This window comes from Acetoanaerobium pronyense (genome assembly GCF_017874355.1).
Taxonomy (GTDB): Bacteria; Bacillota; Clostridia; order Peptostreptococcales; family Filifactoraceae; genus Acetoanaerobium; species Acetoanaerobium pronyense.
This window is the reverse complement of record NZ_JAGGLI010000002.1, coordinates 115,343-173,013: the sequence shown is the minus strand read 5'-3', so window position 1 is coordinate 173,013 and position 57,671 is coordinate 115,343. Positions and strand designations below refer to the sequence as shown.

Here is a 57,671-nt window from a genome sequence, read left to right as displayed (position 1 = left end):
TCAATAAAGGGACTTACAACTGCGGCTACGCTGTGGCTTGTGGCATGTCTTGGTATTAGTATAGGATATGGTTATTATTTAATTAGTATTTCTGCTCTTTTTATTTGTGTTATGGTTCTTATTTCTTTAAAAAAATTCCAAAAAAAGCTTTTCCACGATGGAGCAACTGTGAGGGTAGAGCTTGAGTTTACAAAAAAATCTAAAACTGTAGATTTTATAGATACATATTTTATGAATAAGAATATTCGAGTAGTAGATATGGATTTTATAAGGGGTTCAGATGAGGGTGTCAAAGGTTGTATATATACTTTGAATCTACCAAGGTCTATGGATATCTTAAAGGTGATAAGGGATTTGTCATATAATGAAAATATCCTAGAGATTCGTAAATTAAAAGAAGATTAACATAAATAAATATAATTAAGTTTTACTACAATATCTATTTGTAAGCTTTACAAAAATAAAATATATGATATTATATAACTTATAACTTATAAATTGAAAATTCCGACTTTTCCCGAATGCAAATTAAATAAACGACAGGAGATATGGAGTGTCAACACAAATAACGCTATTTTCTATAATGGTGTTGTTTATGTTGATTTTTTATTGCCCATAAATACTAAAATACCTTTAAAAACCTAGAAAGATTGACACTTTAGGGAATATATTGTTAATCTAATAAGAGGATTATTAAAGTGTGGAAAACGTATTCAAAAGAAATGGTGATTAATGATTGCAATTTGCAATTTATTAATAAAACATTAAAAGGAGGATTATCAATGAAAAGAAGACTAAAGAGATTTGGTTCTGTATTAGCACTTTTTGCACTAACTACAGCTTTTCTAGCGGGATGCACTAGCACACCAACAGAAACAGGAGGGGCAGAGGCACCAGCAGCTAGTGAAGGAGATGACTACAAGTTAGTTTTAAGACTAAGTCACGTTTTTAGTCCTGAAGAACAGTTAACTAAGTCAATGGATTGGGTTGCTGAAAGAATCTACGATAGAACAAATGGAGCAATTGAGATTCAAACGTTCCCTCAGGGACAAATAGCGGTTTATAAAGATGGGCTAGAACAAGTTGTAAGGGGAGCAGATTTTATATCAGTAGAAGATCCATCGTACGTAGGTGATTATGTTCCAGACTTTACGGCATTAGTTGGACCAATGCTTTACAACAGCTATGATGAGTATGTTGAAATGGTAAGAACTGATTTAGTAAATGATATGGTAGCAAAAGCGGAAGAAAAAGGGATTAAAATATTAGCTCTTGATTATGTATTTGGATTTAGAAATGTTATAACTGATAAAGTGATAGAAACTCCAGAGGATTTAAGAGGTATGAAGATAAGAACTCCAGGTAGCCAGCTATTTATAGAGACGCTTACAGCAATGGGCGCAACTGTAACTCCACTTCCTTGGGGAGAAACAATATCAGCAATGCAACAAGGAGTTGTTGATGGAATAGAAGGTTCTGAGTTTACAAACATAGGAAATAAGATATATGAGATAAAGAAAAACGTTGCCTTTACTCAGCATTTCCTTGGAACTTGTGGAGTTTATATATCTACAGACGTATGGGATAAAATACCAGCAGAATACCAAGCTATAATTGCAGAAGAGTTTGAAAAAGGCGCTGCAGAGATGGTTGAAATAGGAAAAACAGAGCATAGTAATGTTGTTGCTGAGCTTGAGTCTTTTGGAGTTCAGTTTAATGAAGTAAATAAAGAGGCTTTTGTACAAGCGACAAGACCAATTTATGATACTTTCCCGGGACTTACACCAGGGATATACGATATGCTTCAAGAAGAACTTACAATAATTAGGGAAAGATTACAGTAAAGTTTAAGGGGATATTTGGATGAAGTTTAAAGCTTCGTCCAAATATCATAAAATAGGTTTATAATACTGTATCTTTTAGGAGGGTAGAGTATTATAAACCTTAGTTATAGATTGTGAAAAATAAAAAATTATTTTTTAAATTTTATATAAGGAGCAATGCATATGAAGAGCTTTCTTAATATCATACTTAAAAATGCAGAAGAAATAATAAGTTCTTTTTTTATTAGCATAACAGTAATTTTAGTTATAATGAATGTTATTTTAAGATATGTATTCAATACTGGGTTATACTGGTCAGAAGAGGTGGCAACAACTTGCTTTGTTTGGAGTGTTTTCATAGGCTCTGCAGCTTGCTACAAAAGAGGAATGCATATAGGGATTGATATTCTAGTACAGTTTGCACCTCCTATGATGCAAAAGATAATAACTCTTCTTGTACATATTATGTTAATTGGTTTAAATGGATATATTTCATATTTAAGTTATATTTTTATTAGGTTATCATATATAAAGCCAACAGCTGTGCTTGGAATTTCATCTGCTTATGTAAGTGCCGCACTTCTCGTGGGCTTTGGACTTATGACTCTATATTCGATTAAATTTTTTATCAAAGATTTAAGACTCTTTTTTGGAAAATCAAAGCTGGAAATTATAGAATAGGGGTGACTTATATATGCAATTTCTTCCAGTAACAATTGTTTTTTTATTATATTTTTCAAGTATACCAATAGCATATGCTCTTTTTGCAGCATCTTTATCTTATTTTACATTTATTAATACAGGAAGCCCTGTTGACCTTATACTTCAAAGATTTATAACTAGCACAGCATCATTTCCTCTGCTTGCTATACCATTTTTCATTATGGCTGGATCTATAATGAATTATGCTGGAATTAGTTCAAAACTTATGAAAATGGCTGATGTTATGACGGGGCATATGGTAGGAGGACTTGCACAGGTAAATGTTGTACTAAGTACTCTTATGGGAGGAGTTTCAGGTTCTGCTAACGCCGATGCTGCGATGCAGTGTAAGATTCTAGTTCCAGAGATGGAAAAAAGAGGGTATAGCAAAGGGTTTTCAACTGCAATAACAGCAGCGTCTTCTGCTATTGCACCAGTTATACCACCAGGAATAAATCTTATAATATATGCACTTATAGCTCAAGTTTCTGTTGGTAAGATATTTATAGCAGGTTATGTTCCGGGGCTTATAATGTGTATAAGTTTGATGTTAACTGTTTCTATTATTTCTAAAAAAAGAGGATATAAGCCATCGAGGGAGAAAAAGGCAAGACCTATAGAGGTTTTAAAGCAGATAAAAGAATCTAGCTGGGCATTATTTTTACCATTTGGTATAATACTAGGTCTTAGATTTGGTATGTTTACTCCAACTGAAGCTGGAGCAATAGCCGTACTCTTTTGCACACTTGTAGGATTTTTTGTATACAAAGAACTTAAAATTCATCACTTTAAAGAGATACTAAAAGACACTATATATGGAACCAGTTCAGTTGTACTTATAATTGTAGCTGCATCTGTGTTTGGATACTATATGAGTTGGGAAAGAATACCTCAGATTATAGCTTCTGGACTTCTTGATGTTACGAACAATAAATATTTGATGCTACTTATTATAAATATATTATTTCTTGCTATGGGAATGTTCCTTGAAGGTGGAGCTGCGTTAATTATACTTGCGCCTCTACTTGTGCCAGTAGTAGTACAACTTGGAGTGGACCCGGTTCACTTTGGTCTTATAGCTATAGTTAATATAATGATTGGAGGCGTGACTCCGCCATTTGGCTCTATGATGTTTACAACTTGTACGATTACAGGGCTTCCTATTATGGAATTTGTAAGAGAGAGTATACCTTTTATAATTGCACTTCTTGTAGCACTGTTAATAATAACGTATATGCCAGGACTTATTATGTTCTTACCTGATTTAATATACTAAACAAAATGAAAAGGGAGGAAGGTGTGCAGATGCTTATAATTGCTCACAGAGGAGCCTCAGGGTATGCTCCAGAAAACACTATAGCAGCTATGGATATAGCCATAAATCAAGGCTGTGATGGAATAGAGATGGATGTACAGCTTACTAAAGATGAAGTTGTAATTGTCCATCATGACTGGACTTTTGATAGGACCACAAGCGGCTCTGGAGAAGTTAAGGATTTAACTTACGAGGAAATAAAAACTTTTGATGCAGGATCATGGTTTTCGAAAGATTTTAAAGGTGAAAAGGTTCCAACACTAGAAGATGTTGTAAGACATTTACCAAAAGACCTACTTCTTAATGTTGAAATAAAAAGCAGATCCTTTGATAGTAGAGGCCTTGAAAAAAAAGTTGTAGAAATTTTAGAGAAAAATGAAAGAATTGAGAATACGATAATATCCTCATTTAACCACACCTGCCTTAAAAAAGTTCAGGAATTAAACCCTGAAATAAAACTAGGAATACTATATGAAGCTCATATGCTTAATCCAATAAATTATTTTGATTCAACTGATTTGAACCTATATAGTGTTCATCCTTGTAATTATTATTTAATAGAGGATTTTGTGAAAGAGATACATCATAGAGGAATGAAGGTTTATACTTGGACTGTAAATGATGAGAAATCAAAACAAAGACTTGAAAATTTAGGGGTTGAAGGAATTATTACAAACTATCCAGATTTAAAATTAAAATAATATTGATAAATTAAAAGACATTCTTACTTAAAATGCATTAAGTTAGGATTTATAATAATCCAAAAGGACTGATATAATGAGTAATATAATTGTAGAGAGAATAGAAGATAACCCTATTATAGCGGCTGTTCAAAATGAAACTGATGTAGAGCTTGCTATAGCCTCAGATGTAAAAACAATATTTTTGCTAAGCGCCGATATTTTCAATGTAAAGTCTATAGTGGACAAGGTAAAAGCATCTGGAAAAAGTGTACTGATTCATATAGATTTTTTAGAGGGGATAGGGAAGGATTCAAAAGCTATAGAATATATAGTTAAAGTAATTCAGCCGGATGGAATAATAAGTACTAAGAGTAGTCATATCAAGCTTGCAAAAGAAAAGGGAATGTTTACAATTCAAAGATTCTTTTTAATTGACAATAAATCATATGATATGACAATAAAAAGCGTAAAGACTATAAAACCTGATATGATAGAGATCATGCCGGGAGTAATGCCACAAATTATTAGTAGAATCACAAAGGAAATATCCACTCCTGTAATTGCAGGGGGGCTTATAAGTACCAAGCAGGATATAATGGATATACTTAAAGCGGGAGCCCTTGGGACCTCGACTGGAAAGAAAGAGTTATGGGATTTATAAAATAAAATTAAATAGAGAATATGGCAGGAGATTAGGAGTGTCGGCAGTAAGTAAATAGAGGTTCTATTTGCTTATTGCTTTTTTATTGTAAAACGAATTTATTGTAAAATTCTAAAAATTTTAAAATCAAAGAGAGGAAGAGGAAAATGCTAACTGAATATGAACTTGTGCTAAGACTTGTACTCTCTGCTGTAATTGGTGGACTTATTGGAATGGAAAGGGAAGCAAATAACAGACCTGCTGGTCTAAGGACTCATATTTTGGTAACCCTTGGTTCAACGTTAATTATGCTACTATCCACTCAGGCATTTAGTTATCCACAAGGAACGGGAGATCCGGCTAGACTTGCAGCCCAAGTCGTAAGCGGAATAGGTTTTTTAGGGGCTGGAACTATACTTAGAAATGGAAACACAATAAGAGGACTTACTACAGCTGCTACTATATGGGTATGTGGAGGACTAGGCCTTGCTATTGGTGTGGGATATTATACAGGGGCCTTAATTACAGCAGTAATAGTTTTAGTTTCTTTAACTGGATTAGGGAGAGTAGAAAAAAAAGTTCTGAGTAAAAAATATAATCAAGTAATTGTTAAATGTGGAGAAAGACCTGGATTACTTGGAGATATTGGTCATGCCTTTGGTAAAAGTAATATGATTATAAAATCAATACAAATATTTAGAAATTCAGAAGATAGCTTTGAATTTGAAGATTATAAAGTGGATGATATAGTACTTGGAGGAACTGAAGGTTCTATAGAAATTCATTTTTTAATAAAAATTTGTCAAGAATATAAAGTTGCAGATTGTTTTGAAAATCTAAAAAATGTAAAAGGAGTATCTCAAGTTATTTGGGGAAATATAAATGGAAACTAAAATAGATAGTCCTGTTTGCAATTTAATTTTTCATATGATATCATATTTTTATAGATATTTAATATGAGTATTAGGCTGAGATTAGGAGAGCCACAGGACTAAACCCCATTATAATTTTGGGCTTTAGTTTCTGTGGCTTTTTTTAATATCATCTAAGTTTCAGGGAGGAATTATAGATGTACGATGTGATAATAATAGGATCTGGAATAACTGGTAGCTCAATAGCTAGAGAACTTTCAAGATATAATCTGAAAACCTTGGTGCTTGAAAAGGACAATGATGTAGCTAATGGTACTACCAAAGCAAACAGTGCAATAGTTCATGCGGGCTACGATGCAACTCCAGGGACATTAAAAGCTAGATTTAATGTTAGAGGAAATGAAATTTATGAAACTATATGTAAAGATCTAAGCGTTCCTTTTAAAAGGATTGGTTCTCTTGTAGTTGCATTTAATGACGATGAAATGAAGATGGTAAAAGAGCTTTATGACAGAGGTATTGAAAACAATGTACCAGATATGGAAATCATAGGAAAAGACAGAGTTTTAGAGCTGGAACCAAACTTGAAAGAGGAAGTTGCAGGAGCTCTTTATGCTAAAACTGGAGGTATTGTAGGACCTTGGGAGCTTTCTATAGCCATGCTTGAAAATGCGGCTGAAAATGGAGTTGAGGTGCTTCTAAATACTGAAGTAACAAATATAGAAAAAAATGAAGGTACATACATCGTTCATTCAAATGAAAAAAAATATAATGCAAAGCTTGTAATTAACTGCGCAGGCCTTTATTCAGATGAGATAAACAACATGGTAAATGAGCCTTTATTTGAAATAGTTCCAAATAAGGGTGAATACAATTTGTTTGATAAAAGTGTAGGAGATACAGTAAATACAGTAGTCTTTAGATGTCCTTCAAAGGATGGAAAGGGAGCTGTAATATTACCTACTGTACATGGGAATCTTCTTATTGGTCCTACAGCTGAGTATGTTGATGATAAGAAGGATTTATCTACAAGTTGGAATGGACTTGTAAATCTTGAAAAACATACAAAAGAAACTCTTAAAAACAGCCTTAGCTTTGGAACTGTGATTACATCTTTTAGCGGACTTAGGGCAAAGACAGCTTCTCAGGATTTTATTATTGAGGAATCAAAATCAAAGGGATTTATAAATGTGGCAGCTATAGATTCGCCAGGACTTACAGCTGCTCCTGCAATTGCAGAGTATGTAATGGAAATAGTAAAAGGAATACTTAAGGATATAGATGAAAATAAAAGCTTTAACGGAATAAGAAGACCAAGTATACATTTTGCAGACCTTTCTCAGGAAGAAAAAGCCAAGCTAATAGAACAAGACGATAGATTTGGAAGAGTTATATGCAGATGCGAGCATATCACAGAAGGGGAAATTGTGGATGTGGCAAAGAGAAAGGTAGGAGCTACAACTCTTGATGGAGTAAAAAGAAGAGCGAGACCAGGCGGAGGACGTTGTCAGGGAGGTTTTTGTGCTCCAAGAGTTATGGAGATTCTAGCAAAAGAGATGGATGTAGATATAACAGAGGTTTTAAAAGACGGAAAAGGCTCTTATATTTTAACTGGAAAGACAAAGTAGAGAGGATTAATTTAAAATACAAAAAGCCTAGGAGGTAAAATAGTGGTTAATTATGAGCTTGTTGTAATTGGAGGAGGGCCTGCAGGGCTTGCCGCAGCCATTGAAGCAAAAAAAAATGGCGTAGAAAATATACTTGTTATTGAAAGAGACAGAGAGCTTGGTGGGATACTTCAGCAGTGTATTCACAATGGATTTGGATTACATGTATTTAAGGAAGAGCTTACAGGACCAGAATATGCTGAAAAATTTATAGATGAGCTTTTAGGAATGGGAATAGAGTACAAACTAGATACTATGGTTCTGGAACTGACTGAAGATAAAGAAGTGGTTGCTATGAATTCTATAGATGGAATAATGAATATAAAGGCTGAGGCTATAATCCTTGCTATGGGATGTAGAGAAAGGGCTAGGGGAGCGATAAGAATCCCTGGAAGCAGACCAGCCGGAGTACTTACAGCTGGAACTGCACAGAGATTTGTAAATATGGAAGGGTATATGGTTGGGAAGAAAATTGTAATATTAGGCTCTGGAGATATTGGTCTTATAATGGCTAGAAGACTTACTCTAGAAGGTGCGCAGGTACTTGCAGTAGCAGAGCTTATGCCTTTTTCAGGTGGACTTACAAGAAATATAGTTCAGTGTCTTGAAGATTACAACATACCTTTATATCTTAGCCATACCGTTGTAGATGTAACTGGGAAGGATAGAGTAGACTCTGTAACAATAGCTAAAGTGGATGAAAACTTTAAGGCTATAGAGGGAACTGAAATAAAATTTGATTGTGATACCTTACTTCTTTCTGTAGGCCTAATACCTGAAAATGAACTATCAAAATCGGCAAATATTGAGCTAGACAAAATCACCTCAGGACCTATAGTTAATGAATCAATGGAGACATCAGTTGAAGGTATATTTGCATGTGGAAATGTGGTTCATGTTCATGACCTTGTTGACTGGGTAACCAAAGAAAGTCAAAAGGCAGGGAAAAGCGCAGCTGAGTATATTAAAGGCAACATAAAAGATGATGGGGGAAAAATATCTTTTAAAGCTGGAGATGGTATAAGATACATAGTTCCTCATTACGTTAGAGTAAAAAATGTGGATAAAGAAATCCAGATGATGATGAGAACAGACAACGTATATAGCAATGTGAAATTCGTAGTAAAAGGTGATGGCAAACTTATAAAAGAAATTAAAAAAGCTCATGTAGCACCAGGTGAAATGGAGACTGTAAATCTAAAACTTGAAGAGCTAAGTTCAGGAGATTTTGAAAATATTTCAATAGAAGTTGTAAAGGGGATGTAAAGTTTGAAAAATATGATTTGTATAGTATGTCCTATCGGATGCAAGATGACTATATTGGAAGATAGTTCACAAGCGTCTGGACTAAAAGTAATAGGCAACAAATGCCCTCGAGGTGTTGATTATGCAGTTAGAGAATTGACTAACCCTACTAGACCTCTTACTACCACTGTGAGTATAAAAAATGGACTTTTAAATAGACTTCCAGTAAGGACAGATAGAGATATACCTAAGGAAAAGATTTTTGAAGTAATGAAAGAAATATCTAAAATAGAAGTGAATGCACCAATCAAATCAAAAGAAGTAATACTTTCAAATGTACTTGGAACTGGAGCTAATGTAATAGCATCTAGAAGCATGGATTAGCTGAAAAATAAAACTTCCTGATTTTAATAAAAATAAATATATGATATAGGATTAGAAAATATCTATATGATATAATTTAAAAGATAAATAAACAATATTTAGGAGGTATTTATGAATCAAAATCCAGTAGTTACGATAAAGATGGAAAGTGGAAATGATATAAAAGTGGAGCTTTATCCACATATAGCGCCAAATACTGTAAATAACTTTATATCTTTAGTTAAAAAGGGTTTCTATGATGGCCTTATATTTCATAGGGTTATAAAAGGCTTTATGATACAAGGCGGTGACCCAAATGGAAATGGAATGGGCGGTCCAAATTACTCTATCAAGGGAGAATTTTCAAGTAATGGTCATACAAACAACCTAAAGCATGAAAAAGGTGTTATATCTATGGCTAGATCTGGCCATCCTGATTCTGCTGGCTCTCAGTTTTTCTTAATGACAGCTAAAAGTCCTCATCTTGATGGTTCATACGCAGCTTTTGGAAGAGTAATAGAGGGAATAGAAGAGGTTGAAAGAATAGAGGATGTAAAGACTAATTTTTCAGATAAGCCTCTAGAAGAGCAAAAGATAAAGGAAATGACAGTAGAAACCTTTGACGTAGAGTATGAGGAGCCACAAACTCTATAGGATAAAAACCATTTTTTAAAATAAAATTATTTAGATAAACCTCTGAAATATGGATAGCTCTAGGGGCTTGAAATGCTAATATTTTCAGAGGTTTAAAAAATTAAACCTTTAAAAAATTTAAGAATTAATTTTAATTTTATGTTTATCATCTTTAAACTGAGGTATATATTCTATAAGAAGTTAGGGGACATAGAATTAGGGTTTCCACTCTAATAGAATATGAAAACATTAGTCATTCCCACCGAAAGTGAAGCGGATGACAAAAGTATCAGAAATAAAGTTTCAAACTTAATCTTATCTGTAAATCTATAATTGATTTCAGCTTAAGGTTAACCCAAAGTAAGTTAATCTTTTAAATTAAAGATTTTAACAAAGGAAAATTTGGGAGGTAATAGCATCGAAAAAAACTCGATTTCACAACTGAATAATTTTTTAAAGAAATGTGCCTTAATTTCTTAAAATGAGATACCTGGAGTCGGGACTGGTATCTCATTTTATTGTGAAAAGAATTTAAATATTATTCAAAAATAAAAAAACAGCTAGAGAAATCAAAATCTCCAGCTGTTTTTAATTTTAACTAATCGGATATTGCTTTATAAATAAGATGGGTTTTATATAAATAAATTAAGATTTGATGAATCTGTTTCAGCAAGATATGAAGCTACTCCAGCTATTTCTACTCCATCTATTAGCTCCTGCTCCTTGATACCCATTATATCCATACTCATAGCACAAGCTACAAGCTTCACACCTAAATCCTGAGCGTTTTTTATAAGTGTTTCAAGGTCATCCACGTTTTTCTTTTTCATTACGTAGTTTATCATCTTAGAACCCATTCCGCCCATGTTCATATTGGACAGCTTTAGCTTTTTAGGACCTTCAGGCATCATTTTTCCAAACATAGACTCAAGGGTGTCTTTCTCTACCTTTACTCCTTCTTTTCTAAGGATATTAAGTCCCCAGAAAGTGAAAAACATAGTTACTTCCTTGCCCATAGAAGCGGCACCTGTTGCTATTATAAAGGATGCCATGGCTTTGTCCATATCTCCACTAAATACAACAAGAGTTGCCCCGTTTTTATCTTCTTTTAGCTCTACAGAAGAGGTAGGGGCTAACTTGGGCGTAGATTTACCTTTTCTAATTACACTTCTAAAATAGCTTTTTTGAAACTCTGATGAAATGATTGTATTACCAGTTTTTGAGCACCATGCAGAAATATCCTTTCCAAAGCCAGGATCAGTTGCCAGGACCTCAAGGAGCTGACCATCCTTCATTTCTTTTATTTCTTTATATACTCTAGCTATTGGACCAGGACACTGGAGTCCCCTAGCATCTACCACCCTATCTATATTTTCACTTTCAGTCAGATAATCATCATCGCAAGATACATGCATCTCGCCGCTGTCATCAACAAAGGCGCAGCAAGTATTTCCTTCAAAAGGAGAGCCATATACCTGAGAATAAGTCTTATAACCTCCATCGAGATTTTTTGATTTTATGCCGTGCTGAGCTAAAATTCTTGAGGCTATATATCCTCTAAGGCCAACCTGACAAGTAACATAGATATCCTTATCTTTAGGAATCTCATCTATCCTATCTCTAAGCTCATTAAGAGGTATATTTATATGACCATCGATTGCACCGAGCTCTATTTCCATAGCATCTCTTACATCTATTAATACCCCTCCGTTTGATATTAGTTCATCTATTTCATTATAGTAAATTACATCAACAAGGCCATCAAGTATATTGCTTGCAACATATCCTGCCATATTCACAGGGTCTTTTGCAGAGGAATATGGAGGAGCATATGAAAGTTCAAGATCTGTAATATCTCTTACACTAAGATTACCCTTTATAGCAGTTGCAAGGACATCAATTCTCTTTTCCACTCCGTCATAACCTATCCCTTGTGCTCCAAGGATTTTTCCGCTTGGAACTTCAAATATTAATTTAAGGGAGATAGGAAAAGCCCCTGGGTAGTATCCAGCATGAGAACCTGGATGTATATGAATTTTTTTGTAATTATTTATGCCCATTCGTTGTAAAGCTTTTTCGTTATGGCCTGTTGAAGCAGCTGTAAGGTCAAATACCTTAGCAACCGATGTACCAAGAGTACCACTGTATTTTGAATCAATGCCGCAGATTCTGTCTGCAACAATTCTTCCCTGTCTATTTGCTGGCCATGCAAGAGGTACTGCGGCAGGAGAACCGAATATATAATCTACAGTCTCTACGGCATCCCCGATTGCGTATATATTAGGATCAGATGTCATCATATTTTTATCGACCTTTATATGACCTCTTTCACCAAGGGCAAGATTAGCTGACTTTGCCAGTTCATTTTCTGGCTTTACACCGATTGACAGTATAGTTAGGTCAGTATTTATCTCAGTGCCACTATTTAATACAACTTTTGCTCCCTTATTTTCAAAGTGAGACACCCCATCTGAGAGTATTAAATTAACTCCCTTGTCCTTTAGATGGGTATGAAGGATGCTTGCCATCTCAGAGTCAAATGGAGCCATGACCTGATCTGCCATTTCCACAAGAGTCACTTTAACTCCCTTATGAACAAGATTTTCTGCCATCTCTATACCTATGAATCCTCCGCCTATTACGACAGATTCCTGTGGTTTATTTTCATCCACATATTTTTTTATTGAATCTGTGTCTGGGATATTTCTAAGGGTAAATACGTTAGTTGCTTCTTCAAGTCCTTTTATAGGAGGTTTTATAGGGTTAGCCCCAGGAGAAAGTACAAGTACATCATAAGATTCTTCGTATGTTTTTCCCGTCTTTACATCCTTTACAGTTACTTTTTTTCCTTCCTTATCTATGGATATTACTTCACTAAAGTTTCTTATATCCATATTAAATCTATCTGACATACCTTCTACAGTTTGTACAAGTAGAGAGTCTCGCTCTGGTATTACTCCCCCTATGTAATAAGGAAGTCCGCAGTTTGCAAAAGAGATATATTCTCCTCTTTCAAACATTACTATCTTTGCATTCTCATCAAGTCTTCTAAGTCTTGCTGCTGTAGTAGCACCACCAGCAACCCCGCCAACGATTAGTATTTTTTTCATAGCATCCTCCGTAACAATTTAATATTTAGATAAAACGATATATTTTAGAAAAATTTAAAAACTTATGAAGATATATCCTCTATAAGTTTTTAAATTTCAAACATAGCCTTTACGATACTCTCAACTTTTTTGTCACTAATTTCATAAACGATTTCTGTCCCGTTTCTAAAACCTTTAAGTATACCAGCTGATCTTAGCTTAGATACATGCTGAGACACTGTGGATTGAGGAAGGTTCAAACAATTGTGCATATTGCTTACATTGCAAGGGCCGTTTTCGATTAGACCTTTAACTATACATAGTCTTACAGGGTGAGCAAGGGCTTTTAAAAGCTCTGAATTCGACTCTAAGACTTCAAAGTCTTTGGAAAAATGATCCATTATAAAGCCTCCTAGAATTTATTATATTGTAATATTACGATATAAGAATCCGATTGTCAATATTTAGACTTAATATTATTGCTTAAATTGGGTATAAAAAATGAAATTATAGATTAAATATTAAATTTTTGAGATAATATAGTTCTAATAGATATATTTTAAGAAAGTAGTGATGATTTGGAAAAAATTAGATATAAGATCTATTCTTCTTATTTAAAGAATAAATATAAAGAGAAAGTTTACAGGATACCAATAAATCTTCCCGTGACGTGTCCCAATAGAGATGGAAATCTTGGAAAGGGAGGGTGTACGTTTTGTGCAGATGTAGGTACAGGTTTTGAATCTCTTTCAAACTCTATGACTGTAAAAAATCAGCTGGAGCAAAATATAGAGTATATAGGAAAAAAATATAAAGCAAAAAAATTCATAGCATATTTTCAAAATTTTACTAATACATATCTTCCTATCTCTGAATTTGAAGCTTTTATCAAAGATAGTATAAGAGAAGATGTGGTGGAAGTATCTATATCCACTAGACCAGATGCTATAAATAAAAGCTATCTGGATGTTTTAAAGGAAATTAAAATACGAGAAGGTGTAGAAATAACAATCGAGCTAGGACTCCAAAGCATTAATCATAAAACACTAAAAAAAATAAATAGAGGTCATACCTTGGCTGAGTTTATTGAAGCGGTAAATCTCATAAAAACTTATGACTTTGAGGTTGTAGCCCACATGATACTTAACCTTCCTTATGATGACGAGGATGATGTTATAGAAGGGGCAAAAATACTCTCTGCTTTAAAGGTGGATGGAGTAAAGCTTCATTCTCTATATATTGTTAAAAATACAGTAATGGGGGATGATTACCTAAAGGGAGAGCTTGATCTAAAGGATGTATCCGACTACGTTAAAAAAACAGCTTTATTTTTAGGATATCTAAACCCTCAGATAGTGATTCATAGGATAGTAGGTAGAGCTCCAAAGGAGGATAGTCTTTTTTGTAATTATGGGATATCTTGGTGGAAAATTCGAGATATGATAGAAGAATATATGGATGAACAAGAAATAGTCCAAGGTTCATATTTCAATTATCTTGGAGGAAGTGCCCTTAAAAAACTAAATAATCTGTAATTATAAAAGGATTAGTTCAAATTTATGTATCATTAAGTGTATTTGACTAGTAAGATATATTATATAAGCAAGAAATGAGAGGGGAGTATTTTATGAAATTTATAGATTTGAGAAGTGATACAGTTACTGAGCCCACAGATAGGATGAGAACTGCCATGGCAGAGGCACTTGTTGGTGATGATGTTTATGAAGATGATCCTACAATAAAACTTCTTGAAGAGTACACTGCAAAGCTTACAGGAAAAGAAGCGGCTCTTTTCACTCCAAGTGGTACCTTTGCAAATCAGCTTGCTCTTTTTACCCACTGCAATAGGGGGGAAGAGGTAATCCTGCCCCATGACTGTCATATTGTTGCCCATGAGGTTGGAGGAGCATCTGTAATAGCAGGGGTACAGCTAAGAGCAATTGAGTCTGTAAATGGAAAAATGGATATAGATAAAGTGAAGAAGGCCATTAGATATGTAGATGATATTCACTACCCAGAGACTGGGCTTATATGTATAGAAAATGCATATTCTGATGGGACTGTCCTTTCCCTTGATTATATGAAAGAGCTTCATATGGTGGCAAAAGAGGCGGGATTAAAGGTTCATATGGATGGAGCAAGGCTTTTCAATGCTGCCTTATCAATGAAAGAAGAGGTAAGTGAAGTATTAAAATATGTGGATAGTGCTATGTTTTGTCTTTCAAAGGGATTATGTGCACCTGTAGGTTCTATGCTTGTGGGGGACGAAGAGTTTATCAAAAAGGCTAGAAAGAAAAGAAAGCTTATGGGGGGAGGAATGAGACAAGCTGGAATATTGGGGGCAGCTGGTCTTATAGCTTTAAAGGAGATGAGGCTTAGACTCGTTGAAGATCATGAAAATGCAAAATATATGGCTGAAGAGCTTTCAAAAATACAAGGCATAGAAGTCCTCAAAGACAATCTCGACATCAATATGGTGTTTTTTAACATAACAGATAATAGGCTCAAAGGCAAAATGACCCAAGAAGCCTTCCTTAAGGAAGGAATAAAAATAAATCCAGAAGAAGATAATATGATGAGATTTGTTTGTCATTATTATATTTCAAAATCAGATATTGACACAGTAATTAACTTTATACACAGACTTAGGAGATACTAGATAAAGGATGGGGAATATGAGACGTGCACTTTTTATTTACAATCCTATTGCTGGAAATAGAAGAGTTCCAAGAGAACTCGATAAAATCGTAGAGAGATTTCAAAAGAATAACATTTTTTTAGAGATATATAGGATTAGCAAGGAAAACGAAGAGTTAAAAACCATAATTAAGGATTCAAAGCATGATATGATTATAGCTTCAGGAGGAGATGGGACCTTAGGAACAATAAGCAAAATAATAATTAACGAAAAAATCAATAAACCTTTTGCCACTTTAGGAACAGGTACCTGCAATAACTTTACCCATAATATTGGAATGCCTGAAGATTTATTTGAGTCTATAGATGTTATTTCTAAAGGAAAAACTGCAAAAGTAGATGTAGGTATTGTAAATGACAAATACGTGTTTCTCTCAAGTCTTGCAGGAGGAATTTTTGTAGAAGCGTCTTTCAATGCTGACCTTGATCTCAAACAAAAAATAGGACCATTTGCATATTATTTTAAAGCTATGAGTGAAGTTGCAAATATTAAGTCCTATGATATAGAGATAAGGACAAAGGAAAAATTATATAAAGAAAAAGCTCACCTCGTGGTTGTCTTAAATGGAACTCATCTAGGGAATTTTAGTAATGTACTTTCAAAGTCTACTATAGATATATCGGATGGGGAAATGGAGCTTATCCTCGTAAAGGAGTCTAATCCTATAGAGCTTGCAAATCTTTTTTTTAGTATACTCAAAAATGAAAATAAAATAAACAGTGATAAAATAATTGTTTTAAAGGGAAATGAATTTGATATATATTGTGATGAAACTATTAACATAAGTATCGACGGTGAAAAAGGGCCAAGCCTTCCGATGAATGTAAAGGTTCTCGAAAAAGCTATTGAAATTTTTATACCTTAAACAAGAGAATTATCCCTCGATTTATTAAAGTAAATATCAAAATATTTGTATCAAGGAGATATTATGGAACTTATAAACAATAGATACCGGATACTACAAACTGAATATACAAATAGACTCGTATCCTGTTATAAGGTCAGGGATCTTTTGGATAATGATAAGGTTTACTATATGTATATAGTAAACTCTCAGATAGTTCCTCAAAATATAATTGAGAGAGGATTCAAAAGATTTTACAAATACTCTTCTATATCCCATCCATTTTTGGTGAAAGATATAGAACTGGATATGATTTACTCTGTGGATAGGAAAATAGTAAAGAAGGTAGACTATTACTACATCACCGAGTTTTTTGAGTATGAAATGAAATATATTGACTACGCAAAAAATCAGAGTAGTGAAAGCCTTATAGAGGATTTTTGTAATATTCTTAAAATAATAGATTTAATCCATAAAAGAGGGACAGTTTATGAATTTTTAGATGAAAAATCTATATATGTCGACAAATTAGGACATATAAAACTAAAAGATATCTTAACAGTTTTTATGGAATCAGGAACAAACCACAAGACTTGGCAAAATGACTTGATTTACAAGGCTCCTGAATTATTTATAGGTGATAAACCCTCCATAAAAACAGATATATATTCCTTAGGAGCTTTTTTTGAAATAGTTATAAAAAGTAGAGTAAATAAAGAAAAATTACCAAGTGGTATGGATAAGATTATTTCTAAAATGAAGGCTTATAGTTCAAAAGACAGATATGATTCTATATGTGACATATTTAAAGACATGAGCTTATATTTTGAAAGGAAAGTAGATTGTATTTTTGAAGATAAAGAAATTTATATAAAGCAAGAGCCAGATATTGTTGGAAGAGAAGTAGTGAAAAACTCTATATTAGAAACTCTAGAAAAAATTCAAAACAACGATAAAGGAGTATATATTCACGAAATTAAAGGAAGCAGAGGATCTGGAAAAACAAAAATACTTAGACACTTAAGAAAGACTCTTTCTCTAAAAGGTGTGGATATATTTGCAAGCTTTGAAGAGGACAGGCCAATACTCAAAAATAAATCGATGATACCTATAGTGAGTAAGATTCTAGATGAGAAAGGCTATGGGTATATAAGTAAATTTGATAAAGTAAAAAACTATCTTATAAATGGAGGATGTAAGACTTCTGATTTCGCATCCTATGCTCAGATAAACTCATTTATTAAAAAATCCATAGAAGATGAAATAACTGCAATAATCATTGATAATCTCAAGGAAGATGACATTGATTCCATTGAAATATTAAAGTACATGATATACTCTAAAGTCGAAAATGAAAGAATCATACTTATATACTCAGCGGATATAAATTCAAATATTGATATTAGCTCGAAAAATACATTTATTTTAGAAGACTTTGATATACAGGAAACCTCCATATTTATTCAAGATATTTTAGGAATGAGGAGCGCACCTGTTGATTTAGCTGTAAGAATATATAAGGATACCTTTGGTAATCCAGGGAAAATAAAATCGGCTATTTCTATCATACTTTCTAAAAAAATTCTTACTATGGATGATATGGGAATTTGGCATTTTGACAATAAGCTTTATGAAGAGTTACTTCTTGATTTTAATCAGTATGAGCTTGACATAAGCTCCCTTGGATTAAATAAAGATCAGACAAATATCTTAAAAAGTATATCTGTCCTTAAAAATCCATCCTCTGCAGAGGACCTTGCGTTATTTATTAGAAAAAGCTTTAAATTTACTGATATAATCTCAATTCTTGAGGATTTAGTGAAAAGTGGTCTTATTCAGAGAAATTTTGATGACACAGGATATTTATACGAATTTGCAGACAAAACCCTTAAAAAAACCGTTTATGAATCTATAGATAATGAGGAAAAAATAACAACTCATAAGTTTTTGGTGGACTATATATTAAGTATGTCAAAAGATATTAAGGGTAACTTATTGGATGAACTTGTATTTCATCTTGTGGCTTCAAAGAATTACGGGAGTGCCAGTATATATTCAGGAAAGATGGCAAAGGAGTATATAGACTCTGGCTCAAAAAAAGAAGGGCTTGAATATTATAAGGATTCCATTTATTATGCCTTACTTTCAGGAAAGAGTAACCTTAAGATAATCTCCTATCAAAAAGCAGCAAGTGCCTTTCTCAAAGAAGGAAGGATTGAAGAAGCAATTTTGTTTTACAAAAAATCTTTAAATGAAGGGGTTGTATCCAAAAATCACAAGATTATCCTTAGATCTATGAACAAGCTGGCAGATCTTTATACAGAGGTTAACGAGCTTGATAAAGCCTATATTATGTTAAATGCAATAGAAAAATATTTAAAAAAGCATTATTACAAAAAAGGTGAACTGGATTATATACTTGGAAAAGTAGTCTATCTTATAGAAACTCAAAATCATGATGAATCTCTTAAATATGCAGAGAAGGGCATAGAACTTTGTAAAGACAACTATAAAAAGCATAAAGGAAGCTTTCTCTTCTTTAAAGGAATGATATACCACGAACTGGGAAAGACTTATGGAGAAATAGAAAAATTTCATATGAAAGCTCTAGAACTTTTTAGGGCGATAGGGTATTTTGAAGGAATAGCTAGGATATATAACTCCCTAGGCATCCTTTACTCAGAGTACGGACTTGATAATAAAAAGGCTATAGAATATTACAGTATGGTAAGAGATATTGCAGAACGAGAAAGTCTGCTTTCAAGAAAGGCAGTGGCATATGCCAATCTAGGAGAAGTATTGGCTTGGGATTTAAACTATGAAGAATCCTATAAAGCCTTTCAAAAATCTCTTGAAATATCCTCTTACCTTAAAAAACAAAATTTAGTTTTTTATAATTATGTTTACATGGCCTCAATAATGTTTGAGACTTTTGATTTTGAACAAAGCATGATGTATTTGGAAAGAGCAAAAGAGGAATTGCGAAAAAACGAAAATCAGGGAGTATACATGCTGTTTTACTATAAGCTCCTTGCAAAAGTAAATCTATACATTGGGGACAAAAATACTTCAAGGTATTATATAAATAAAATAAAAACTGAGAGACCTTATTTTAAAGGACCTCTAGCTATAGAGGTAGATATTTTAGAAGGGTATCTTAATCTTGACAGTGCCCCAAATAAGAGTTCTCAAAATAAAGCCATTAAAGGTATAGTTGATAGCATCAAAAACTTCAAAGATTATCCAGTAGCACTAAAAAAGCTCACTGATTTAGTTATGGTTCTTAAATATAAAAAAAATGATAAAAAGATTGTAGAACTTACAAGGTGGGCTATAAAAGCCTATAAGCCAACTGGAAATAAACGAGCAGATAATATATTAAATTACTTTAAAGCCATAAATCTAGATGGTGATGAAAAAGAGAAAAGTCTTAGAGAAATCCTTGAAAATATTTCAAAAACATATGATAAAAGGTTATATTGGCAAGTTAGTTATTTTCTAGGAAATTATTATATTGAAAATAAAAATTACTTTATGGGAACAAATTATCTAGTTGAGGCATATGTTATTCTTAAAGAATTTATAGTAAGCTTAAATATTGAGGTGAAGTCTGAGAATTATTTAGGGACCTCAGTTATTGATATACTATGTACACTTTTAGGTATATCAAAGGCGTCCGACATAGATGAAGTTGATAGTAGGGTGCTTGAGATAAGAGAAAATAAGGAATATATTTCAGATAATATAAATTCCTTGATAACTAAAAATACATTGCTTCAAGATCTTATAGAAAATAAGATTTTCAAAAAGCTAGTTTCTGCAAATCTCTTTGAAGAGGAAAAAGAAATTACAACAGATATTCTAATAGAAAACCTTCAAAATTCTAACGAAACAAATATAGAGATTATGCTAGAACATATAATGAGAATAACATGGGCGGACAAAGGTGCTGTCATTATAAAACAAGATCAACAGTTTAAGATTATATCATCAATAAATTATGACAGTGTAGGAGCCAATCTTGCAAAGATTATAATGCAGGCTGAGGGGATCGAGAGAGAGCTTGTGGTATCTGAACTTGAATATAGCACAAAGGAAATGTATAAAAGGCTTTTAACAGGAGATACTAAAGGATTTATATGTATTCCGATTTACGAAAACAATATAAGACCTCAAGAGAGAGAAAGAAGGAATATTAGGAAAAAACCCCTTGCCTTTATCTATCTTGAATCAAAGCTTTATTTAAATAATTTCACAAATAAAGCCTGTAAGGGTATTTATAAATTTATAAGCCTTTTATCTGTTTTTATAGAAAATCATAATCTGTCCCTAAAATACTCAATTGACAAGCTGACATCTGCTTACAACAGGCAGTATTTTGATATGCATATACGATCTGAAATAGAAAGCTCAAGCATAGAAGACAAAATATTTTCTCTCGTTATGATGGATATAGATAGATTCAAAATGACCAATGATACCTTTGGTCATGGGGTAGGAGATGTGATTTTGCAAAAATTTTCCAAGCTCATATCAGAAAATATAAGATTTAAAGATTTGTTTGCAAGATATGGAGGGGAAGAATTTGTTTTAATTTTAGATGGTGTGAATAAGAATGAAGCTCTGAAAATATGCAATAGATTAAGAGAAAAGGTTCAAAATCAAGTGAAAGACCCTGAGGGGAAATCAATAACGGTGAGTATGGGAATAGCCTCATATCCAGAACAGGGATTATGGGAGGAAGAACTTCTTAAAAAAGCTGATCTTGCCCTTTATAAATCAAAAGACGATGGAAGAAATAGAGTAAGCATATGGAATGAGAATATTGATGATAAAGAGCATTATCACAAAAAAGAAAAAGAAGTAATAAGTAGCATACTTGGTGATAATATAGAAAGATCTGAGCTTTTTATTACATCAATTGAAATGCTAAAAAACGGTGCAGGACATGAAGAAAAAATAACAAGATATCTTCAAAATGTATTAAAGTATTTTGAAGCAGAAAATCTTATGATTCTATCATATTCTGAAAGTATTGCAACATCTATGATTAAGGTAACCAAGCAAGGTCTCTTTAAAATTAAGCATGGTTTTGAACATCTACTAAATATAGAAATTGCAGATTCTGTTTATAATGAGGAAAAGGGAGTTTTTAGTGCTGACTGGGAAAGGGTGTCTAAAATAGATGAACTTACTGGAATGCCTGAATGGGATAGTGTACTATCTATTCCACTTATTTGTTCAGGAATAAAAAAAGGAGTTTTATATATTACTATTCCTTTGAGAACTAAGGAATTTAACTATCTTGATTATTCTGTGGGGCAAATAATTTCTCCAATAATTGCAAGCCTTATTGATAGTCTTAATAATAAATAAAGCAAATTAGAAAGAGATTTAGAAAATGAAATGCTATTTTCTAAACCTCTTTTTTTATGAGTTTTTTTAAAAATATGTCAAAAAGCTGACAATAGGTTTAATAAAGACTAAATTGGGGAAAAATAACTTATGAGTTAATTTAAATTATACAAATAATATTAAAGAGGTGAATGCTGTGAATTACAATGTCCTAGTAGGGGGCTCTGCAGGTCAAGGGATGGATACTTTATCTCAGATGTTTGAGCTTATAATGAAAAGAAAAGGTTACTATGTTTTTTCCAACAAAGACTATATGAGTAGGATAAGGGGCGGTCACAACTTTATTCAAATAAGATTTTCAGATGAAGAGATATATTCTCATGATGATGACCTTGATTTGATAATAGCCCTTGATAAAAGAACATTAAATACTCATATTGATAGGCTAAAAGATAATGGAAAACTATTTATAGACAAATCAATACTCGAGAGAGAAAAAGAAAAGGAAAAAGAGGAAAGTATTAAGATAATTCCAATAGCATCTTCTGAAATGGCAAAGGAGGCTGGAAATCAGAGGACAGAAGGGACTGTGCTTTTAGGAGCCGTACTTAAATTCTTTGGATTTGATATATCAAATGAGGTAACAGATGTATTAAAGGAATATTTTGAGGGAGAAATCTACAAAATAAATGAAAAGGCACTTAATCTTGGATACGAAAGCGTGGAGCAAAGCTTTAGTTTGAAAAAAGGATCTTTTAAGGACTCTATATTGGTCGATGGAGCAAGGGGCGCTGCACTTGGAGCTTTGGCTGGTGGAGTGGCTTTCTATAGTGCCTATCCTATGACGCCATCGACAAGTTTCATGAGTTATCTCTCTGCTCATCAAAATGATGCAGGTCTTATAGTAGAGCAGGTGGAAGATGAAATAGCGGCTATAAACATGGCAATTGGAGCTTCATATGCAGGGATTAGAGCTATGACAGGTACATCTGGAGGAGGATTTTCTCTGATGACGGAAGCACTAGGCCTTGCAGGAATTACAGAAACTCCTCTTGTAGTCCTTAATGTTCAAAGACCTGGCCCTGCAACAGGACTTCCTACAAGAACTGAGCAGTCAGATCTTAGTTTTATTCTTACGGCCTCACATGGAGAAATCCCAAGAATGGTAATTTCACTTAGAAATCCAGAGCATGCTTTTTATACAATTCCAAGGGCTCTTAACCTTGCAGACAAATACCAGATGCTGATTATAATCCTTTCTGATCAGTATCTCGCAGATAGCTCTATTACTATAAAACCTTATGATTTTTCAAAGATATCTATAGAAAGACATATATCAGATGAGGATGCAATAATAGATGGAAAATATAAAAGATATAGACTAACAGAAAATGGAGTGTCCCCTAGACTACTTCCGGGACAGTTTGAAAAAGCCCTTGTATTAGCAGATTCTGATGAGCATGATGAAAACGGACATATTACAGAATCCTCTCAGGTGAGAATCCAGCAGATGGATAAAAGGATGAGAAAGCTTAATTATCTTATGGAAGAGCTGGAAGAGCCTGTATATTATGGGGATGAAAATCCAGAAAATCTTATAGTAGCATGGGGTTCTTTAGAGGGACCAGTTAGAGAAGCTGTAGAAAGATTAAGAGATGAAAACAGCTCAGTGGGAGCTCTTGTATTTGGTGATATATACCCCCTTCCAAAGCAAAAACTTGAAAAATATTCTAAAAATGCCAAAAATATTATAAATATAGAAATGAATTACACAGGCCAGCTTGCAAAGCTGATACGTCAAGAAACAGGGATTTACTGCAATAAGAGTATATTAAAATACGATGGAAGACAGATGTCCCCAAGCGAAATAGTAAAAAAATTCAAGGAGGAGGTAAAGATATGATTCCATTAGAGCTTTTTAAATCAAATGATGAAATTGCATGGTGCCCAGGTTGTGGGAATTTTTCTATATTGGATGCTTTAAAAGAGTCTCTTTCAGAGATGGGTCTTCATCCAAGCAATGTTGTAATAGCCTCTGGAATAGGACAGGCAGCAAAGACTCCCCATTATATAAACTGCAATGGCTTCAACGGTCTTCATGGAAGGGCAGTACCCCCAGCTGTAGCAATAAAAATGGCAAATAAAGACCTTAAAGTAATAATCGACTCTGGTGATGGAGACAGCTATGGAGAAGGGGGAAATCATCTTCTTCATAATATTAGAAGAAATGTTGATATATCTCACTTTGTTCATGATAACCAAATATATGGACTCACAAAAGGTCAAGGATCTCCAACTACTGCGGTAGGTCAAAAAACTAGTATGCAGCTTGATGGAGTGATAGCTAATCAGTTTAATCCTATATTTTTTGGAGTAGCTCAGGGGGCGAGCTTTGTAGCCAGAAGCTTCTCTGGAGATAAAGAGCATTTAAAAGAAATGATGAAGGCAGCAATATCTCACAATGGGTATGCACTTCTTGATATACTCCAGCCTTGCGTTACGTTCAACAAGGTAAATACCTTCAAATGGTATAAAGAGAGAGTATATAAATTGGAAGAAGGTTATGATCCATATGATAAAGAAATGGCTCTTAAAAAAGCAAGTGAATGGGGAGATAAGATTCCAATAGGAATAATCTATAAGCAAGATAGACCTTCTTATATGGATATGCTAGCTCATATTAAAGACAAGCCACCTCTTGTAAAAAGGGAATGGAGTCCAAAGGATGCAGAAAAATATATGGATGAACTTAGATAAACTAAAGTCAGGGCTTTGTAATTAGAGGTGAAAAATGATAAACTAAATATATAAAATATTTATGGGAGTGTTGCCGATGATTACAGTTGTACCGTCCCAGCAAAGGAACTTTGTAGATAGAGGCTGGATGAAAAGCTATAGAACCTTTTCATTTCAAGATTATTATGATGATGAAAATAACGATTTTGGAAAACTGGTAGTATTCAATGAAGAAATTTTTTCTCCAGGAAAAGGATTCAATCTGCACCCAACCTCAGAAGTAGAAATATTAACCTATGTAGTGGACGGAGAACTAGAACATTTTGACGACTTTTCAAACAAATCATCAGTAGTAAATGAAGGGGAATTCCAACTTCTTGGAACAGGAAAAGGTGTAAATCACAGCGAAAAAAACTTTAGCAAAGAAAAGCCATTAAGGTATCTTCAGTTTTGGTTCACTCCTTGTAATATAGAGCAAGACCCTAGCTATCAAAAAATAAAATTAGAAGAAGACTACAGTAATAGGATGCTAAAAGTGCTTTCTAAAAACACTGATAGCATATCAAAGATAAGGCAGGATATTGATTTTTATATTGCTAAATTAGATAAGACAAAAGATTTAGTTCATAAACCTGAAGAAGGAAGAAAGACCTTCATATATCTTCTCAAAGGACATATGGAAGTAAATGGTCATATTATTCTTGAAGGAGACTCCATAAGAATATCTGATGATAGAAAGATTACCATAAAAAGCATAGGGAAAAGTGAATTTTTCCTAATTGATATTAAATAGGCAGCCTTTTGGCTGCCTATGTTTTGCAAAGAAAATATAACTAAAAGGCAGGGACTTAAATGATTAAAAAACTTATTACATACTATAAGCCTCATATAAACCTTTTTATATTGGATATGAGTGCCGCCTTTATGGCAGCTGGACTAGACCTTGTATTTCCATTTTTAGTAAGATATTCCTTAAACGAAATACTTCCTCAAAACAATATGAGGACTTTTACATTTATAATAGGTATTATGATGGTTTTATATATAGTAAAGTATTTTCTAAACTATATAGTAAATTATTATGGACATGTTATGGGAACTAGAATGGAATATGATATGAGAAAGGATTTATTTGACCATATTCAAAAGCTGTCCTTTACTTATTTTGATTCCACAAAAAAAGGTCATATAATGTCAAGGCTTGTAAACGACCTTAATGAAATCTCAGAGCTTGCACATCATGGCCCTGAGGATCTTTTTATTGCAAGCGTAACACTAATTGGCTCATTTGTAATAATGGCAAATATTAATTTGAAGCTTGCATTTGCAACCTTTGCCCTTATACCTTTTTTAATATATTTTTCCTTTAAGAAAAATATTAAAATGAAAAAAGCTTTTAAAGAGATGAGGTCCAAAATAGCAGATGTTAATGCAAAGGCGGAAGATTCTATATCTGGAATCAGAGTTGTAAAAGCATTTGCAAATGAAGATTACGAAAAAGAGAAATTTGATACAGGAAACATGAATTTTAGAATTACAAGGGAAGATGCTTTTAAAGTAATGGCAGAGTTCTTTTCTGGAATAGAACTTTTTACAGGCTTAATTAATCTATTTGTACTAGGCTATGGAGGCTACCTTTATTTTATGGGAGAGCTTACAGCAGGGGATATAATTGGATTTCTCCTTTACGTCGGGATATTTCTTCAGCCAGTGAGAAGGTTTTCGACACTTATAGAAAACTTTCAAAAAGGAATGAGTGGTTTTGAAAGATTTGCAGAGACTCTTGCCATAAAGCCTGATATAGAAGATAAAAAGGATGCTATAGATGTCGGAAAGCTCGAAGGGGAAGTAGAGCTTCACAATGTTACGTTTGCATATGAGCAGGACAATGCAGTTATATCAAATCTAAATCTAAGGATAAAAAAAGGAGAGCAAATAGCTCTTATTGGACCTTCAGGAGTTGGAAAAACCACTCTTCTGAGCCTTATACCAAGGTTTTATGAAACCACAAGTGGTTTTATAACTATAGATAATATAGATATAAAAAATATGACTATGAGCTCACTTAGAAATAATATAGGGATAGTTCAGCAGGATGTGTTTATGTTTTCTGGAAATGTGAAGGAAAATATAGCTTATGGGAAAAGAGACGCTACTGACGAAGAAATAATAGCAGCTGCAAAAAAAGCAAATGCCCATGAATTTATAATGGAGCTTGAGAATGGATATGACACATATATAGGGGAAAAGGGTGTAAAGCTTTCAGGTGGTCAAAAGCAAAGACTATCAATCGCTAGAATCTTCCTTAAAAATCCTCCTATACTTATTCTTGATGAGGCAACATCAGCACTTGATAATGAATCTGAGCGTGTGATTCAAAGGTCGTTAAAGGAGCTTTCAAAGGACAGGACAACCCTTATAATTGCCCATAGACTCTCTACTGTAAGAAGCTCGGATAGAATACTGGTACTTACTCAAAATGGTATAGAAGAAGAGGGCAATCATGAAGAGCTTATAGCAAAAAATGGGTTATACAGTAAGCTTTATAATATGCAGTTTGAAGATTATAATATAAATGAATTTATGGCCTAAAAAGGAGCGGTAAATGTCAGTAAAGAAACACAAAGATTATAAGTTTGAAAAAGAAAGACTAGAGTATACTAAAGAATATATAAAGACAACTATAGATGCCACAGATTATTATAAAAACACGTATAAAGGAAACATAAAAGAAGCTATGGAAAATCTAGATCATTTAGATTCCAGCCAAAGTTATATAAATGTCCTTGTAAACACCAAGTTTTTGGAAATAGCAGAGAGAAATTTTGACCATCTAATAAGATACAAAGATAAGCCGTATTTTGCAAGAATTGATTTTAAGGAAGATGGAAAAGAAACTATAGATAAGGTGTATATAGGAAAAATCTCCCTTTCAAGAGCGGAAGATGACATACCTCTTGTAGTAGACTGGAGATCTCCTATAGCAAATCTTTACTACGAAGGAAGACTTGGAGAAAATACTTACGAAACAGAAACAGATACTATAAAAGGGGAAATGTATCTAAAGAGGCAGTACTCTATAGAAAATGGTGAGCTTAAAGATATAATGGATATAGATGTGACAACTAATGATGCATTTTTGCAGGCTTCACTTGAAGCGGGTGCTGATAGTAGGTTAAAAGATATTGCAACCACTATACAGGCTGAGCAAAACAGGGTAATAAGAGCAGAGATGAACAAGCCCCTTATAGTACAAGGTGTAGCTGGAAGTGGTAAGACAACCATAGCTCTTCATAGGATAGCATATTTTATGTATAGGTATGAAAATGTATTTATTCCAGAAAACTTTCTTATCGTAGCGCCCAATAATCTTTTTATGACGTATATTTCGGAAGTTCTGCCTGAACTTGGAGTAGAAAGGGTTAAGCAAGCTACTTTAGTTGATTTCTTTAAATCATTAATAAAAGACCATGTTACTATCCATAAAGGAGAAGACAAATTATCTATAATTTCATCTTTGGATAGAGAAAAGGAAGCCAAGGAAATATTTACTGTATCAAAATTCAAAGGATCGTTCCTTTTAGGAAAGCATATAGAATCAAGAATGAGAAGCATAGCAAAATCTATTTTGCCAAATGAGGATTTTAAAATCTATGGCAAAGTTCTAGTACCAAAAGAGAGGATAGAAGAGGTATTTGTAGAAGAACTTTCTTATATGCCTCTCGAAAAAAGGCCAAAAGAGCTTCAAAAGATATTGAAAAATAAATTAAAATCCGAAAAAGAGAGGCTCTTGCAGGCTCTTGAAAACAAGTATGAAAGAAGGCTTTTAGATATAAGAACTAGCACCCTTGAAGAAAAAGAAAGAAGAGAAACATATAAGAGTGCAATGTATGAAAGGGACGAGAAGTTTAAAGAAGCAGAAAATCTTCTTAAAACTCTGGATAAAAAATACATTAAATCAATTGAAATACCGAAGGCCATAGACGTATATAAAAGTATTATGACCTTAGAAAATCTAAAAATCATTTTGCATGGTAAAGAATATATGGATTTTAGCCTTGATAATGAGAAAATCCAAATAATAGCAAAACACACTCTAGGACTTTTAAGTCACGGCCTTATAGAAAGAGAAGACCTAGCTCCACTAGCATATATAAGGCATTTTATATCTGGGTCAAATCACAAATATGATATAAAAAGCGTTGTTATAGATGAAGCTCAAGATTATAGTCTTCTTGAACTTTATGTACTGAAAAAAATATTAAACACAGAGATGTTCACATTATTTGGAGATATTGCCCAAGGGATACATTCATATAGATCATTAGAAAACTGGGATTCCCTTTACGGGACTGTATTTGATAGAGAAAATTCAGGATATACTATTTTAAAGCAAAGTTATAGGACTACTATTGAGATAATGGACTTTGCCAATAAGATAATAAAAAAATCAGACATTAAAGACCTAGTGCTTGCAAATCCAGTAATTAGACATGGAGATAGCCCTGAGATATTAGGATTTAATGATAAAGAAGAAGCCGTAGATATAATTAAATCAAGAGTAAATGAGGGAAGAGATAAAGGATACAAATCAATAGCTCTTATAACAAAATCCTATAAAGATGCAGAAATACTCTACAAACTACTTTCAAAGGAAATACCTGAAAGGATATTATTAAAAGAAAACCAGAATTATTCCGCTGGAGTAATGATAGTTCCATCTAATATAGCAAAAGGGCTGGAGTTTGATAGTGTTATAATAGTAAATTTTGATGAAGAGTATACTCTAGAGCCTATAAATATAAAACTTTTGTACGTAGCAGCTACAAGGGCTATGCATAGTTTAACTATAGTTATGGAGAACACAAAACTAGAAAAGTTAAAAAAAGATTTTGAAATCTAATATGTTAAAATAATTCTAAGAGCTGATCACATAGGAGGAAAATATATGAAAGCATTATTTATGTACGACTATGGAAAAGAAAACTTTGATAAGATCAGAAATTTAGGATACGAAATAAAAGTTGTGGATGAAAACCACTTTGATAAAGAATCTCTTGATTATGACTCGGATGTACTTTGTTGCTACAACCCATTTGAGAACCTAGATATAGAAAAATTTACAAACCTAAAGCTTATTCAGCTATCGAGCATAGGGTTTGATTTTGTACCAAAGGAAAAGCTGATTTCTATGAATATTCCACTTGCCCATAACAAGGGAGGATACTCAATTCCTATGGGAGAGTGGATAGTCCTAAACATTCTTCAGCTTGCAAAAAACTCTAGAGGTTTTATTGAAAAGCAACAGGAAAAAAGATGGAAAATGGACCTTGGCATAATGGAAATCACAGGGAAGAATATAGTTTTTTTAGGCACTGGAACTATTGCCAAAGAAGGTGCCAAAAGACTTCAAGGATTTGATGTAAACATAATAGGAGTAAATACAAAAGGCAGAGAAGCTGAGTTTTTTCATAAGGTATATCCCATAGAAAAGGTAGAAGAAGTCATCGAAATAGCTGATTTTTTAGTTATGGTGCTTCCATCTACAGAAAAGACTGAAAGCTTTATGGATGAGAAAAAGTTTAATCTTATGAAAAAGGAAGCTTTTTTTATAAACGTATCAAGAGGAAAAGTAGTAGATGAGAAGGCTCTTTTTAATGCCCTTAAAAATCAAGCTATAAAGGGTGCGGCACTTGATGTATTTGAAAGTGAACCTCTTTCAAAGGAAAATCCTTTATGGGATTTGAAAAATATATACATCACTCCTCATAACTCATGGATATCTCAGATGAAGGATGAGAGAAGATTTAACTTGATTTATGAAAATCTAAAGAGACTAAAAGAGGGAAAGGAACTACTTAACATAGTGGATTTAGATAGGGGATATTAGAATAATTAATTTAAATATAAAGAAAAATAGCCAAGTTCTAAATTGACATTAGACTTATGCTATATTCTTATTTTAAGAGGGTGTTTTTTTGTCAGAAATAAGAATAGATCCAATTACAGGAAGACATGTGATTTTTTCCATGGAGAGGGACAACCGTCCTTCTGATCTTTGGAATGTAAAGGCAGAGGAATGCTTTCACTGTAAGTTCGAATATATGGCTGATTGTCCTTTTTGTCTAGGAAATGAAGATATGACCCCTCCTGAAATAGATAGGATATCAAACGGAGAAAACTGGGATATAAGGATAGTTCCAAATAAATATCCAGCCCTTGATCAAATGGAAGCTTCCAAGGTAAAAAGAATAAAAACGAGCTCTCTTTTTCAAAAATATAGTGGAATTGGAACCCATGAAGTAATAGTAGAGTCATCAAAACATAACCACAATTACTTCAATATGGACAAGGAGCATTTTACAAGATTTATTTCTGCTGTACTTAAGCGATATAAAGAAATAATAAAAAATGATAGTATAGACTTTGTAAGTTTTTTTAAAAACTACCAAAAATTGGCTGGGGCTTCACTCTTTCATCCTCATAGTCAAATGATTGGCTTAGGCTCTGTGCCTGATTTTATTAGATATGAAATCGAAGGTTCAAAAAAATACTACTCAAATAGCAAGACATGTCCTTATTGTGACATCTTAAGGATAGAGCTGAAAAAAAGAGAAAGACTAGTGTATGAAAATAATGAGTTTGCAGTTATTTCTCCATTTGCCCCTAAATACAAATATGAACTCTGGGTGCTTCCAAAAGCTCATAGACCTTATTTTCAAGAGGAACAAAATGAAACAGAACTTTCCGATGCTCTATATAGAGCATTTCATATGCTATACAAGACTTTAGGGGATTTTCCATTTAATCTATATCTTCATGGACTTCCCAAAAGCATGAAGGATTCAAATCCATACTATCATTATCATTTTGAGATTAATCCTAGAATCTCAGGAAATGCTGGATTTGAGATAGGTACAGGTATATATATAAACAGCATATTCCCAGAGGAAGCTACAAAAACCTTGATTGAAAACTATAGCCTTAATATAGAAAGGAAGGGTTAGGATGTTTGATCCTAAGGAAAGGATAAAAGAGCTAATATCTGTAATAGAACATCACAATTATAAATACTATGCAGAGGATGCACCAGAAATATCAGATTTTGAATATGACGAGTTAATGAAGGAGCTGATTGCTCTAGAGGAAGAATTCCCAGAGTACAGAAAAGAAGATTCTCCAACTACCCGTGTAGGTGGACTTCCTTTGTCAAAATTTGATCAGATAAGACACGAAGTACCTCTTCTTTCTTTAGGGAACGCTTTTTCAAAAGAAGACATTTTTGATTTTGATAGAAGGGTAAAAGGCGCTTTAGGTGAAGTAGAGTATGTAGTGGAATTTAAAATTGATGGCCTTTCTGTGGCAATTACCTACGAAAATGGAAAATTCGTAAGTGGAGCTACAAGAGGAGACGGAGAAATTGGGGAAGATGTCACTCAAAACCTCAAGACAATAAAATCAATCCCGGTAAAGCTAAAAGAAGAAGTCAGTCTAATAGCAAGGGGAGAGGTATTCATCCCGAAAGATAAATTTTTTCAGTTAAACGAGGAGCAGGAAAGAAATGGACTTGCTCTATTTGCAAATCCGAGAAATGCAGCTGCAGGGTCACTAAGGCAACTGGATTCTAAAATTACAGCAAAGAGGCCTTTAGATATTATAGTATTCAATCTGCAAAAAATAGAAGGGCTGGATGTAAAAAGTCATAGTGAATCCCTTGAATTAATGTCAGAGCTAGGGCTTAAAGTAAGTCCAGAAAGAAAGGTTTTTTCGAAAATTGAAGAGGTATGGGATGAAATTCTTATATGGCAGGAAAAACGAGATACGCTGGATTTTGAAATAGATGGAATAGTAGTGAAGGTTAATGACATAAATAAAAGAGAAGAGCTAGGATATACTGCCAAAGCTCCGAGATGGGCAATAGCATATAAGTTTCCTGCTGAAAGGCAAGAAACTGTGATAAATGATATTATAGTTCAGGTTGGGAGGACTGGAACAATAACTCCAGGAGCGATACTCGAACCTGTAAGGATAGCAGGCTCCACTGTATCAAAGGCCACTCTTCACAACGAAGACTATATAAAAATAAAGGATATAAGAATTGGGGATCACGTCCTTATCCAAAAAGCTGGGGATATAATTCCAGAGGTATATAAGGTTATAAAAGACAAAAGAACAGGAAATGAAATAATGTTTGAAATGCCTACCCACTGTCCAGAATGTAATTCTCAGACTATGAGAGTGGAAGGCGAGGCTGCCCTTAAATGTCCAAATATACTTTGTCCTGCCCAAATAAGAAGAGGAATAATACACTTTGTATCAAAAGGTGCTATGAATATCGATAAGATGGGAGAATCCATCGTAACTCTATTATTTGACAATCAAATAATACGTGATATGGCAGATATTTATTACTTAAAAAGAGAAGACCTTATAGATCTTCCTAGAATGGGAGAAAAATCTGTATCTAACCTTTTAAATTCTATAGAAGCCTCAAAGGAAAGAGACTTATCAAAGCTTTTATTTGGATTAGGAATAAAATATATAGGTTCAAAGGGTGCAAAGATACTCTCAGATAGATACAGTGATATATTTGATATCAAAGAGGCTACTCTTGATGAGCTTAGAGCTATACCTGAAATAGGGGAAAAAATGGCTGAAAGTATATATTCTTTCTTTAGAGTAGAGGAAAATCTAAAGCTTATAGAAAGGCTTATTGCGGCAGGGGTCAATACTAAAAAGGAAAAAACATCTTCCTTAGAGAAAAACATCTTTGAAAATATGAAGTTTGTTATAACAGGCACACTGCCAAATATGAAAAGAGATGAAGCGGCGAGCCTTATTGAAAGATTTGGAGGAAATGTGACTTCTTCTGTAAGCAAATCCACAGATGTACTTCTTAGTGGAGAGGAAGCAGGCTCTAAACTTGAAAAAGCAAAAAAACTAGGAATTAAAATAATAGACGAGAGTATATTACTAAAACTTTCCGAGTATGATTCAAAAGATGAAGTAATAAAAGAGTTAAGCTCTATCTAAAGGCGGTATGTTAAATGAAATTCAATCCTAAAAGTGCACTTGCCTTATTATTTGCACTGCTTTTTAGCATGCTTTACTATCAAGACCCTAGGGCTGTGATAATATTAAATCTTTTTCTAATTGGTTTCTTTTTTGTATTCAAGGAAAAGGAAAAATTTAAAGAGGTTCTTTTGTTCAGTCTTTTTAGCTCACTTATAATAATCATTATAAATCCCCTTGTTAATCAAGGGGGAAATACTGAGCTGTTTAAAATAACGGGCATTCCTATTATAGGAAGAATAAGGGTTACCTTAGAGGCAATAATATTTGGACTTGTTATGTCTATGAAGCTCTTTGGTATGATGATGATATTTTCTATATATGGTTTTTTAGTTGATAAAGATGATTCCTTTTCATTTTTTTCAAGGCTTGCAGGCAAGAGTGCCCTTACTGTATCTATGAGTATTCATGTGATTCATAGATTAAAAAAAGATGTAATTAGGATAAAGGATGTCATGGAGCTTAGAGGCGTGAAATTTAACGAAACATCTTTGAGGGGTAAGATAAAAGCATATACCCCACTACTAAAGGTAATTCTCATATCCTCTTTAGAGGGAGCACTTATAAGAGCTGAGGCTCTTTCTTCGAGGGGATTTTCTTCATCTATAAAAAGAACTTCTTACAGTGAAATTTCCATAAACAAAAGGGATTATGTACTTTTTTTTATGTCAGTTATAATATTAATTAATATGTTTTTATTTAGGGAAATGTCGAGCTATAATTTTTATTAGGAGGAGAACATGGAAATTATGAAACTGGAAAATTACTCCTATTATTATCCTAATAGGTCAAATCCTTCTCTTAAAAATGTTGATTTTAGTCTCTATGAAGGAGAAATTGTGCTCGTACTTGGAAAATCAGGAAGCGGAAAATCTACCCTTGCAAAAGTACTATCAGACCTTATACCTGAATATCATGGTGGGATAGTAAAAGGAGAATTTGTAAAAGCCTGTAACGCTTCGATTATATTCCAAGACCCAGAGCATCAGATTGTAATGGATACTGTGGAAAGAGAGATAGCATTCTCTATGGAAAATGCAGGGATGTCCAGAGAAGATATGATTAAAAAGGTAGATAGAATATTGAAAGTTTTAGATATAGAGCCTCTTTCGAAATCAAGTACTATGGATTTGTCAGGAGGACAGAAACAAAAAGTATGCATAGGTGGAGCTCTTTCTATGGGAAGGAAGGTTCTTATATTAGATGAACCTACATCACAGCTAGACCCTAAATATGCAGAGGAAATAATAGAAATGGTTAAAAGGCTAAACAAAGAGCATGGATATACTATACTTCTTGTAGAGCAAAGAGTAGAAAGGTGTCTTCATATAGCCTCAAAAGTGGTATTTATGGAAGAGGGAAGCATTGTATTTAATGGTGAGCCACATGATTTTGCATGGTTTAGCAAAGCAAACTCCCTTGATTTTCTTCCACCAGTGTCTGAGTTTTTTATCTCTATGGGACTTGAGGAAGAGATTCCTATTACTTTAGAGGAAGGGGTAGAGCTTCTTAAAAAATATGATGTGCATTTTAAAAAATATCCCTTAGAGACTAAGTTATTAAAAGAACCAGAAATTATAATAAGAAATCTTAGCTTTTCCTATGAAAATGGAATAGATGTCCTAGAAGATATAAACATGGATTTTCCAAAGGGAGAAATAATAGGAATAATGGGAGAAAACGGCAGTGGCAAGTCTACACTCCTAAAAAACATATCATCTTTATTAAAATCTGATAGAGGGTTTGTAGAAGTAAAGGGTAAGGTTGGTTTTTTATCACAAAATCCAAATGACTACTTATTCAGCGATACAGTTAAAGATGAAATAAAATTTACTATGAATCTAAATAATACATATAATGAAAAAAAGCTAGATGACATACTTATGAAACTTGGACTTACTCAGCATGCTCATCATAATCCAAGGGATCTTTCGGGAGGAGAAAGACAAAGAGTGGCAATAGGAAGCATACTAGCCATGGAGCCTGATATCTTAATACTAGATGAGCCGACAAGGGGACTAGATAGATTTTTAAAAAGAAAATTAAATAATCTTTTGCTGTCATTGTCAAAAGAAGGTAAAACTATATTACTTGTAACTCATGATATAGAGTTTTCTGCTGCCACCTGCGATAAAGTGGCAATACTTGGAGGTGGAAGACTGATTGACTATGATATACCAAGAAGGGTGTTTTCAAAAGAGAAATATTATAGAACTCAGCTATCCAAATTATTTGACTCATATACAGAAAAAGATATTTCTGTAACCCTCAAAGACGCATGTGATTTTATTACTCTATCAAAACTAGAGGAGGTATAAAGTGTCAGATAATATAGCTTTTTATTCTATGATAGTCCTTACACTAGTTTTTGTTTTTGCTATGTATAAATATGAAAAAAAGAATACTACTACCAGAGAACTCGCGCTTATAGCAACTCTTGCAGGTATTTCAGGTGTAATGAGAATACCCTTTGCAGGGCTTCCAAATATCCAGCCCACCACATTTTTTGTAATCTTGACAGGTTATGTCTTTGGGGGTAATGTAGGATTTATGGTTGGAGTTTTTTCTCCCCTTGTAACCAATATGTTTATAGGTCAGGGGCCGTGGACTATTTGGCAAATGCTTGCATGGGGATTAGCAGGAGCTTCAGGAGTATTTTTAAAGGCTTTGCCTAAAAAGTTTTTCAAGATTGGATTTGCTGTATATGGATTTCTCTGGGGTTTTATTTTTGACTATATAATGAACTTTTGGCATTGGTTATTTTTCATAAGGCCATTGACCCTTCAATCTTTTATAATGGCTAATATTACATCTTTTTACTTTGACCTTTTGCATGGTATTGGAAATTTTGGATTTGCCTGGTTTCTTGGAAAAGATGTATCAAATGTACTTTCTAGATTTAAGGACAAAATATATTATAAGAAAATTGATTAGAATTTTGGAGGAAAAAGATGAAAAAATATATATTATTAATGGTGTTTGTGATTTTAGCTTCCATGATGCTCTTTACGGGTTGTCAAAAAAGCCCTGAAAGTGTTGGAGAAGTTACTATATCAATAATAGGTTATGATGAGAATATAGTTGCAGATAAAGAGGTTGTAACAATAGAAGAAAATGATACTGTACTTGATATCACAGAAAAAATCATTGCAAAAAAAGAGGTATCCTTTGAACAAAAGTCTGGGTTTATAGTATCTATAGACGGCCAAAAGCAATTTGACAAGGGACCTGAATCTGGATGGAGATACGCTTTAAACAATCAATTTCCAAGTCTTGGAGCAGGCTCTGTAAGTGTAAAGGACGGAGACGAAATAATATGGATATTTGCACTTACTATAGATGATGATGGTGGAATAACTACTGAAGATGCAGAGCAAGAAGTTAAAGAAAAGTTAAATGGTGAAGTTCAGCTTGAAAGTGCAGTTAATGAGACTACAAAAACAATTGAAGGGTTATTTGAAAGGGAAAATGGATTAAGACCATTTAGGGTTGTACTTGCACATAATCTTTTAGGTCTTGAAAAAGAAGAAAATTTCGAGATTATTCAGGAAGAAAGTTCTTTAAATTATGCTATAAATATACTTACAATTCTTGCAGCTGATTTAGATCCATACAGCTACAATGAAACAAACTATGTAAAGCTATTGGCAGATTCCCAAAAAGAAAATGGGAAATTCGTTATTATAGATTGGGATGATTATCCTAGTACTCAGGCCTATGCTATGGCAGCCTTAGAACTTGCAGGCTATGAAGACTATAATAAGTCCTCAGCAGAAAACGCTTTAATAGGAATGATTAATGAAGACGGCTCTGTAGGGTCTTATATGGATGTAGATACTGCAGCCATGGCTTTACTTGGTTTTATGGACAAAGAAAGTGAACAGGCCAATGAGGCAGTAAATAAAATACTATCCTTTATAAAATCAAAGCAGCTTGAAACGGGAGGGTTTCCTGGTTTTGATGGAAGTGAAAATATATACACTTTAGCGGCTGTAATAAATGGACTCATGGCAGTAGATATAAACCCAAATGGACAAGAGTTTGTAAAAGGAGAAAATACTATATCATCTGCACTGATGTCATTTTATAAGGACGGAAGATTTGAACATGAAGACCCATCAGGCGTTACAGAAGTAGAGTGGGCTACAGAGCAGGCTTATCTAGCTCTTGCAGAGCTCTATAAAGGGGAATCATCCTTTAGAATACTTAAACAGGAGGGTATCAATAGTTAACGAAAACATATACAAATATAATCAATTGTTCAAATATAATCACTGAAAGGAAGTGATTATATTTGAACAACAATTATAAACCTAAAGAATTTGCCGAATGATTAAATGTATCAGTTTTGACGCTTCAACGTTGGGATAATGCTGGAAAATTAAAAGCATTTAGAACACCAACAAATAGAAGATATTATACTTATGAACAATACAAAGAGTTTAAAGGAATAACATCATCTGAAAAAAGAACAGTTATATATACAAGAGTTTCAACTTCTAATCAAAAAGATAATTTAAAAAATCAAGTTGAGTTTCTTAAACAATATGCTAATGCAAAAGGAATTATAGTAGATGAAGTAATAGAAGATTATGGTAGTGGATTGAATTATAATCGTAAGAAGTGGAATAAGCTTATAAATGAATGTATGACTTCTGATATAAACACTATAATAATAACTCACAAAGATAGATTTGTTCGATTTGGCTTTGAATGGTTTGAAAGATTTTTAGAAAAATTTAATGTTAAAATAGTTGTTGTAAACAACGAGAGTCTATCACCGTCAGAAGAATTAGTTCAAGATATAATTTCTATACTTCATGTTTTTAGTTGTAGAATTTATGGTTTAAGAAAATATAAAAAAATATAAAGGAAGATGAAGAAGTTGAAAAAAGCATACAAAATAGAAATTAAGCCAACTAAAGAACAAATAATTAAAATTCATCAAACGATTGGTGTAAGTAGATTTATATATAACTTTTATATGGCTCATAACAAAGAAGTTTATGAAAAAGAAAAAAGATTTGTTAGTGGTATGGATTTTTCAAAATGGCTTAACAATGAGTATATACCTAATAATCCTGATAAAGATTGGATTAAAGAAGTATCTTCTAAAGCTACAAAACAAGCTATAATGAATGGAGAAAAAGCTTTCAAAAGATTCTTTAAGGGTGAAAGTGGTTTTCCTAAATTCAAGAAAAAGAAGAATAAAAACGTTAAAGCATATTTTCCTAAAAACAATAAAACTGATTGGACAATTGAAAGACATAGGGTTAAAGTTCCGACTTTAGGCTTTGTAAGATTAAAAGAATTTGGCTATATTCCAGTTAATTCAACAGTTAAAAGTGGTACAGTAAGTCAAAAGGCTGATAGATACTACGTTTCGATTTTAGTTGAGGAAGATGTAAACTATAGCAATAGCAATCAATATTACAAAGGAATAGGAATTGATTTAGGTCTTAAAGATTTTGCAATTTGTAGTAATGGCTTAACTAAAAAAAATATTAATAAAACTAAAACAGTTAAAAAAGTAGAAAAGAAATTAAAGAGAGAACAAAGAAAACTTTCAAGGAAATATGAAAGTTTAAAATTAAGAAATAAAAAAGAGAAAGGAGAAGCTACTCGTCAAAATATCCAAAAACAGATAGTCGAGGTACAAAAACTTCATCAAAGACTTACAAACATCAGAACTGATTATATTAATAAGACAGTAAATGAGTTTATAAAACAAAAACCAAGTTTTATAACTATTGAAGATTTAGCAATTTCAAATATGATGAAGAATAGGCATTTATCCAAAGCAGTTGCACAGCAAAAATTCTATGAGTTTAGAACAAAATTAGAATATAAGTGCAAACTTAATGGAGTTGAATTAAGAATTGTAGATAGATTTTATCCATCAAGTAAACTATGTTCATGTTGTGGTAATATTAAGAAAGATTTAAAACTTTCTGATAGAGTTTATAAATGTGAATGTGGAAATGTTATGGATAGAGATTTTCAAGCAAGTGTTAATTTAAGAAATGCTAAAATATACAAAATCGCATAAACAAGCGAATGTATATATGTACCCAAGGCTATTTGGGGAATTTACGACTGTGGAGTGCTATATAAACTGTAGTAGCTTCGGCAAGGCAGAGTACGTTGAAACAGTAATAATCTCAATATAAGTATATTTGACCATATTTTGAGTAGCAGAACTAATAATGTCTCAACATAAAAATAAATATCCTCAAAGTTTAGAAAGTCTAGAGATGAAAAAGCTAGGAATGGTTTTTACAGAGGAATTTATTTCCAGCTTTGTAGTGGACAGGGCTTTTCATTACTATACAAAGGGCAGAGATGATAAAATCTCTGCCCTAAAAAATATGAAGATTCTTGAGCCATCCTTAGGAGGGGGTAGTTTTATTTTTCCTATATTCGATAAGGTAAAAACTGAACTGGAATCTACTGAAGATGCTCAAAGCTTTATGATAGAAAACTTTATTGGTATAGATATAGAAGAAAAGGCTGTTAATCTTGCAAAGGAAAATGTTAAAAATCTATTAGAAACAAAAGAAAATGAAACAAATTGGAAAATACTTGAAAAAAATTTTTTATCATCAGACTTTAATGGAAAATTTGACGTTATAATAGGCAACCCTCCATATATCGGAGAAAAAGGAAATAAAGAGCTCTTTAGAGAGGTTAAAACCACAGAATTTGGTCAGAAATATTATGAAAAAGGTATGGACTACTTTTATTTTTTTATAGAAAAATCTTTGGAGCTATTAAATGAAGACGGAATACTTGCCTTTATTACTCCAACCTATTGGACAAGGGCAGATTCTGCGGTAAAGCTTCGAGGAGCTGTGAGGGATGTAGCCAGTTTTTTGGAGGTTATTGATTTTGGGGAGGCTAGGATTTTTAAAGATGCCTGTGGTCACCATAGCATGATATTTATACTTCAAAAAAAGAAAGTAAATGATTTTTTTCACTACACATTCAAAGATATGAAAAGAAATCTTAAGTCTGGACTCACTTCTATTATTGAAGATAAAGAAGATTCTCCATGCTTTGAAAGGCTTCTTTGCAATAATAATTTTACTATGAATTTTAGTCCTTACTTTGTATTTGCCTCAAAAAAAGACCAAGATATAATCAGTAGTATTCAGGCTAAATCTCACCATAAGCTTAGAGATGTTGCAAGCATTAATCAAGGTATTGTAAGTGGGGCTGACAAAGTCACAATTTCAAATATAAAATATATAGATGAGATGGATATATCCTCTTTTGAAATCAAAAAAGGGGACGGGATTTTTGTTTTAAAAAGGGAAGAACTAAAAAAAGCTGGGTTTAATGAGTATGACAACTTTATAGTACCCTTTTATAAAAATTCATCTATTGAAAAATATAAAGTCAATCCTTCAAATCTATTTCTTATATATTCAACAAATAAAATTAAAGGCGAAGATAAGGAAAATGTGATTGCATATCTTTCGAAATACAGAAAAATCCTAGAGAGGCGAAGAGAGTGTAAAAATGGAAGCCTACCTTTTTACAGCTTACAGTGGGCTAGGAAAAGACAAATTTTCGAAGGAGAAAAGATAGTAGTTCCACAAAGGGCAACAGTTGGCAAATTTGCCTATCACAATGGAGAATTTTATGCCAGTGCAGATGTATACTTTATTACAGATATGAAAGTAGATCCTTTTTTTCTCCTAGGATATTTAAATAGTTCACTGGTAACTTATTATTTGAAATATATAGGGAAAAGCAAGGGTTCATATCTGGAATTATATAGAAGGCCACTTGGAGAAATTCCTATACCAGTTTTTGATGATGAAAAAATGAAAGATATATCAAGACTTGCTAGGGAAATTTATGATATAAAGTCAGGTGAGAAAGACTTTGAGCATCTAAGCCATAGAGAAAATGAAATAGAAGATTTGATTTGGGAAATGTTCGAGCTTAAGAGGTGTTTTGATTGAAAAAAATAATTTTGATACTCAGTTTTGTTTTATTGTTTGGATTTTTTGTAAGAAGTTGTACAGATCAGAGGCTAGGAAATGATGGGGCTGTAGCTGAAGAATATGCCCCTGAAGCTGAGGTTATGACAATAAGACATTCAATTGGAACTGAAGTTAAAAATCTAAATCCAGCATTTCCTTTGACTTTTGATGAAGGAAATCTTTTTTTTAATATTTATGAGACCATTGTAAAGCTAGATTCAAATGGCAATATAACTCAAGGCTCAGCCAACTCATGGGAAGTTTCACAGGATAATCTAGTATACACCTTTCATTTAAGGGATACTATGTGGTCTGATGGAAGCAAACTTACTAGCAGGGATTTTTTTAATGGGTTCAAATATATTCTTGAAAGAGAAACAGAAAGTCCTTTTGCATACAAGCTATTTCCTATATTAAATGCAAAGGCTTTTCACGATAAGCTAGTAGATGAAAATGAGCTGGGAATCAACATTGTAGATGATAATACACTGGAGATAATACTGGAAAGACCAAGAGAGGATATTCTCAAAATTTTAACTCTTCCGTATTTTGTACCTTTAAAAAGTGAACAAAGATTTCAGTTAAAAGCTGAAAAAGAGTCATACCCAAATGTGACAAATGGAAAATACTTTATAGATAAAGAGAGTAAAGAAGGTTTTATCATACTAAAAAGAAATCCTTATCATTATGACTATGATATTGAGAAAGATAAAGATATTATTATAGAACTAATAACCATAGAAAACTCATCTAATAGAATATCAGCCTTTCAAACGGGGGTGGTTGACATAGCGTCCAATATTCTTCCAAAAGAAGGCGACTATCTGATGGCAGAGGAAGGAAGATATGAGTTTACAGGCTATGGAAATTTCTATTATATTCTAAATTCATCAAAATACCCCTTTAATGATATGTCTTTGAGGGACATAGCCGTGAGAAGTGCTCAAGTAGAACTTATAAGTGAAGGGGTAAATGGAGATGGAAATCTAACATCATTAGATATGTTAAGCTCCAGAATAAATCAGAATATATACTCCAAAATAGAATCTCAAATTTTAGATAGACAAATTATAAACCAAGGACAAAATATAGACTTAGGGCTTTTATTTAGAGAGTCTGGATTTATAGACAGGATTTCAATCTTATCCTTTGAAGAAGAGAAGGATATAAAAACCGCAATTGCCCTAAAATCTGTTCTTGAAAAAACCCTTGGTATAGGAGTAGATTTGAATATATCCTCAATGAGGGACATCCCAAAAGAAGAGCTTATTAATTATGATATCATTCAATATCCAGGATTTGAAAATATAGGAAGTATACTAGATGTTATGGAATTTTGGATTTGGAATTACCCGGAAATATCCTTAGAAATAAGTGAAGAACTTGAGGCTGAGATAATTCAACGTGACATTTCTCCTAATGAAGAAGACTATCTAGAACTACTCGTTGAGATTGGAAATGAGATTAATGAAGGAAACGTATTTTTACCAGTATATAATAAATCTACAACTAATCTCATAAAACCCTATATTCAAGGGCTGGATATTTCAAAACATGGATTTTTATTGTATGATAACATAATGATTGAAAAAAAATAAAAACTTTCATAGGGAAGGTGACTTTTTTGTCAAAACTTAATGAAGGAAAACTGACAATAGAACAGCTAAAAAGACTAGTGTTTAAAAACATATCTTCTTTTAGAAAAGAAGTATTGACTCATCCATATATAGGTCAAGATTGCGGGTTATTTGATCCAGCAAATAATATAATATCAATATCCTCAGATCCTATTACTGGAGCGACAGAAAATATAGGAAGGCTTTCAGTTGAGATTAATCTCAATGATATAGCAGCATCTGGAGCAGAGCCTTTTGCAATAACAGTGACTTTACTGTGTCCTATAGGCACCAAAGAAGAGGAAATAAAAAAAATAATGAAGGAAATAGATGAAACTGCAAAAGAAAAAAATGTACAAGTAATAGGGGGGCACACAGAAGTGACTTCAAGTGTTAATAGAATTATAGTTTCTATAACCGCCCTTGGTATTATAAACAGAGAAACTTATGATGAGAATATAGAGATACAAGAAGGGTTTGATATTTACATTACAAAGGATGCTGGACTTGAAGGAACCTATATAATAGGGACAGAAAAGGAAAATGAGCTTAAGGATATACTGGATGAAGAAGATATGAATAAATTAAAAAAATATTCCACTCTACTTAGTGTAATAGAGGATGCAAAACTTGCAAAAAATTCTGGAGCTTTGCTTATGCATGATATTACAGAAGGGGGAATACTAGGAGCAGTTTGGGAAAGCTGCGAATTAGTAGGCTTTGGAGCTAAAATCTACAAGGAAAAAATCTCAATTTCAAATACAACAAAAAAAATATCAAATCATTTTAATATAAATCCCCTTAAACTAATATCAAGCGGAAGTCTCCTTTTTTTCGCGTCTAAAGAAAATAGGAAAGAAATAGAACTAGCTTTTCAAGATAAAGAAATTGAACTCTCCCGAATAGGAGTCATCACAAAGGAAAAAGAAATAGTCCTAATTGATAAAGGCAAAGAAATAATAGTAGAAAAACCTCAGTCAGATGAACTTTACAAAGTAATATAACATAAGTATTAAGAATAAGTTACAAAGCACTCCTTTTGTTGAAAATATTTATCATAACATGATATTCTATTTTTAGAAATAATTTTAATTAAATTAAAATTAAATAACAAAACCACATAAAATGAAATTTATGTTAAAATATATTTAACATTTTTGTTTTAATTCTAAGTTGATGATTAATCTTAGAATACAATAGGAGGAGTATCATGAAAAAATTGACCAAAATGGCAGCTGCGGGTCTTATGATTGGAATTATGAGTTTGAATTTTGCTTATGCGGCACCTAAAATTGAATATGGGAGCTTTCAACTTGCAGGTAAATCTCAGAGAATAGCCCTTGCAAACGTAAGCATAGATGGAAGCAAAATAACTGCAAAAGCAGGTGAAGTTCCTCCTCTTGTTATGAACCAAAGAACTCTTGTGCCTGTGGGACTTGTAGCTCAAAGTCTTGGAGCTAATGTAGAATGGAACGGAAAAACAGAAGAGGTAACTGTCACAAAAGATAATAAAATAATAGTACTTAAAATAAATAGCCCATCTGCAACTGTAAATGGAGAAAAAAAAGATCTTCCTGATAAGGTAGCTCCTATAATAGTAGACAGCAGAACTATGGTGCCCTTAGCATTTATATCAAATGAGTTTAATCTTGACATAGCCTATGATGCAGCTACAAATTCAGTAAATATGAAAACAAAAACTGTTATAGGAGAAATAGACGATTTATTTGGAAACGAGGATAGTAATACAGATGGAAGCCCTCTTGACAACTTAGACTTGACAGGTGTTGATGTAATAGGCACACCTGAAGAAGAGCCTTCTATTGTACTTCCTGAAACTCCTGCTCCGGATCCTGTAGATCCTGTAGTTCCTGACACGACTACTCCAGCTCTTCCTCAAGGAATAAATCAGGTGATTTACTCTTTAAATCAGGTGAGTATGGACAACGAGATATTTAATATTTCCTCAGCCCTTTCAAGAGATTTTACATATGACAGCTTTTTCCTAAGCAGTCCTGAAAGACTTGTAATTGACATAAATCAAACTGCACTTAGCCAAGGACAAGATTCCAATAAACTATATCCATCAAGTGGATTTATTAAAGAGATGAGATCTCATTATTATCCTGCTGAAAATAAAGTTAGATTAACCCTGGAGCTTAAAGGGGATGTAAAAAGAGAAGAGATAGCATTAAAGAAGTCAGGCGCTTCTCTTCAAGTAGAATATAAATCTCAAAAACCAAAAAATTCAAATATAGGATATTCTTCAGACAGAATTAATTCACAGTTCACACTTAGACTAAACGGGGCATTTCCTGTGCAGGGTCTAACTAAGGATGCTTTTTCAAACACAGTGGAGTTTAGCATTCCAAAAGCAAATGCAAATCTTCAAAATGAAATAAGGAATATCAATGACAGAAATATAAAATCAATTGAAATAATTGAAAGAGGTCAGGAAAATATAGTAAGATTCAAACTTGAAGACAGAGTAGAACATTTCTTTATGGAAAATGGAATCAGCGGAACTATATTGATAAAATTTGCAAAACAAAGTAGAGATATTCCACTTATAGTTGTAGATGCAGGACATGGTGGAAAAGATCCAGGGGCTGTAAATAAAGCTCACAATATAACGGAAAAAGCGTTAAACCTATCGATAAGTCAAAAGCTTGCTCAAAGACTAAGACAAGAGGGATATAATATAATAACTACAAGAGATACAGATGTGTTTATTGAGCTTGCAGAAAGAGGAGATATAGCAAACAACAATGATGTAGACCTTTTTATAAGTATTCATTTCAATGCAGCAGGAAATACATCTGCAAGGGGAATTGAAACCCTATATCACCCTACAGAAGACGGAAAAAAAGTAGCTCAAATATTTCAAACTGAAATAGTAAAAGCTTCTGGAGCACCAGATAGAAAAATAATTCCAAGATCCAATCTTTCTGTTTTAAGAAGAACAAAAATGCCAGCTGTACTTCTTGAACTTGGATTTATGACTAATCCAACAGAAATCGTACAAGTAATGGATGATAGCTACCAAAATAAGCTTGTAGATGGTATAGTAAATGCAGTAAATAGATATTTTAAAGAATACTAAAAGTTGCATAAAGGAGAAAATTAGATGCAGAAAAAGAACAACGCTCTAAGAGACATAAGGATTACGAGAAATTATACAAAATATGCTGAAGGCTCTGTCCTTGTGGAGTTTGGAGAAACAAAGGTGCTTTGTAATGCATCTATAGAAGAAAAAGTGCCACCATTTTTAAGAAATACAGGTAAAGGGTGGATAAGTGCTGAATATTCAATGCTTCCAAGATCTACTCATCAAAGAAAAATAAGGGATGCAGCAAGGGGAAAAATAGACGGAAGAACCCATGAGATACAAAGGCTTATTGGAAGAGCACTAAGATCAGTTGTTGACATGGGCAAACTTGGAGAGAGAACTATATGGATAGATTGCGATGTTCTTCAAGCGGATGGGGGTACTAGAACAGCATCTATAACTGGAGCTTTTGTTGCCCTTTGTGATGCCCTCTATGGTCTTTATAAAAACAAACAAATAAAAGAATTTCCTGTAAGTTCCTTTGTGAGTGCAGTAAGTGTAGGCATAGTAAAAGAATCTCCTGTACTTGACCTTTGCTACGAAGAGGATTCATCAGCACAAGTGGATATGAATATTGTGATGACAGATAAAGGTGAATTCGTAGAGCTACAAGGAACAGGGGAAGAATTTCCATTCAACAAAACCCAACTGTTTGACCTTTTAGAGCTAGGAGAAATGGGAAACAAGGAGCTTATGAAAATCCAAAGAAAAGCTTTAGGAGAAGAAATATCTTCTATGATAAGTGAAAAAGAAGTAATTGAAATGGTAATCGCTTCTTCAAACTCCCATAAAATAGAAGAAATAGGGAAGATACTTGAGTCTTTTGATATTAAGCTTCTTTCTCTTAAGGATGTTGGTCTTGAAGGTCTTGAAATAGAGGAGACGGGAAGTACATTTGAGGAAAACGCAATACTAAAAGCAAAAGAAGTTTCAAAGCTCACAGGAATGCCTTCAATAGCAGATGATTCTGGCCTTATGGTAGATGTACTTGGAGGAAGACCAGGAGTGTATTCTGCAAGATTTTCAGGAGAAGGTGCAACTGATGAAAAAAACAATGAAAAGCTCCTTAGCCTCTTAAAAGGGTACAGCAAGGATCAGAGAAAAGGAAAGTTTGTATCTGTAATCGCAGTGGTTTTCCCTGATGGAAAAGAGTACAAAGCAAAAGGAATATGTGAAGGTACGATAGGATTTGACTTAATGGGAGAAAGTGGATTTGGCTATGACCCATTATTTATACCAACTGGTATGGACAAAACTTTTGGAGAGATATCTTCTGAAGAAAAAAACAAGATTAGCCATAGAGCAAAATCCTTAGAAGAAATGAAAAAAATACTAGCTGAGATTTTATAAAGAAATTTTATGGAAAACTAATCAAAAGTTTTCCTTTCTTTTAGTCAAATCTCATTTTATTTTACTGTATTTAAAACTTATGTTATAATACATAGGATATTATTGAGAAAATTAATTACTGAGCGGGAGGCATATATGGTTTCGGAAATAATCAAAAAAGAAAATAGTGTTGTAACACTAAAAATGAGAATAAATGCAGATAGCTTTGATAAGGCTTGTCAAAATGCTTATCAAAAATCTAGAGCTAAATTCAATATACCAGGATTTAGAAAAGGGAAGGCTCCAAAGGCTATAATTGAAAAGCAATATGGAGAAGGTGTATTTTTTGAAGATGCTATAAACGCTTTATTCCCAGATGCTTTTGAAGCTGCTGTGAAAGAGCACAACATAGAAGCTATTGACAGACCAGAAATAGATGTTGAAGAAATAGGAAAAGGTCAAGATCTTGTAATTATAGCTGATGTTGCTGTAAAGCCTGATGTTGAGCTTGGACAGTACAAAGATATAGAAGTAGAAGCGGTATCATCTGAAGTTTCAGAAGATGAAATAGAAGGTGAATTAAAAAGAATGCAGGAACAAAATGCAAGATTTATTTCTGTAGAAGATAGAGAAGTAAAGTCTGGAGATATGCTTCTTATAGACTTTAATGGAAAAGTTGATGGAGAAGAGTTTGAAGGTGGAAAATCTGAAAACTACTCTATAGTTGTAGGATCAAATACTTTTATACCAGGGTTTGAAGAACAACTTGAAGGTATGAAGTTAAACGAAGAGAAAGACCTTTCTGTAAAATTCCCAGATGAATATCATTCTGAAGATTTAGCAGGAAAAGATGCAGTATTTACTGTAAAAATAAACGAAATAAAAGAAAAGGAATTACCAGCTCTTGATGACGAGTTTGTAAAAGATGTAAGCGAATTTGATACATTAGATGAGTTAAAGAAAGACATCAGAGAAAAGATGGAAAAATCAAAATCAGCAATGGCTGAAAATGAAACTAAAAACAAGATAATTGAAAAGGTTGCAGAAAACTCAAAGGTTGAAATTCCAGAAGTAATGATTGAAAAGCAGATTGAAAACATGCTTTATGACTTTGATCATCAACTAAGAAATCAAGGGCTTGACCTTGAAAACTACCTAAAGCTTACTGGAACTGAAATGGACGACCTTAAAGGGCAGATGAAGCCAGATGCAGAAAAAAGAGTAAAAAATGGACTTGTAATTGATGCTGTTGCAAAGGCTGAAAACATAGAAGTTTCTGATGAAGAAATGGAAAAAGAGCTAAAAGATATGGCGGAAAGCTACAAAATGGAAGTAGAAAAAATAAAATCAACTCTTAGAGAATCAGATTTAGAATATATAAAAGACACAGTAGTAGCTAGAAAGACAGTTGAATTTATGAAGGAGAACGCGAAGCTACAGTAGCCCTTTGGCTACTGTAATTTTGTATTGAAAAAAAGTTTTTATAGATTTAATTTGGGTATATTAGGTAAATGTGTGAACAATATTATTTTTATAGTATAATTAATTAATATATAAAAACTGACAGAGGAGGTATGGAAATGGCTTATGTACCAATAGTCATAGAACAAACAGGAAGAGGAGAAAGAAGCTACGATATATATTCTAGACTTCTTAAAGATAGAATAATATTTTTAGGAGATCAGGTTAACGATCATACTGCCTCTTTAGTGGTAGCGCAGCTACTTCACCTTGAATCTGAAGATCCAGACAAGGATATCTACCTGTATATAAACTCTCCTGGAGGAAGCATAACTGCAGGAATGGCAATATATGACACTATGCAATATATAAAGCCAGATGTTGCAACTATATGTATAGGAATGGCTGCTTCTATGGGAGCATTTTTATTAACTGCAGGAGCAAAGGGCAAAAGATTTGCACTTCCAAACAGTGAAATAATGATACATCAACCTCTTGGAGGAACTCAGGGGCAAGCTACTGACATTAAAATTCACGCAGAGAGAATAATAAGAATGAGAAATAAATTAAATGAAATTATGGCTGAGAGAAGTGGACAACCTCTGGACAAAATCGAAAGAGACACTGAAAGGGACTTCTTTATGACGGCTACTGATGCTAAGGAATATGGATTAATTGATGAGGTAATTGAAAAAAGACCTTAGTCAAAATTTTTAAAAGAGGTGTAATTAATGTCAAGATTTGATGAAAAAAAGCAGCTAAGATGCTCTTTTTGCGGGAAAAGTCAAGATCAGGTAAAAAGACTTATTGCTGGACCAAATGTCTATATCTGCGACGAATGTGTAGAGCTTTGTCAGGAAATAATAAAAGAAGAATTTGAAGAAATCGTAGATACAGAAATAACTGGACTTCCAAAACCGCAAGAGATTAAGAAGTATTTGGATGAGTACGTTATAGGACAAGATGAAGCAAAGAAAACTCTTGCAGTTGCTGTATACAATCACTATAAAAGAATATTCTCAACAGATACTAAAAATAAAGAGATAGAGCTGCAAAAAAGCAATATCTTGATGCTCGGGCCAACTGGTTCAGGTAAGACCCTGCTAGCACAGACCCTTGCGAAAATGCTGAATGTACCTTTTGCAATGGCTGATGCGACTACACTTACAGAGGCCGGGTACGTAGGTGAAGATGTTGAAAATATCCTATTAAAACTTATACAGGCTTCTGACTATGATATAGCTAAAGCTGAAAAAGGTATAATATACATTGATGAGATAGACAAAATAACAAGAAAATCAGAAAATCCATCCATAACTAGAGATGTATCAGGAGAAGGTGTACAGCAAGCTCTTCTAAAAATAATAGAAGGAACTAAAGCTAATGTACCTCCTCAAGGTGGAAGAAAGCATCCACATCAAGAGTTTCTTCAAATAGACACAACTAACATCCTATTTATAGTTGGTGGAGCTTTTGATGGTATAGACAAAATAATACAAAGAAGAGTTGGAGAAAAAGCATTAGGCTTTGGAGCTAAAATAATGTCTAAAAAAGATATTGAGGCTGCAGCGATACTAAAGCAAATCCAGACAGAAGATCTTCTTAAATTTGGACTTATACCTGAGTTTGTAGGTAGAGTTCCAGTTGTAGTAACTCTTGACCCTCTAGATGAAAAAGCTCTTGTATCTATATTGAAAGAGCCTAAAAATGCTCTAGTTAAGCAGTTTAAGAAACTATTTGACTTAGACAAGGTAATCCTTGATATAGAAGACGATGCTCTTATTGAAATTGCAAAAAAAGCAATGGAAAGAAAAACTGGAGCAAGAGGTCTTAGAAGCATACTTGAGAAAGCAACTATGGATATAATGTTTGAAATTCCATCAAGAGATGATGTTGAAAAGGTGGTAATTACTAAGGAATGTATTACTGAAAATAAAGAGCCTTATGTTATTCTAAAAAAGTCAAAAAATAATCCAGAAGAGACTGCCTAAGAAATAAGTGAAATATACAAAGGGATGCAAATGCATCCCTTTTGTGATGAAATCAAAGGATATTCAATATGATTCCTACTACTCCAAAAGAAAGAAGAATTCCTATTGGATGTATTTTAGTATACATGAGCAAAGCAGCAGAAACTAAAAAAATTACAAGTGACTTCCCATCAAGTACACTTTTCAAAAATGTTGAATAAGTGGCTGAAAGTATTAGTGCAACTGTAACTGGCTTTATATAAGAAAGAATATTTTTCATTAGGGAACTTGATTTATATTTTTCTATAAAGCCTGATACTATGCTCATAAATATAAAAGGACCAAATACAATGCCAGTAGTAGCAAGCAGACTTCCTAAAAAACCAAGATGATTAAAACCAATGAAAGTTGCTGAGTTTATGGCAATAGGACCTGGTGTGATTTGAGAAATTGCAAGCACATCCAAAAATTCAGTTGGAGTGAGCCATTTATTTACAGTAATTACCTCCTGCTCTATAAATGGAAGCATTGCATAGCCTCCCCCAAAGCTTACACTTCCTATTTTTACAAAAACTAGGAAAATTTGTAGAAATGGTTCCATAATCCTACGAGTACACCTCCTCCTATCATCCACAGTGGATTGATGCCAAGTAAAGCAACCCCTATGAAAGTTACCAAAATCATGGTAATATCAATTGTTGATTTGTTTATTTTTTTAAACAGATTTAAAACAGATACAAGAAGCAGAGCGGGTACTACAGGAGATACTCCGTTAAAAAAACCTTCTAAAATTTTTGAATCTCTGGTTTTTGCATAAAATAGTGATACAATAAGTATTACGATAAAAGATGGAAGTACAACACCTAAAAGTGAAGATAAAGCACCCTTTAGGCCCATAAACCTATATCCTAAAAGAATAGAAAGATTCACGGCTATTGGACCTGGAAAGCTTTGTGCAACTGAGATATAATCAACAAATTCATCTTTTGTTATCATCTTGGTATTATCAACAAGCTCTCTCTCCATTATGGGAATCATTGCATACCCACCGCCAAATGTAAAAAGACCCATTTTGAAAAAAGTACTAAAAAGCTTAAACAAATTTACTAACCTCCTAACAATTAGAAATTCAAGTAATTGGGTATAATTAAACAATCTATACTTTTTATGATAACATTAATATGAAAACTAAGTCCATGAATATGATAAATAACATTGGATTTAAAATATAAACAAGCTAAGAGAGGAGAAATGGAATATGCCAAAAAATTATAAGACTAAGACAGTAGATATTCCCCTGATACCTTTAAGAGGTATTTCGATATTTCCTTATATGGTAATTCATTTTGATGTAGGACGAGAAAAATCAATAATGGCTCTTGAAGAAGCTATGCTTGAGGAGCAGCTAGTTTTTTTAACTACTCAAATGGATCCTGAAATAGACATACCTGTAGAAGGAGATTTTTATAACGTAGGAACTATATGTAAGGTCAAGCAAATGCTCAAGCTTCCAGGAAATACAATAAGAGTACTTGTTGAAGGGATATCAAGGGCAAAGATTTCTGAAATTTATCAGACTGAGCCGTTTTTTAGAGCAAAATTAAAAGAGATAGTATATAGCGATGTTCTAAAGGAAGACAAAGATATAGATGCTACTATGAGACTTGTTATGGATACATTTGAGGAATATGTAAATGTAGGTAATAAAGTATCTGGAGAGATTCTTGTAACCCTTGCAGATATAGATGAGCCAAGCAGATTTGCAGACACTGTAGCTGCAAATATAGTGCTAAAGCCTGTGCAAAAGCAGCAAATACTTGAAGTATTTGACCCTAAAGAGAGACTTGAGGAAATATATAGGATTCTCCTTGAGGAAATAGAAGTTCTTGAAATAGAAAAAAAGATAAATATAAGAGTTAAGAAGCAGGTAAATAAGATTCAAAAAGAGTATTACCTTAGAGAACAAATGAAGGCAATACAAAGAGAACTTGGAGAAGACGAAGTAATAGCAGATGAAATTGATGAATATAGGGAAAAACTTTCAAAACTAAAGCTACCTAAAGAAGTTACTGAAAAAATAAGTAAAGAGATAGATAGATTATCGAGAATGTCACCTTCTTCTGCAGAAGGTGGAGTAATAAGAACATATCTTGATAACTTTTTTGCTCTTCCTTGGGGTAAGGAAACAAAGGATAAACTAGATATAAAGCTAGCTGAAAGTATTCTTGATGAGGATCACTTTGGACTTGAAAAAGTAAAAGAAAGAATAATAGAATATCTTGCAGTAAGAACTATATCTAAATCAATGAAAGGTCCTATACTATGCCTTGTAGGTCCTCCAGGAGTAGGTAAGACTTCTATAGCAAAGTCTGTAGCAAGGTCACTTAATAGAAAATTCGTTAGAGTTTCACTTGGTGGAGTAAGAGACGAAGCAGAAATCAGAGGACATAGAAGAACCTATGTAGGTGCGATACCTGGAAGAATAATAAATGCTATAAAAGAAGTAAAAACAAAGAACCCTGTATTTTTATTTGATGAAATAGATAAGATGGCATCAGATTTTAGGGGAGACCCTGCATCCGCAATGCTTGAGGTATTAGATCCAGAGCAAAACAAGGACTTTACGGATCACTATATGGAGGTTCCTTTTGATCTTTCAAAGGTGCTTTTCATAACAACAGCAAATTCACTATCTACAATTCCAAGGCCTCTTCTTGATAGAATGGAAGTAATCCAAATATCAGGGTACACAGAGGAAGAAAAGCTCAAAATAGGAAGAATATACCTTCTTCCAAAGCAGCTTAAGGAAAACGGCCTTACAGAAGACTTTCTTCAAATTTCAGATGAAACTTTAAGAGAAGTAATTAATAAGTATACAAGAGAGTCAGGAGTAAGAAATTTTGAAAGAACAATCGGAAAGATATGTAGGAAAGCCGCTAAAAAGAAAGTAGAAGACAAGGATTTAAGCCTAGTTAGAGTAAATAAACAAAATCTAGAAAAATTCCTTGGAAAACCTATGTTTAGATACCAGCTTGCCACTGAAGCTCCAGAAGTAGGTACAGTAACTGGCCTTGCGTGGACAGCAGTTGGAGGAGATACTCTTACTATAGAGATAGGTACTATGAAAGGAAATGGAAAGCTAGAGCTTACAGGTCAGCTTGGAAACGTAATGAAAGAATCTGCAAGAGCAGGTATGAGCTATATAAGATCTATATCAGATAAATACAATATTGATGAAAATTTTTATAAAGAGAAGGACATTCATGTCCATATTCCAGAAGGAGCTATACCAAAAGACGGTCCTTCCGCAGGAGTGACAATGGCGACTGCAATACTATCCGCCCTTAGTAATATTCCTGTAAGAGGAGATTTAGCTATGACTGGAGAGATTACTTTAAGGGGTAAGGTACTTCCAGTTGGAGGAATCAAGGAAAAGGTCCTTGCAGCAAATAGAGCGGGAATCAAGACGATAATACTTCCAGAAGAGAATAAAAGAGACCTTGATGAGATTCCTGAAAATGTAAAGAAGAAGCTAAAGTTTGTACTTGTGTCTAACATGGAGCAGGTTTTAGAAGAAGCTTTAGTTAGAAATGAGGAGAACTAATGAAGATAAAAAATGTAGAGCTTGTAATAAGTGCAATGAAAAAAGATCAATACCCTGATGATGGCCTTCCGGAGGTTGCTTTTGTAGGACGATCTAATGTAGGAAAATCTTCTTCTATCAATACCCTTTTAGGAAGAAAAAGCCTTGCTAGAGTTAGTCAAAATCCGGGAAAAACCAGAACAATAAACTTCTACAAAATAAACAATGAGTTTTACTTTGTTGACCTTCCTGGATATGGATATGCAAAGATGTCCAAGGATTCTAGAAAAGAATGGGGAAGAGTAATGGAAGAATACTTCCAAAACAGCAAGGACTTAAAACATATATTTCTTTTGGTTGATATAAGACATGAACCAAAAGAAGATGATGTAATGATGCACAGCTATGCAGTTCACTACAATATACCAGTTACTGTCATAGCCACAAAATCAGATAAAATATCAAGAGGGGCATATCAAAAAGCTTTTTCAGTAATTAGAAAAAAACTTAATTATACTGGAGAGAAAGTGATGCCTATATCAGCTCTCAAAAAAACAGGAACAGATGAAATTTGGAGCCATATAATAAATATTTTTGAAAATGATGGGTATGTTATAGCTGTAGATTAATTTTAAAACCCCTGCATGAAAATGCAGGGGTTTTAAAAAAGTAAATAATTGTTAAATTCAAATAAAGCTGATAAAATTGAGTTAGACTTAAAAGCCGAGGTGTAGGATGATTTATATATTACAATTTGCCAATATACTGGCTTTGCTTGGAATGCTAATAGTGCCTTTGCTATTAGGGGTTTATTTTTTAAATAGATTAAAAAACAAATCTCTAGATAAAGAAGACCTAGAAGTAAGAGTTGCACTTTTAGAAAAACGAATAGAAGATTTAGAAAACTATATTAATGACTCTGAGTGACACTAGCGAATGGAGGAAAGAATTTGAAAGGTACAGTTGTTGGGACTTGGATAAAAACTTTAAGTAAGCTTTATCCTGAAGATGTAGTTAAAGAAAAGATGAAATTAGCGGGAATGGATCCAGAAACCACAATATCACCACTGGATGATATCGCTGATGAAAAAGTATATAGATTTATAAAAGAAATATCCAAAGAGTTCTCAATCTCGGAAGAGGATTTGTGGAGAGAGATAGGCCGTGATAATGTAAAGGCCTTTCATGCAGGATATTCATCATTTTTTGATAAAAGCAATATGTTTCAATTTTTGAATTCTATGAATGATGTCCATCAGGTTGTAAGAAAAAGAATACCGGGTTCCAATCCTCCCGTACTTGATATTGATATAATAGGAAAAAAAGAAGCTTACTTTACCTATAAATCAAAAAGAAATATGAACAACTATCTAATGGGTCTTATAAAAGGTGCTATGAATCACTTTAATGAGGAAATAAAGGTAGAAGAAATATATAGAAATGATGGAGAAATGAGGCTTAAGCTTACCTTTCCATATGAAATAAGGAAATTCAAAAAATATACCTTCAATAGATTTATGTCCTTAGGTTTTGTTAAGGATTTAGGAATAAAAAATGCAGTATTTTCCCTTATTGCAGGAATAGCAGTGGGCTTTTTAACTAAAGACCTTCAGTATAGCTATCTACTAATCCCTTTTGTTACGGCAATAGCTTCATTTGTAGGGTACAAGCTTTCCGCATCTCCTATAGAAGATATAAAAATGGAGTTAATGGATTTGACTAGAAAGGACTATATAGTAAAAAATCAGATAGATACTGGAAACGATATATATGAAGAGCTTCACAATATGCTTAATAACTATAAGGACTCTGTTGCAGAGGATTTTATTGGATTTAATAGTATGATTCAAGAAATGCAAGGCTTTAGTGATACACTTGGGAATATATCCACTAAAATGGATACTACAAGCAAGGATATAGCGGATGTTGTGGAGCAGCTTGCAGAAACCTCTACGACTCAAGCCTTTGAAACAGAAAATAGCGTATCTCTTTTACAGTCAAATGTAGAGAGTATAAAAAATATATCTGAGGATGAGTCTAAAAACAAAATAGAGCTTGAAGAGGCACTTGAAGATATAAAAATGTCATTTAAGGCTCTTGATAATACAGTAAGCAGTCTTGAAAATATCCTTGGAAAATTTGAATTAGTAAGAGACGAGAGTATAAACCTAAAAAATAAAGGAAAAGAAATTGAGGGAATAGCTTCTTTTGTTTCTTCAATAGCATACCAGACAAACCTACTTGCTTTAAATGCATCTATTGAAGCTGCAAGAGCAGGAGAGATGGGGAGAGGTTTTTCTGTAGTTGCAGATGAGGTTAGAAAGTTGGCAGAGCAATCAGAAAAGGCAGCAGAAAACATAAAGGCAAATGTATATGGGTTTCTTAACGACATGGATAGTATGGTTGGAAGCATTACAGAGCAAAATAGTGTGATTCAATCAGAAAGCAAATCCATAAAAAACGCTATAGACAACACAGAAGAAGCCAATGCAAAAATATCTACAGTTGCTGACAAAATGGTATACTCCATAACGGAGCTTAAAGTTCAGTCTGAAAAGATATACTCGATGTTTGAAAGTATAGAGTCTCTTGCAGCAATTGCAGAAGAAAATTCTGCATCTACAGAGGAAGTAAGCTCTAATGTAACTAGCTACTCTGAAGAAATAATGAAACTGACCTCAGGGATAACAGACTTTAAAAAACTAACAAATGAATTCAAAGGGTATATGTCGGAATATAAGATTTAGAAGGAAAGGGATTTTTTATTATGTATTTTAAATCCGTTAGAACATTAATCCTTATGATAGTCTTTTTAGGAATATTGATAGGAATACAAATAAAAAGTCCCCATCAGATAAGCGTTGATGGTTCTTTT

At 33.2% G+C, this 57,671-nt stretch carries 44 protein-coding genes and 2 pseudogenes (2 of these 46 running past the window's edge); 42 read left to right on the top strand and 4 right to left on the bottom strand.

From position 1 onward, the window contains the following. The 11 genes and pseudogenes from J2Z35_RS01965 to J2Z35_RS01915 all read left to right on the top strand — a co-directional run. Window positions 1–405 (top strand): annotated as a pseudogene (locus tag J2Z35_RS01965) (MgtC/SapB family protein) (it extends 297 nt beyond the left edge of the window). A 377-nt stretch (window positions 406–782) separates the two neighbouring features. Further along, complete coding sequence (locus J2Z35_RS01960; RefSeq protein WP_209658812.1) at window positions 783–1,844, top strand: C4-dicarboxylate TRAP transporter substrate-binding protein; 1,062 nt, start codon at window positions 783–785, stop codon at window positions 1,842–1,844. 162 nt (window positions 1,845–2,006) lie between these two features. After that, window positions 2,007–2,504, top strand: coding sequence for a TRAP transporter small permease (locus J2Z35_RS01955; protein ID WP_245330704.1), 498 nt, complete (start codon window positions 2,007–2,009; stop codon window positions 2,502–2,504). 13 nt (window positions 2,505–2,517) lie between these two features. Continuing rightward, window positions 2,518–3,801 (top strand): TRAP transporter large permease, encoded by a 1,284-nt coding sequence (locus tag J2Z35_RS01950; protein WP_209658808.1) that lies wholly within the window; start codon window positions 2,518–2,520, stop codon window positions 3,799–3,801. Window positions 3,802–3,830: 29 nt separating this feature from the next. Continuing rightward, window positions 3,831–4,541: a glycerophosphodiester phosphodiesterase gene (locus tag J2Z35_RS01945; RefSeq protein ID WP_209658835.1), complete on the top strand. Its 711-nt coding sequence runs from the start codon at window positions 3,831–3,833 to the stop codon at window positions 4,539–4,541. Window positions 4,542–4,617: 76 nt separating this feature from the next. Then, entirely contained in the window at window positions 4,618–5,184 is a 567-nt protein-coding gene (locus J2Z35_RS01940) for a glycerol-3-phosphate responsive antiterminator (protein WP_209658806.1), read from the top strand. 146 nt (window positions 5,185–5,330) lie between these two features. Continuing rightward, window positions 5,331–6,056 carry an MgtC/SapB family protein gene (locus J2Z35_RS01935; RefSeq protein ID WP_209658804.1) on the top strand — a complete coding sequence of 242 codons (726 nt, stop codon included), beginning with the start codon at window positions 5,331–5,333 and terminating at the stop codon, window positions 6,054–6,056. A gap of 176 nt (window positions 6,057–6,232) precedes the next feature. Then, the gene (locus J2Z35_RS01930; RefSeq protein WP_209658802.1) at window positions 6,233–7,663 is read left to right on the top strand and encodes an NAD(P)/FAD-dependent oxidoreductase; all 1,431 of its coding nucleotides are present in this window, start codon (window positions 6,233–6,235) and stop codon (window positions 7,661–7,663) included. A 42-nt stretch (window positions 7,664–7,705) separates the two neighbouring features. Further along, window positions 7,706–8,968, top strand: coding sequence for an NAD(P)/FAD-dependent oxidoreductase (locus J2Z35_RS01925; RefSeq protein ID WP_209658800.1), 1,263 nt, complete (start codon window positions 7,706–7,708; stop codon window positions 8,966–8,968). 12 nt (window positions 8,969–8,980) lie between these two features. After that, window positions 8,981–9,331 (top strand): DUF1667 domain-containing protein, encoded by a 351-nt coding sequence (locus tag J2Z35_RS01920; RefSeq protein ID WP_209658833.1) that lies wholly within the window; start codon window positions 8,981–8,983, stop codon window positions 9,329–9,331. A gap of 111 nt (window positions 9,332–9,442) precedes the next feature. Then, window positions 9,443–9,964: a peptidylprolyl isomerase gene (locus J2Z35_RS01915; RefSeq protein ID WP_209658798.1), complete on the top strand. Its 522-nt coding sequence runs from the start codon at window positions 9,443–9,445 to the stop codon at window positions 9,962–9,964. Between the two features lie 611 nt (window positions 9,965–10,575). On the opposite strand, the gene J2Z35_RS01910 is transcribed toward J2Z35_RS01915, so the two are convergent. Both J2Z35_RS01910 and J2Z35_RS01905 read right to left on the bottom strand, forming a co-directional pair. Beyond that, window positions 10,576–13,053 carry a CoA-disulfide reductase gene (locus tag J2Z35_RS01910; protein ID WP_209658796.1) on the bottom strand — a complete coding sequence of 826 codons (2,478 nt, stop codon included), beginning with the start codon at window positions 13,051–13,053 and terminating at the stop codon, window positions 10,576–10,578. Between the two features lie 89 nt (window positions 13,054–13,142). Continuing rightward, entirely contained in the window at window positions 13,143–13,433 is a 291-nt protein-coding gene (locus J2Z35_RS01905) for an ArsR/SmtB family transcription factor (protein ID WP_209658794.1), read from the bottom strand. Between the two features lie 186 nt (window positions 13,434–13,619). On the opposite strand from J2Z35_RS01905, the gene J2Z35_RS01900 reads away from it, so the two are divergent. The 26 genes and pseudogenes from J2Z35_RS01900 (at window position 13,620) to clpX (ending at window position 51,234) form a co-directional block, all read left to right on the top strand. Next, on the top strand, window positions 13,620–14,567 hold the full coding sequence (locus J2Z35_RS01900; protein WP_209658831.1) for a TIGR01212 family radical SAM protein: 948 nt from the start codon (window positions 13,620–13,622) through the stop codon (window positions 14,565–14,567). 92 nt (window positions 14,568–14,659) lie between these two features. Further along, a complete protein-coding gene (gene ltaE / locus J2Z35_RS01895; RefSeq protein ID WP_209658792.1) occupies window positions 14,660–15,691 on the top strand; it encodes a low-specificity L-threonine aldolase in 1,032 nt (343 codons plus the stop codon). 16 nt (window positions 15,692–15,707) lie between these two features. Next, the gene (locus J2Z35_RS01890; protein ID WP_209658790.1) at window positions 15,708–16,595 is read left to right on the top strand and encodes a YegS/Rv2252/BmrU family lipid kinase; all 888 of its coding nucleotides are present in this window, start codon (window positions 15,708–15,710) and stop codon (window positions 16,593–16,595) included. 63 nt (window positions 16,596–16,658) lie between these two features. Beyond that, window positions 16,659–21,950, top strand: a complete 5,292-nt coding sequence (locus J2Z35_RS01885) for a diguanylate cyclase (protein WP_209658788.1) — start codon at window positions 16,659–16,661, stop codon at window positions 21,948–21,950. A 175-nt stretch (window positions 21,951–22,125) separates the two neighbouring features. Then, window positions 22,126–23,832, top strand: coding sequence for a 2-oxoacid:acceptor oxidoreductase subunit alpha (locus tag J2Z35_RS01880; protein ID WP_209658786.1), 1,707 nt, complete (start codon window positions 22,126–22,128; stop codon window positions 23,830–23,832). Continuing rightward, window positions 23,829–24,686, top strand: coding sequence for a 2-oxoacid:ferredoxin oxidoreductase subunit beta (locus J2Z35_RS01875; RefSeq protein ID WP_209658783.1), 858 nt, complete (start codon window positions 23,829–23,831; stop codon window positions 24,684–24,686). Before J2Z35_RS01880 ends, J2Z35_RS01875 begins: the two co-directional genes overlap by 4 nt. 76 nt (window positions 24,687–24,762) lie before the next feature. Next, window positions 24,763–25,458: a pirin family protein gene (locus J2Z35_RS01870; protein ID WP_209658782.1), complete on the top strand. Its 696-nt coding sequence runs from the start codon at window positions 24,763–24,765 to the stop codon at window positions 25,456–25,458. Window positions 25,459–25,517: 59 nt separating this feature from the next. Beyond that, window positions 25,518–27,257 (top strand): ABC transporter ATP-binding protein, encoded by a 1,740-nt coding sequence (locus tag J2Z35_RS01865; RefSeq protein ID WP_209658779.1) that lies wholly within the window; start codon window positions 25,518–25,520, stop codon window positions 27,255–27,257. 13 nt (window positions 27,258–27,270) lie between these two features. After that, entirely contained in the window at window positions 27,271–29,568 is a 2,298-nt protein-coding gene (gene helD, locus J2Z35_RS01860) for an RNA polymerase recycling motor HelD (RefSeq protein ID WP_209658777.1), read from the top strand. Between the two features lie 45 nt (window positions 29,569–29,613). After that, window positions 29,614–30,555 carry a phosphoglycerate dehydrogenase gene (locus J2Z35_RS01855; RefSeq protein ID WP_209658775.1) on the top strand — a complete coding sequence of 314 codons (942 nt, stop codon included), beginning with the start codon at window positions 29,614–29,616 and terminating at the stop codon, window positions 30,553–30,555. 88 nt (window positions 30,556–30,643) lie between these two features. Beyond that, window positions 30,644–31,672: a galactose-1-phosphate uridylyltransferase gene (locus J2Z35_RS01850; RefSeq protein WP_209658773.1), complete on the top strand. Its 1,029-nt coding sequence runs from the start codon at window positions 30,644–30,646 to the stop codon at window positions 31,670–31,672. A gap of 1 nt (window position 31,673) precedes the next feature. Beyond that, window positions 31,674–33,698, top strand: coding sequence for an NAD-dependent DNA ligase LigA (gene ligA, locus J2Z35_RS01845; protein ID WP_209658771.1), 2,025 nt, complete (start codon window positions 31,674–31,676; stop codon window positions 33,696–33,698). A 14-nt stretch (window positions 33,699–33,712) separates the two neighbouring features. Continuing rightward, window positions 33,713–34,468: an energy-coupling factor transporter transmembrane component T gene (locus J2Z35_RS01840; RefSeq protein WP_209658769.1), complete on the top strand. Its 756-nt coding sequence runs from the start codon at window positions 33,713–33,715 to the stop codon at window positions 34,466–34,468. A gap of 9 nt (window positions 34,469–34,477) precedes the next feature. After that, complete coding sequence (locus J2Z35_RS01835) at window positions 34,478–36,055, top strand: ABC transporter ATP-binding protein (RefSeq protein ID WP_209658767.1); 1,578 nt, start codon at window positions 34,478–34,480, stop codon at window positions 36,053–36,055. Between the two features lies 1 nt (window position 36,056). Next, a complete protein-coding gene (locus tag J2Z35_RS01830; protein WP_209658765.1) occupies window positions 36,057–36,671 on the top strand; it encodes an ECF transporter S component in 615 nt (204 codons plus the stop codon). Window positions 36,672–36,688: 17 nt separating this feature from the next. Then, entirely contained in the window at window positions 36,689–37,969 is a 1,281-nt protein-coding gene (locus tag J2Z35_RS01825) for a DUF4430 domain-containing protein (RefSeq protein WP_209658763.1), read from the top strand. 116 nt (window positions 37,970–38,085) lie between these two features. Then, window positions 38,086–38,651: pseudogene (locus J2Z35_RS01820) on the top strand (IS607 family transposase). Next, window positions 38,614–39,786 (top strand): RNA-guided endonuclease InsQ/TnpB family protein, encoded by a 1,173-nt coding sequence (locus J2Z35_RS01815; protein WP_209658761.1) that lies wholly within the window; start codon window positions 38,614–38,616, stop codon window positions 39,784–39,786. Before J2Z35_RS01820 ends, J2Z35_RS01815 begins: the two are co-directional and overlap by 38 nt. A 157-nt stretch (window positions 39,787–39,943) precedes the next feature. Further along, complete coding sequence (locus J2Z35_RS01810) at window positions 39,944–41,707, top strand: Eco57I restriction-modification methylase domain-containing protein (protein WP_209658759.1); 1,764 nt, start codon at window positions 39,944–39,946, stop codon at window positions 41,705–41,707. After that, the gene (locus J2Z35_RS01805) at window positions 41,704–43,326 is read left to right on the top strand and encodes a peptide ABC transporter substrate-binding protein (protein WP_209658757.1); all 1,623 of its coding nucleotides are present in this window, start codon (window positions 41,704–41,706) and stop codon (window positions 43,324–43,326) included. Before J2Z35_RS01810 ends, J2Z35_RS01805 begins: the two co-directional genes overlap by 4 nt. Window positions 43,327–43,352: 26 nt before the next feature. Then, the gene (locus tag J2Z35_RS01800; protein WP_209658755.1) at window positions 43,353–44,348 is read left to right on the top strand and encodes an AIR synthase family protein; all 996 of its coding nucleotides are present in this window, start codon (window positions 43,353–43,355) and stop codon (window positions 44,346–44,348) included. A gap of 206 nt (window positions 44,349–44,554) precedes the next feature. After that, window positions 44,555–46,447 carry an N-acetylmuramoyl-L-alanine amidase family protein gene (locus J2Z35_RS01795; RefSeq protein WP_209658753.1) on the top strand — a complete coding sequence of 631 codons (1,893 nt, stop codon included), beginning with the start codon at window positions 44,555–44,557 and terminating at the stop codon, window positions 46,445–46,447. Window positions 46,448–46,471: 24 nt separating this feature from the next. Then, window positions 46,472–47,803, top strand: coding sequence for a ribonuclease PH (rph, locus tag J2Z35_RS01790; RefSeq protein WP_209658751.1), 1,332 nt, complete (start codon window positions 46,472–46,474; stop codon window positions 47,801–47,803). A gap of 135 nt (window positions 47,804–47,938) precedes the next feature. Further along, entirely contained in the window at window positions 47,939–49,225 is a 1,287-nt protein-coding gene (tig, locus tag J2Z35_RS01785; RefSeq protein ID WP_209658749.1) for a trigger factor, read from the top strand. Between the two features lie 137 nt (window positions 49,226–49,362). Further along, entirely contained in the window at window positions 49,363–49,947 is a 585-nt protein-coding gene (gene clpP, locus J2Z35_RS01780; RefSeq protein ID WP_209658747.1) for an ATP-dependent Clp endopeptidase proteolytic subunit ClpP, read from the top strand. Window positions 49,948–49,974: 27 nt separating this feature from the next. Next, window positions 49,975–51,234, top strand: a complete 1,260-nt coding sequence (clpX, locus tag J2Z35_RS01775; RefSeq protein ID WP_209658745.1) for an ATP-dependent Clp protease ATP-binding subunit ClpX — start codon at window positions 49,975–49,977, stop codon at window positions 51,232–51,234. A gap of 52 nt (window positions 51,235–51,286) precedes the next feature. Here clpX and J2Z35_RS01770 read toward each other — a convergent pair whose 3' ends face one another. Continuing rightward, complete coding sequence (locus J2Z35_RS01770) at window positions 51,287–51,814, bottom strand: chromate transporter (protein ID WP_209658743.1); 528 nt, start codon at window positions 51,812–51,814, stop codon at window positions 51,287–51,289. Next, window positions 51,787–52,314, bottom strand: coding sequence for a chromate transporter (locus tag J2Z35_RS01765; protein WP_209658741.1), 528 nt, complete (start codon window positions 52,312–52,314; stop codon window positions 51,787–51,789). Before J2Z35_RS01765 ends, J2Z35_RS01770 begins: the two co-directional genes overlap by 28 nt. A gap of 157 nt (window positions 52,315–52,471) precedes the next feature. Here J2Z35_RS01765 and lon point away from each other — a divergent pair, with 157 nt between their 5' ends. The 5 genes from lon to J2Z35_RS01740 form a co-directional block, all read left to right on the top strand. Next, window positions 52,472–54,817, top strand: a complete 2,346-nt coding sequence (lon, locus tag J2Z35_RS01760) for an endopeptidase La (protein ID WP_209658740.1) — start codon at window positions 52,472–52,474, stop codon at window positions 54,815–54,817. Then, complete coding sequence (gene yihA, locus J2Z35_RS01755; RefSeq protein ID WP_209658738.1) at window positions 54,817–55,425, top strand: ribosome biogenesis GTP-binding protein YihA/YsxC; 609 nt, start codon at window positions 54,817–54,819, stop codon at window positions 55,423–55,425. The genes lon and yihA overlap by 1 nt, the downstream gene beginning before the upstream one ends. Before the next feature lie 106 nt (window positions 55,426–55,531). After that, window positions 55,532–55,723 carry a hypothetical protein gene (locus J2Z35_RS01750; RefSeq protein WP_209658736.1) on the top strand — a complete coding sequence of 64 codons (192 nt, stop codon included), beginning with the start codon at window positions 55,532–55,534 and terminating at the stop codon, window positions 55,721–55,723. Window positions 55,724–55,746: 23 nt separating this feature from the next. Next, on the top strand, window positions 55,747–57,543 hold the full coding sequence (locus J2Z35_RS01745) for a heme NO-binding domain-containing protein (protein WP_209658734.1): 1,797 nt from the start codon (window positions 55,747–55,749) through the stop codon (window positions 57,541–57,543). A 20-nt stretch (window positions 57,544–57,563) separates the two neighbouring features. Next, a protein-coding gene (locus J2Z35_RS01740) for a DUF881 domain-containing protein (protein WP_209658732.1) crosses the window boundary here: on the top strand, window positions 57,564–57,671 show its 5' end (the start). 591 nt of this gene lie beyond the right edge of the window; 108 of the gene's 699 nt are visible here — the first part of the coding sequence; it begins with the start codon at window positions 57,564–57,566; the stop codon falls past the right edge of the window.

Bases quoted from the DNA above. Each gene is read 5' to 3' on its own strand.
- clpP (WP_209658747.1), top strand. From the start codon at position 49,363: ATGGCTTATGTACCAATAGTCATAGAACAAACAGGAAGAGGAGAAAGA.
- J2Z35_RS01855 (WP_209658775.1), top strand. From the start codon at position 29,614: ATGAAAGCATTATTTATGTACGACTATGGAAAAGAAAACTTTGATAAG.
- J2Z35_RS01885 (WP_209658788.1), top strand. From the start codon at position 16,659: ATGGAACTTATAAACAATAGATACCGGATACTACAAACTGAATATACA.
- J2Z35_RS01950 (WP_209658808.1), top strand. From the start codon at position 2,518: ATGCAATTTCTTCCAGTAACAATTGTTTTTTTATTATATTTTTCAAGT.
- J2Z35_RS01940 (WP_209658806.1), top strand. From the start codon at position 4,618: ATGAGTAATATAATTGTAGAGAGAATAGAAGATAACCCTATTATAGCG.
- J2Z35_RS01810 (WP_209658759.1), top strand. From the start codon at position 39,944: ATGTCTCAACATAAAAATAAATATCCTCAAAGTTTAGAAAGTCTAGAG.
- J2Z35_RS01890 (WP_209658790.1), top strand. From the start codon at position 15,708: ATGAGACGTGCACTTTTTATTTACAATCCTATTGCTGGAAATAGAAGA.
- J2Z35_RS01905 (WP_209658794.1), bottom strand. From the start codon at position 13,433: ATGGATCATTTTTCCAAAGACTTTGAAGTCTTAGAGTCGAATTCAGAG.
- J2Z35_RS01935 (WP_209658804.1), top strand. From the start codon at position 5,331: ATGCTAACTGAATATGAACTTGTGCTAAGACTTGTACTCTCTGCTGTA.
- lon (WP_209658740.1), top strand. From the start codon at position 52,472: ATGCCAAAAAATTATAAGACTAAGACAGTAGATATTCCCCTGATACCT.
- yihA (WP_209658738.1), top strand. From the start codon at position 54,817: ATGAAGATAAAAAATGTAGAGCTTGTAATAAGTGCAATGAAAAAAGAT.
- J2Z35_RS01750 (WP_209658736.1), top strand. From the start codon at position 55,532: ATGATTTATATATTACAATTTGCCAATATACTGGCTTTGCTTGGAATG.
- J2Z35_RS01875 (WP_209658783.1), top strand. From the start codon at position 23,829: ATGATTCCATTAGAGCTTTTTAAATCAAATGATGAAATTGCATGGTGC.
- ligA (WP_209658771.1), top strand. From the start codon at position 31,674: ATGTTTGATCCTAAGGAAAGGATAAAAGAGCTAATATCTGTAATAGAA.
- J2Z35_RS01865 (WP_209658779.1), top strand. From the start codon at position 25,518: ATGATTAAAAAACTTATTACATACTATAAGCCTCATATAAACCTTTTT.
- J2Z35_RS01825 (WP_209658763.1), top strand. From the start codon at position 36,689: ATGAAAAAATATATATTATTAATGGTGTTTGTGATTTTAGCTTCCATG.
- J2Z35_RS01835 (WP_209658767.1), top strand. From the start codon at position 34,478: ATGGAAATTATGAAACTGGAAAATTACTCCTATTATTATCCTAATAGG.
- J2Z35_RS01815 (WP_209658761.1), top strand. From the start codon at position 38,614: ATGAAGAAGTTGAAAAAAGCATACAAAATAGAAATTAAGCCAACTAAA.
- J2Z35_RS01920 (WP_209658833.1), top strand. From the start codon at position 8,981: ATGATTTGTATAGTATGTCCTATCGGATGCAAGATGACTATATTGGAA.
- tig (WP_209658749.1), top strand. From the start codon at position 47,939: ATGGTTTCGGAAATAATCAAAAAAGAAAATAGTGTTGTAACACTAAAA.
- J2Z35_RS01945 (WP_209658835.1), top strand. From the start codon at position 3,831: ATGCTTATAATTGCTCACAGAGGAGCCTCAGGGTATGCTCCAGAAAAC.
- ltaE (WP_209658792.1), top strand. From the start codon at position 14,660: ATGAAATTTATAGATTTGAGAAGTGATACAGTTACTGAGCCCACAGAT.
- J2Z35_RS01910 (WP_209658796.1), bottom strand. From the start codon at position 13,053: ATGAAAAAAATACTAATCGTTGGCGGGGTTGCTGGTGGTGCTACTACA.
- J2Z35_RS01870 (WP_209658782.1), top strand. From the start codon at position 24,763: ATGATTACAGTTGTACCGTCCCAGCAAAGGAACTTTGTAGATAGAGGC.
- J2Z35_RS01960 (WP_209658812.1), top strand. From the start codon at position 783: ATGAAAAGAAGACTAAAGAGATTTGGTTCTGTATTAGCACTTTTTGCA.
- J2Z35_RS01770 (WP_209658743.1), bottom strand. From the start codon at position 51,814: ATGGAACCATTTCTACAAATTTTCCTAGTTTTTGTAAAAATAGGAAGT.
- J2Z35_RS01930 (WP_209658802.1), top strand. From the start codon at position 6,233: ATGTACGATGTGATAATAATAGGATCTGGAATAACTGGTAGCTCAATA.
- clpX (WP_209658745.1), top strand. From the start codon at position 49,975: ATGTCAAGATTTGATGAAAAAAAGCAGCTAAGATGCTCTTTTTGCGGG.
- rph (WP_209658751.1), top strand. From the start codon at position 46,472: ATGCAGAAAAAGAACAACGCTCTAAGAGACATAAGGATTACGAGAAAT.
- J2Z35_RS01840 (WP_209658769.1), top strand. From the start codon at position 33,713: ATGAAATTCAATCCTAAAAGTGCACTTGCCTTATTATTTGCACTGCTT.
- J2Z35_RS01795 (WP_209658753.1), top strand. From the start codon at position 44,555: ATGAAAAAATTGACCAAAATGGCAGCTGCGGGTCTTATGATTGGAATT.
- helD (WP_209658777.1), top strand. From the start codon at position 27,271: ATGTCAGTAAAGAAACACAAAGATTATAAGTTTGAAAAAGAAAGACTA.
- J2Z35_RS01955 (WP_245330704.1), top strand. From the start codon at position 2,007: ATGAAGAGCTTTCTTAATATCATACTTAAAAATGCAGAAGAAATAATA.
- J2Z35_RS01915 (WP_209658798.1), top strand. From the start codon at position 9,443: ATGAATCAAAATCCAGTAGTTACGATAAAGATGGAAAGTGGAAATGAT.